The sequence below is a fragment of the Streptomyces sp. 4N124 genome, from assembly GCF_052245395.1.
Classification (GTDB): domain Bacteria; phylum Actinomycetota; class Actinomycetes; order Streptomycetales; family Streptomycetaceae; genus Streptomyces.
Genome location: NZ_JBQQBS010000057.1, coordinates 1 through 57,671, shown reverse-complemented (window position 1 = coordinate 57,671; position 57,671 = coordinate 1). Strand labels below are relative to the sequence as shown.

General features: G+C 70.9%; 47 protein-coding genes (1 of these 47 running past the window's edge). 32 read left to right on the top strand and 15 right to left on the bottom strand.

Features of this window, described 5'->3' with window-relative positions; translation table 11 throughout:
* On the bottom strand, nucleotides 1-1,189 hold the 5' portion of the coding sequence (locus ACTWQO_RS38740) for an alpha/beta hydrolase (RefSeq protein WP_443242068.1). The gene continues 305 nt to the left of window position 1, outside the view; the window shows 1,189 of its 1,494 coding nt (coding positions 1-1,189); its start codon is at nucleotides 1,187-1,189; its stop codon lies off the left edge, out of view.
* Between the two features lie 271 nt (nucleotides 1,190-1,460).
* Here ACTWQO_RS38740 and ACTWQO_RS38735 point away from each other — a divergent pair, with 271 nt between their 5' ends.
* Both ACTWQO_RS38735 and ACTWQO_RS38730 read left to right on the top strand, forming a co-directional pair.
* On the top strand, nucleotides 1,461-2,642 hold the full coding sequence (locus tag ACTWQO_RS38735) for a sensor histidine kinase (RefSeq protein WP_443242067.1): 1,182 nt from the start codon (nucleotides 1,461-1,463) through the stop codon (nucleotides 2,640-2,642).
* Nucleotides 2,643-3,320: a response regulator gene (locus tag ACTWQO_RS38730; RefSeq protein WP_443242066.1), complete on the top strand. Its 678-nt coding sequence runs from the start codon at nucleotides 2,643-2,645 to the stop codon at nucleotides 3,318-3,320.
* 24 nt (nucleotides 3,321-3,344) lie between these two features.
* On the opposite strand, the gene ACTWQO_RS38725 is transcribed toward ACTWQO_RS38730, so the two are convergent.
* A complete protein-coding gene (locus tag ACTWQO_RS38725) occupies nucleotides 3,345-3,764 on the bottom strand; it encodes a CBS domain-containing protein (protein WP_443242065.1) in 420 nt (139 codons plus the stop codon).
* 18 nt (nucleotides 3,765-3,782) lie between these two features.
* A complete protein-coding gene (locus tag ACTWQO_RS38720) occupies nucleotides 3,783-4,208 on the bottom strand; it encodes a CBS domain-containing protein (protein WP_443242064.1) in 426 nt (141 codons plus the stop codon).
* 314 nt (nucleotides 4,209-4,522) lie between these two features.
* Here ACTWQO_RS38720 and ACTWQO_RS38715 point away from each other — a divergent pair, with 314 nt between their 5' ends.
* Both ACTWQO_RS38715 and ACTWQO_RS38710 read left to right on the top strand, forming a co-directional pair.
* The gene (locus tag ACTWQO_RS38715) at nucleotides 4,523-5,728 is read left to right on the top strand and encodes a hypothetical protein (RefSeq protein ID WP_443242063.1); all 1,206 of its coding nucleotides are present in this window, start codon (nucleotides 4,523-4,525) and stop codon (nucleotides 5,726-5,728) included.
* Nucleotides 5,729-5,862: 134 nt separating this feature from the next.
* Nucleotides 5,863-7,809, top strand: coding sequence for a protein-arginine deiminase domain-containing protein (locus tag ACTWQO_RS38710; protein ID WP_443242062.1), 1,947 nt, complete (start codon nucleotides 5,863-5,865; stop codon nucleotides 7,807-7,809).
* A 51-nt stretch (nucleotides 7,810-7,860) separates the two neighbouring features.
* On the opposite strand, the gene ACTWQO_RS38705 is transcribed toward ACTWQO_RS38710, so the two are convergent.
* The gene (locus ACTWQO_RS38705; RefSeq protein WP_443242081.1) at nucleotides 7,861-8,862 is read right to left on the bottom strand and encodes a LacI family DNA-binding transcriptional regulator; all 1,002 of its coding nucleotides are present in this window, start codon (nucleotides 8,860-8,862) and stop codon (nucleotides 7,861-7,863) included.
* 191 nt (nucleotides 8,863-9,053) lie between these two features.
* Here ACTWQO_RS38705 and ACTWQO_RS38700 point away from each other — a divergent pair, with 191 nt between their 5' ends.
* Genes ACTWQO_RS38700 through ACTWQO_RS38685 form a run of 4 tightly spaced genes read left to right on the top strand, consistent with a single transcriptional unit; the run spans nucleotide 9,054 to nucleotide 13,327 of the window.
* Nucleotides 9,054-10,004: a TIM barrel protein gene (locus tag ACTWQO_RS38700; protein WP_443242061.1), complete on the top strand. Its 951-nt coding sequence runs from the start codon at nucleotides 9,054-9,056 to the stop codon at nucleotides 10,002-10,004.
* Between the two features lie 8 nt (nucleotides 10,005-10,012).
* Entirely contained in the window at nucleotides 10,013-11,434 is a 1,422-nt protein-coding gene (locus ACTWQO_RS38695) for a sugar porter family MFS transporter (RefSeq protein WP_443242060.1), read from the top strand.
* Nucleotides 11,435-11,447: 13 nt separating this feature from the next.
* Nucleotides 11,448-12,464 (top strand): Gfo/Idh/MocA family oxidoreductase, encoded by a 1,017-nt coding sequence (locus ACTWQO_RS38690; protein WP_443242059.1) that lies wholly within the window; start codon nucleotides 11,448-11,450, stop codon nucleotides 12,462-12,464.
* Nucleotides 12,461-13,327 carry a sugar phosphate isomerase/epimerase family protein gene (locus tag ACTWQO_RS38685; protein WP_443242058.1) on the top strand — a complete coding sequence of 289 codons (867 nt, stop codon included), beginning with the start codon at nucleotides 12,461-12,463 and terminating at the stop codon, nucleotides 13,325-13,327. Before ACTWQO_RS38690 ends, ACTWQO_RS38685 begins: the two co-directional genes overlap by 4 nt.
* On the opposite strand, the gene ACTWQO_RS38680 is transcribed toward ACTWQO_RS38685, so the two are convergent.
* Both ACTWQO_RS38680 and ACTWQO_RS38675 read right to left on the bottom strand, forming a co-directional pair.
* On the bottom strand, nucleotides 13,317-14,030 hold the full coding sequence (locus tag ACTWQO_RS38680; protein WP_443242057.1) for a response regulator: 714 nt from the start codon (nucleotides 14,028-14,030) through the stop codon (nucleotides 13,317-13,319). The two genes, ACTWQO_RS38685 and ACTWQO_RS38680, sit on opposite strands and share 11 nt — an antisense overlap.
* Complete coding sequence (locus ACTWQO_RS38675; RefSeq protein ID WP_443242056.1) at nucleotides 14,027-15,652, bottom strand: ATP-binding protein; 1,626 nt, start codon at nucleotides 15,650-15,652, stop codon at nucleotides 14,027-14,029. The genes ACTWQO_RS38680 and ACTWQO_RS38675 overlap by 4 nt, the downstream gene beginning before the upstream one ends.
* A 218-nt stretch (nucleotides 15,653-15,870) precedes the next feature.
* On the opposite strand from ACTWQO_RS38675, the gene ACTWQO_RS38670 reads away from it, so the two are divergent.
* The 4 genes from ACTWQO_RS38670 (at nucleotide 15,871) to ACTWQO_RS38655 (ending at nucleotide 20,047) form a co-directional block, all read left to right on the top strand.
* Nucleotides 15,871-16,857 (top strand): Bug family tripartite tricarboxylate transporter substrate binding protein, encoded by a 987-nt coding sequence (locus ACTWQO_RS38670; RefSeq protein WP_443242080.1) that lies wholly within the window; start codon nucleotides 15,871-15,873, stop codon nucleotides 16,855-16,857.
* The gene (locus tag ACTWQO_RS38665; protein WP_443242055.1) at nucleotides 16,854-17,390 is read left to right on the top strand and encodes a tripartite tricarboxylate transporter TctB family protein; all 537 of its coding nucleotides are present in this window, start codon (nucleotides 16,854-16,856) and stop codon (nucleotides 17,388-17,390) included. The genes ACTWQO_RS38670 and ACTWQO_RS38665 overlap by 4 nt, the downstream gene beginning before the upstream one ends.
* Nucleotide 17,391: 1 nt before the next feature.
* Nucleotides 17,392-18,885: a tripartite tricarboxylate transporter permease gene (locus tag ACTWQO_RS38660; RefSeq protein ID WP_443242054.1), complete on the top strand. Its 1,494-nt coding sequence runs from the start codon at nucleotides 17,392-17,394 to the stop codon at nucleotides 18,883-18,885.
* Between the two features lie 166 nt (nucleotides 18,886-19,051).
* Complete coding sequence (locus tag ACTWQO_RS38655) at nucleotides 19,052-20,047, top strand: trypsin-like serine peptidase (protein ID WP_443242079.1); 996 nt, start codon at nucleotides 19,052-19,054, stop codon at nucleotides 20,045-20,047.
* Between the two features lie 51 nt (nucleotides 20,048-20,098).
* Here ACTWQO_RS38655 and ACTWQO_RS38650 read toward each other — a convergent pair whose 3' ends face one another.
* Both ACTWQO_RS38650 and ACTWQO_RS38645 read right to left on the bottom strand, forming a co-directional pair.
* A complete protein-coding gene (locus ACTWQO_RS38650) occupies nucleotides 20,099-21,739 on the bottom strand; it encodes a thiamine pyrophosphate-binding protein (RefSeq protein ID WP_443242053.1) in 1,641 nt (546 codons plus the stop codon).
* Nucleotides 21,736-22,521 carry a cyclase family protein gene (locus tag ACTWQO_RS38645; protein WP_443242052.1) on the bottom strand — a complete coding sequence of 262 codons (786 nt, stop codon included), beginning with the start codon at nucleotides 22,519-22,521 and terminating at the stop codon, nucleotides 21,736-21,738. Before ACTWQO_RS38645 ends, ACTWQO_RS38650 begins: the two co-directional genes overlap by 4 nt.
* A gap of 66 nt (nucleotides 22,522-22,587) precedes the next feature.
* Here ACTWQO_RS38645 and ACTWQO_RS38640 point away from each other — a divergent pair, with 66 nt between their 5' ends.
* The gene (locus ACTWQO_RS38640) at nucleotides 22,588-23,766 is read left to right on the top strand and encodes a cytochrome P450 (protein ID WP_443242051.1); all 1,179 of its coding nucleotides are present in this window, start codon (nucleotides 22,588-22,590) and stop codon (nucleotides 23,764-23,766) included.
* A gap of 6 nt (nucleotides 23,767-23,772) precedes the next feature.
* Here the strand turns inward: ACTWQO_RS38640 and ACTWQO_RS38635 are convergent, their stop codons facing one another.
* Nucleotides 23,773-25,719, bottom strand: coding sequence for a trypsin-like peptidase domain-containing protein (locus ACTWQO_RS38635; protein ID WP_443242050.1), 1,947 nt, complete (start codon nucleotides 25,717-25,719; stop codon nucleotides 23,773-23,775).
* Between the two features lie 177 nt (nucleotides 25,720-25,896).
* Nucleotides 25,897-27,588 (bottom strand): peroxidase family protein, encoded by a 1,692-nt coding sequence (locus ACTWQO_RS38630; protein WP_443242049.1) that lies wholly within the window; start codon nucleotides 27,586-27,588, stop codon nucleotides 25,897-25,899.
* A gap of 277 nt (nucleotides 27,589-27,865) precedes the next feature.
* On the opposite strand from ACTWQO_RS38630, the gene ACTWQO_RS38625 reads away from it, so the two are divergent.
* Nucleotides 27,866-30,778 carry an AAA family ATPase gene (locus ACTWQO_RS38625; protein ID WP_443242048.1) on the top strand — a complete coding sequence of 971 codons (2,913 nt, stop codon included), beginning with the start codon at nucleotides 27,866-27,868 and terminating at the stop codon, nucleotides 30,776-30,778.
* 24 nt (nucleotides 30,779-30,802) lie between these two features.
* Here the strand turns inward: ACTWQO_RS38625 and ACTWQO_RS38620 are convergent, their stop codons facing one another.
* The gene (locus ACTWQO_RS38620; protein ID WP_443242078.1) at nucleotides 30,803-31,825 is read right to left on the bottom strand and encodes a LacI family DNA-binding transcriptional regulator; all 1,023 of its coding nucleotides are present in this window, start codon (nucleotides 31,823-31,825) and stop codon (nucleotides 30,803-30,805) included.
* Between the two features lie 129 nt (nucleotides 31,826-31,954).
* Here ACTWQO_RS38620 and ACTWQO_RS38615 point away from each other — a divergent pair, with 129 nt between their 5' ends.
* The 3 genes from ACTWQO_RS38615 (at nucleotide 31,955) to ACTWQO_RS38605 (ending at nucleotide 36,738) form a co-directional block, all read left to right on the top strand.
* Nucleotides 31,955-33,811, top strand: coding sequence for a glycoside hydrolase family 2 protein (locus ACTWQO_RS38615; protein WP_443242047.1), 1,857 nt, complete (start codon nucleotides 31,955-31,957; stop codon nucleotides 33,809-33,811).
* A gap of 63 nt (nucleotides 33,812-33,874) precedes the next feature.
* Nucleotides 33,875-35,326 carry a family 43 glycosylhydrolase gene (locus ACTWQO_RS38610; protein WP_443242046.1) on the top strand — a complete coding sequence of 484 codons (1,452 nt, stop codon included), beginning with the start codon at nucleotides 33,875-33,877 and terminating at the stop codon, nucleotides 35,324-35,326.
* A 47-nt stretch (nucleotides 35,327-35,373) separates the two neighbouring features.
* Entirely contained in the window at nucleotides 35,374-36,738 is a 1,365-nt protein-coding gene (locus tag ACTWQO_RS38605; protein ID WP_443242045.1) for a family 43 glycosylhydrolase, read from the top strand.
* A gap of 9 nt (nucleotides 36,739-36,747) precedes the next feature.
* Here the strand turns inward: ACTWQO_RS38605 and ACTWQO_RS38600 are convergent, their stop codons facing one another.
* Complete coding sequence (locus ACTWQO_RS38600; RefSeq protein WP_443242044.1) at nucleotides 36,748-37,854, bottom strand: NAD(P)/FAD-dependent oxidoreductase; 1,107 nt, start codon at nucleotides 37,852-37,854, stop codon at nucleotides 36,748-36,750.
* Nucleotides 37,855-38,069: 215 nt separating this feature from the next.
* Here ACTWQO_RS38600 and ACTWQO_RS38595 point away from each other — a divergent pair, with 215 nt between their 5' ends.
* The 3 genes from ACTWQO_RS38595 (at nucleotide 38,070) to gap (ending at nucleotide 41,626) form a co-directional block, all read left to right on the top strand.
* The gene (locus tag ACTWQO_RS38595; protein WP_443242043.1) at nucleotides 38,070-39,485 is read left to right on the top strand and encodes an alpha/beta hydrolase family protein; all 1,416 of its coding nucleotides are present in this window, start codon (nucleotides 38,070-38,072) and stop codon (nucleotides 39,483-39,485) included.
* A gap of 46 nt (nucleotides 39,486-39,531) precedes the next feature.
* Complete coding sequence (locus tag ACTWQO_RS38590) at nucleotides 39,532-40,488, top strand: GlxA family transcriptional regulator (RefSeq protein ID WP_443242042.1); 957 nt, start codon at nucleotides 39,532-39,534, stop codon at nucleotides 40,486-40,488.
* 139 nt (nucleotides 40,489-40,627) lie between these two features.
* Nucleotides 40,628-41,626 carry a type I glyceraldehyde-3-phosphate dehydrogenase gene (gene gap, locus ACTWQO_RS38585; RefSeq protein WP_443242041.1) on the top strand — a complete coding sequence of 333 codons (999 nt, stop codon included), beginning with the start codon at nucleotides 40,628-40,630 and terminating at the stop codon, nucleotides 41,624-41,626.
* Between the two features lie 32 nt (nucleotides 41,627-41,658).
* Here gap and ACTWQO_RS38580 read toward each other — a convergent pair whose 3' ends face one another.
* A complete protein-coding gene (locus ACTWQO_RS38580; protein ID WP_443242040.1) occupies nucleotides 41,659-42,375 on the bottom strand; it encodes an NAD(P)-dependent oxidoreductase in 717 nt (238 codons plus the stop codon).
* A gap of 92 nt (nucleotides 42,376-42,467) precedes the next feature.
* Here ACTWQO_RS38580 and ACTWQO_RS38575 point away from each other — a divergent pair, with 92 nt between their 5' ends.
* Nucleotides 42,468-43,157, top strand: coding sequence for a TetR/AcrR family transcriptional regulator (locus ACTWQO_RS38575; RefSeq protein WP_443242039.1), 690 nt, complete (start codon nucleotides 42,468-42,470; stop codon nucleotides 43,155-43,157).
* 17 nt (nucleotides 43,158-43,174) lie between these two features.
* On the opposite strand, the gene ACTWQO_RS38570 is transcribed toward ACTWQO_RS38575, so the two are convergent.
* A complete protein-coding gene (locus tag ACTWQO_RS38570; RefSeq protein ID WP_443242038.1) occupies nucleotides 43,175-43,510 on the bottom strand; it encodes an ArsR/SmtB family transcription factor in 336 nt (111 codons plus the stop codon).
* 130 nt (nucleotides 43,511-43,640) lie between these two features.
* On the opposite strand from ACTWQO_RS38570, the gene ACTWQO_RS38565 reads away from it, so the two are divergent.
* Nucleotides 43,641-44,618, top strand: a complete 978-nt coding sequence (locus ACTWQO_RS38565) for a quinone oxidoreductase family protein (RefSeq protein ID WP_443242037.1) — start codon at nucleotides 43,641-43,643, stop codon at nucleotides 44,616-44,618.
* Here the strand turns inward: ACTWQO_RS38565 and ACTWQO_RS38560 are convergent.
* Nucleotides 44,608-45,165: a DUF1062 domain-containing protein gene (locus ACTWQO_RS38560; protein ID WP_443242036.1), complete on the bottom strand. Its 558-nt coding sequence runs from the start codon at nucleotides 45,163-45,165 to the stop codon at nucleotides 44,608-44,610. The genes ACTWQO_RS38565 and ACTWQO_RS38560 overlap by 11 nt on opposite strands.
* 252 nt (nucleotides 45,166-45,417) lie before the next feature.
* Between ACTWQO_RS38560 and ACTWQO_RS38555 the strand changes: the two genes are divergently transcribed.
* From ACTWQO_RS38555 to ACTWQO_RS38510, 10 genes are all read left to right on the top strand, one after another.
* A complete protein-coding gene (locus tag ACTWQO_RS38555) occupies nucleotides 45,418-45,621 on the top strand; it encodes a DUF2997 domain-containing protein (RefSeq protein ID WP_210571270.1) in 204 nt (67 codons plus the stop codon).
* Complete coding sequence (locus tag ACTWQO_RS38550) at nucleotides 45,609-46,208, top strand: 4Fe-4S cluster-binding domain-containing protein (RefSeq protein ID WP_443242035.1); 600 nt, start codon at nucleotides 45,609-45,611, stop codon at nucleotides 46,206-46,208. The genes ACTWQO_RS38555 and ACTWQO_RS38550 overlap by 13 nt, the downstream gene beginning before the upstream one ends.
* Nucleotides 46,209-47,756: an AAA family ATPase gene (locus ACTWQO_RS38545; RefSeq protein ID WP_443242034.1), complete on the top strand. Its 1,548-nt coding sequence runs from the start codon at nucleotides 46,209-46,211 to the stop codon at nucleotides 47,754-47,756. It abuts the gene before it with no gap.
* Nucleotides 47,757-47,761: 5 nt separating this feature from the next.
* A complete protein-coding gene (locus ACTWQO_RS38540) occupies nucleotides 47,762-49,618 on the top strand; it encodes a hypothetical protein (RefSeq protein WP_443242033.1) in 1,857 nt (618 codons plus the stop codon).
* Nucleotides 49,615-51,888, top strand: coding sequence for a hypothetical protein (locus ACTWQO_RS38535; protein ID WP_443242032.1), 2,274 nt, complete (start codon nucleotides 49,615-49,617; stop codon nucleotides 51,886-51,888). Before ACTWQO_RS38540 ends, ACTWQO_RS38535 begins: the two co-directional genes overlap by 4 nt.
* Nucleotides 51,889-51,893: 5 nt before the next feature.
* Nucleotides 51,894-54,218: a hypothetical protein gene (locus ACTWQO_RS38530; protein WP_443242031.1), complete on the top strand. Its 2,325-nt coding sequence runs from the start codon at nucleotides 51,894-51,896 to the stop codon at nucleotides 54,216-54,218.
* A 5-nt stretch (nucleotides 54,219-54,223) separates the two neighbouring features.
* Complete coding sequence (locus tag ACTWQO_RS38525; protein ID WP_443242030.1) at nucleotides 54,224-54,517, top strand: hypothetical protein; 294 nt, start codon at nucleotides 54,224-54,226, stop codon at nucleotides 54,515-54,517.
* 5 nt (nucleotides 54,518-54,522) lie between these two features.
* Nucleotides 54,523-56,523 (top strand): hypothetical protein, encoded by a 2,001-nt coding sequence (locus ACTWQO_RS38520; RefSeq protein ID WP_443242029.1) that lies wholly within the window; start codon nucleotides 54,523-54,525, stop codon nucleotides 56,521-56,523.
* A 20-nt stretch (nucleotides 56,524-56,543) separates the two neighbouring features.
* Nucleotides 56,544-56,777, top strand: coding sequence for a hypothetical protein (locus ACTWQO_RS38515; RefSeq protein WP_443242028.1), 234 nt, complete (start codon nucleotides 56,544-56,546; stop codon nucleotides 56,775-56,777).
* On the top strand, nucleotides 56,774-57,671 hold an 898-nt coding region (locus ACTWQO_RS38510), incomplete at its 3' end, for an Hsp70 family protein (RefSeq protein ID WP_443242027.1). The genes ACTWQO_RS38515 and ACTWQO_RS38510, both read left to right, overlap by 4 nt.

The window sequence follows — 57,671 nt, the reverse complement described above, 5'->3', positions numbered from 1 at the left end:
CGACCCGCTCGTCCGGCCAGAACGCGCACGCTCCGATGCCGGCCGTGGACCCGGCCAGCATCGGGTACTTCAGCCGGTCGACCGCGACGTTGCGCTGATACTCCCGGACCGTCTGCGGCCAGCGCGTATCGCCGCATATCACATAGAAACGCGCGGACATGAGGTTCTCCATGTTCGGCAGCGGCGGAATGGGCGGTAGCGGCCGGTCCGTGTCGAGCGCCTGCCAGAACTCGGCCAGCTGGGGCATGAGCGCATCAGCGTAGAGACGCTCGAACGTGAACCCGCGGAACGCGGTTCCGTCGATGCCCTGGACCGGCTTCGCGTCCAACCGCTCCGCGAGATCGAAGAACTTCGCGCCCACCTGCTCCGGTGTGGTGCCCAGGCCGTACTCGGGGTGCGCGGCCGCGAACGCCGCGAAGTCCGGGAACCGGTCCTCCAGTCCACGGGCGAACAACCGCATGGCCGTGACGTCGTAACCGCCGGGGCCCAGGTTGCTGTCGAGCACGACCCGGTCGCCGCGCTTCGGGAACATCGTCGTGTACACCGCACCGAGGTAGGTGCCGTAGGAGTGACCGAGGTACGAGAGCTTCGGCTCGCCCAGCGCCGCCCGGATCCGGTCCATGTCGCGCGCGGTGTTCGCGGTGGTGGTGTGCGGCAGCATCCACGCCGTCCGCGAAGTGGCGCACTGCTCGGCGATGGTCCGCGCGTTCCCCGCCTCCCGCGCGACATCGGCCGCGGTGTGCGCGTACGGCGGGAAGTTGCCGCGTGCCTGCTGTTCCGGCGTCAGACCGCAGGTCACCGGCGTGCTGCGTCCGACGCCACGCGGGTCGAAGCCGATCACGTCGTAGGAGTCCAGCACCTTCTGCGGCAGCCCCGAGCCGGCGAGAACGGCCGGGTAGTCGAGTCCCGTGCCGCCGGGGCCGCCCGGATTGGTCAGCAGCACGCCGCGGCGCTTCGAGAGTTCCTTGCTCGCCAGCCGGGAGATCGCGATCTCGATCTGCCGGCCGTCCGGATCCCGGTAGTCCAGCGGGACTTCGAGCGTCGAGCATTCGAGACGGGGTGAGGCCACCTGCTCCGGGCACGGGCCCCACCGCACGGTGTCCGACGTCGCCGCCACCGACACTCCCGGCATCGTGGTCGCCGCCGCCACCGCGGTGGCGGCGAGGGCGAGGGACAAGGGTCGGCGCATCTGATGTCCTCCTGAGGGGGGTATGGGGCGCACGGGATCGCCGGAACTGGCGTGCTGGGACGGCCCCGCCGCGGATCACCGCTTGGGCGGACCGGGCTGTGGTCACCGTCCCGACCGCCTCGACGAGTCTGTTCGTGCTGCGCCGCCGGGACATCGGCCCGGCGGCTCGAATCGCCTTCGCCCAAAGTCGAGGCGGTGGTTCGACTCTGGGCGAAGGCACTTCAGCCTCCGGTCTGACTCACCGGCCGTACGGTTTCGCGACAATGACCAGGTGAATACAGACGTCGCGCCACGGCTCGGGTGGTGGCAGCAGACCTGGCGGCTGGCGGCGGCCGCGGCAGTGGGCATACCGGTCTGGCTCTCCACCGGTGCGGTGCTGCACTGGCAGGCGACCGAAACGGGCTCCTGGTTCCTCATCGGGGATCCGCTGGTGGCTCTCGGCTGCCTGACGGCGCTTGTGTGGCGACGGCGGTTCCCGTTCGCCGTGGCCATGACGGTCGCGATCGCCTCGACCACGTCCGCACTCGCCACCGGCGCCGGGCTTCTGGCGCTGGGCTCGATCTCCACCCGTCGCCGTCCTGTGGAGATCGGGGTCGTCGGACTGGCCAGCGTGATCGCGTCACAGTTCGCCATCGGGCTCTACCCGGTCCAGAGCCCGCCCGGCTCGTTGTGGTTCCAGCTCGCGTTCCCGGCGCTGACCGCAGGCATCGCGGTGGCCGTGGGCATGGCCGTCGGCGCACGGCGTGTGGAAGTGCGGTCCTTGCGCGAGCGGGCGGAGAGCGCGGAACGGGAACAGGCCGCACGAGCGGCACAGGCACGGGCGCTGGAACGCAACAGGATCGCCCGCGAGATGCACGACGTGCTCGCGCACCGGATCTCCCTTGTCGCCATGCAGGCCGGAGTACTGGGCCACCGCAGCGACCTCGCAGCAGAGGAAAACCGCGTGCTGGTCCGCGGCATCGCCGAGGGCTCCCACCAAGCCCTCGAAGAACTACGGGATGTCCTCGGTGTGCTCCGGGCCGACCCGGGCCGCCCGGAACCACCCCAGCCCTCCCTCGACCGCATCCCCGACCTGGTGGCCGACGCCCGTACCTCCGGACTGGACGTCACGCTCACCACCACCGTGACGGGGACACCGTCCGACGTCGTCGGGCGAACCTGCTACCGGGTCGTCCAGGAAGGACTGACCAACGCCGCCAAACACGCCCCGGGCGCACGCATACACATCGCCCTCGACGGAACAGCGGGCGGCCAACTCGACGTCAGCGTCCGCAATTCCGCGGCCACCACCAGAACCGCACGGCCACCGGGCTCGGGCTTCGGCCTACTCGGCCTCACCGAACGAGTCGACCTCGCCGGCGGAAAGCTCGACCATCACGCCACACCCGACGGCGGATACCTCCTCACCGCCCAACTACGCTGGCCGGACCCCACCCACGAAAAGAGAACCTGAGTGGACAGCGAGCGGGAGCCGGTGCGTGTCGTCATCGTCGACGACGAGCAACTGGTGCGCATGGCGCTGCGGCTCGTCATCGACGGCGAACCGGACCTGACCGTCGTCGCGGAGGCCGCCGACGGGGACGCCGCGATCACCGTGGTGGACGAGCAGCGGCCGGATGTCGTGCTGATGGACGTGCGGATGCCTGGCCGTGACGGTCTCAGCGCGACCCGGGAACTCCTCACCCGACCGGCGCCGCCGCGGGTGCTCATGCTGACCACCTTCGACTCGGACGATCTGGTGCTCGGCGCACTGCGTGCCGGAGCACTCGGGTTCGTCCTCAAAGACACCCAGCCGCCGCAGATCCTCGATGCGGTGCGGACCGTCGCGAACGGTAACCCCGTGCTGTCTCCGGCGGCCACGGCGCGGGTGATCGCCGCGGCCACCGGCCCGCGGTCCCCGCACGCTCGGCGCTCATCCCGCGAAGCCGCACGGAAACAGCTGTCCAGCCTGACCGAACGAGAACGCGAAACAGCCCGGGCCATCGCCGACGGACTGGGCAACCCGGAGATCGCCCAGAGGCTGCGCATCAGCATCGCGACCGTCAAGGCACACACAGGCAGCCTGTTCGCCAAGCTGGCGGTCGAGAACCGGGTGCAGATCGCACTCCTGGTCCGCGACGCGGAGGAATGACGTCACGCGTCTGCGGACGCCTCGCTACCGGTTGGGCTTGGAGGCGCTGATGTTCCCGAGCGGCGTTTCCGGGGCCCGCTCGACGGCCAGGTCGCCGAGGGAGACGATGCCCACGGGGTGCTCGTCCGCCACGACCGGGATGCGGCGTACGGCGTGCTCGCGCATCAGCTCGGCCACCCGGTCGACGTCGTCGTCGGGGCCGACGCTGAACACGTCGCCGCTGCACACCTGGGCCACGGTCGTGTGCTCCGGGTCCTCGCCCTCGGCGACGGCACGGACCACGAGGTCACGGTCGCTGACGATGCCGCGCAGCCGTCCCTCCTCGGTGACCAGGACGTCCCCGATGTCCTGGTCCCGCATGAGCCGGGCCACCGCGGTCACGGACGTGAGCGGTTCGACCGTCACGGGTGTGCTGGTCATGATGTCGCGTACGTGCCGAGTCATGACGCGCTCCTTACTGCGTCAGCGGGTGGGATCCGCCCTGCTGATGTCGGCCAGCGCGGAACGCGGGTCGTCGACCGTGGCGAGGTCGCCGAGGCTGACGACGCCGACCGGGCAGCCTCCCCGTTCGACGACCGGCAGCCTCCGGACGGCGTGCTCGCGCATCAGCTCGGCCGCCCGGTCGGTGGTGTCGTCGGGGGTCAGGGTCACCACGGGCGGGCGCGTGCACACCGATCCGACGGCGGTGGCGTCGGGGTCGCGGCCCTCGGCGAGGGTACGGACCACGATGTCGCGGTCGGTGAGCACACCGAACAGATCGCAGTCGTACGCCACCAGCACATCGCCGACGTTCTGCTCACGCATCAGCCGGGCCGCCCGCGCGACGGTCGTCATCGGCTCGACAGCCGCCGCGCCGGGCGACATCACATCACGTATCTGCCGGGTCATCGGACCTCCCGGATCCACGGAGCAGGGCACGCCGCCCGCGTAGCCCGTACACGCGGCGGCAAACCCGTCCTCACCCCTTGACGCCCACGAACCCCGTTGGCACACTCACCGACCGCTCGCAGAGAACGTTTGCGACAGCCTCGCCGCACGCCTCTGAGCGCTCCGCTGTACGTGCCTGGATGCGCCTTCGTTCGTCTGCGTGCCGCGTCGTGGCTGGTCGCGCCCACGCGGCGGAGCCGCATATCGATACAGCCCCGCGCCCCTTCGGGGCGCTGCCCGCACACCCCACATCTGGATCACTTGGAGAAGACGAGATGGGACGCAGAGCCGCACAACACCTCGCCGAAACTCCCGCAACGGCTCCCGGACGACGCGCCGTTGCCGCCGCCGCTTGCGCCACCGCCCTGCTCACCGGAGCGGCCCTGCTCACCGGACCCGCGCACGCGGTCGCCCCGCCGCAGGTGGCGGCGGCGTGCGGTGAGGGCTCGTACCAGGCGGAGGCGGTACTCAGCGGCAGCACCTGGACCGCCCGGCGCGGCAGCAGTGTCGTGTACACCGGCGGCGACATGCGCGCCGCGATGCAGGCCGCCGTGGGCAGCCTTACGGCGGGCCGGACTTCGAAGGAACGGGTCGTCGTCCGCGGATCGGGCTCCATCAGCGCCGGATCCCGGGTCTCGCTGCCGAGCTACACCGTGCTCGACGTCTGCGGCACGATCAACGTCACCGGATCGGGCTCCGGCGACCAGGCCCCGGTGTACGCCCGCGGCGCCCGCGACATCGAGGTCCAGCACCTCACCCTCACGGGCGGCCCGCTGTACGGCGTCTTCATGCGCAACGTACAGAACGTCGTCCTCGGCCAGCTCGACATGCGCCTGTCGCGCGGGCTCGGCGTGCGGATCGACAACCGCGGCGACACCAGCCAGTGGACGCGGAACGTCAGGATCGACAACGTGTATGTGTCCGGCGCGAGCAGCCACGCCGTGGAGACGTACGGCGTCGACGGCCTCACCGTCGGTACGGTCACCGCGCGCAACGTGGGCGAGTCCGGGCTGCTGCTCAACCAGACCATCAACGCCAGCGTCACCAAGGTCGACGCGGACGGCGCGGGCACCGGCACCGGCTACGCGGCGTTCCGCATGGCCAACCGCAATGGCCGGGTGGGCAGTTCGTACCCCACCAACATCCGAGTGGGCGAGGTGATCGCGCGCGGCGGTGGGCGCGGCGTGTTCTGCGTCTCCGAGAGCGGCGGCGCGGTGATCGACCGGGTGAACATCTCCAACACCGGCAACAACTCGATCCTGGTCGAGAACTGCACCAACGTGAACATCGCCGCGCAGAGCGGCAGCGTCACCGGCGGCGGCGAGATCCGGCTCGCGGCCCGCTCCGAGTTCCCCAACAACTCCGACATCACGATCCAGAACCTCCGGGTGACCAACTCGGCGATCAGGGAAAGCCCTTGCGGCACGAACACCACGTTCCGCAACAACACGTTGGTGAACAGCAGCCAGAGCATCTGCTAGGCAGCTCCTCACTGGGGCCGCCGGTGCGGCCCCAGTGAGGAGACCCGGTAAGAACTCTTCACTTCACAGTCAACGCACAGGCCCCATTTCTCCTCTTGCACGGCGAAACACCCCCCACCGAGAAGGGATTCGCCGTGCGCGCACGTACGCGTATACGCACCCACCCCGCGGGATCCGTGTTCCTCGCCCTCGCCGCCACGGGATCCGTGCTGGCCACGTCACTCTCCCCTGCCGTCGCCGCGGAGCCGGCCGCGACAGCCGATCTCCGAGCGGACGTCAACCGTGACGGCAAGGTCGATCTCACCGGCGACACCGACACGGCCGGCGAGGACAGTTGGACCGTCGGCCGGGGTGCCGTCACCCTGCCCAACCTCGACGACGACACCAAGCGCTGCCCGGTCACCGGCCCCGGCGGCAGACCGCTGCCCGACGCCAAGCTGGCCGCCTGCAAGGACGCCTCCGACACCAAGGTCAACGGCACGGCGGACGCCGCCGATCTGGCCCGGGTGCGCTCAACGCCCCTGCCGGGGCTGGCGGGTGACGCCACGGGCGGCGTCAAGGTCACCACGGGTGCCCGGCACACCCACGTCTTCCTCAAGCGGTCCGGGAACTGGGTGCTGGTCACGCCCAGCACCCGGCTGACCGCCGCCGAGTTGGGCTCCGGCGTGGAGTTCGGCGTCGAGGCCACCGACATCATCCGCGACAGCGCGCAGTGGGACGGCCGTACGGTCATCCGCCTGACCGTGACCTCCGCCGGCGCCACCACCTCCGACGAGGTCACCCTGCGCGTGGCTCCGCTGCTCACCCACCACCACCTGCAGCAGACCCAGCAGGTGATGGTCACCAAGCCGCAGGGCGAACCGCTGTTCACGCGGTTCGTCCAGGGGCTGGCGAAGCAGGCCCGGCGCGCCGGCGTCACCAAACCACTGGTCACCTTCGACAAGTACGGCGACATCTGGGCACAGGACTTCGTGGAGCCCGGGTACGTCGCCATGACCGGACCCGACGGGCAACGCCAGGTCATGCGTGTGATGTTGCGCTCGGCCCAGCCGGAACGTGAGTCTGGCCGGGAACTGTTCGAGAAGATCCGCGGCCGGGACATCGGCGTCGTCCAGGTCACCGACCGGTCCCAGCAGCGCGACTGGTCGCTCAATTCGATGGGCAACCTGGAGACCATCCCGCCGTACGCCCACAACGGGCGCGAGTTCCCGGCCGGGCGGATCATCATGGGCGAGCGCAAGGACAGCGGGACCCGGCCGTCACAGGCGATGCGCACCATGCTGAAGTCCCAGGGCCTCCAGGACCCGCTGCTGCTCGACACCTCCTGGCTGGGCGTCGGCCACGTCGACGAGTTCGTGCAGTTCCTGCCCGCCGACACCCCGCGCGGCTGGCGGATCGGCGTGGCCGACCCGGAGGCGGGGCTGAAGCTGCTGCGCGATGCCCGGCAGGCCGGGCACGGCCGGACGAAGATGTTCTCGCTCCCGCCTTCCGCGAACGGGCCCGTGCCGAGGGAGACCATCGAACAGGCCCTGACCTCCCGCCACCTGGTGGCCGACAACAAGATGGCGGCCCAGCGCATCGCTGCCAACCTGGAGATCCTCAAGCGCGAGACCGGAGTCACCGACGCCGAGATCGTCCGCGTTCCCGCGCTGTACACGCGCGACGTGGCGGTGTCGGCCGACGGAGGCGACACTCCCATGCCCCGTCTGACCCGGGTGGGCGGCGACAGCGCTCTCGCGGACGCGGCCAGGAAGCACGGTCAGCAGAAGTGGCTCACCGAGGAGCCGAACGCCGCGGCGGCTCCGCAGACCGTCACGACGAGCGCCTACGTCCCCGGGGCGGTCAATGGCGTGCTGCTCGCCCGCGACCGCTATCTGGCGCCCAAGCAGTGGGGGCCGGTGATCGCCGGCAAGGACATCTTCACGGAGGCGGTCACCGCGGCCTATCGGCGCGTGGGCATGAAGGTGTCGTACCTCGACGACTGGTACACGTACCACCTCGGCATGGGTGAGGTGCACTGCGGCACCAACACCCTGCGGGACGCCTCGGCCGCCTGGTGGGGGCAGGACGGCTCGCGCTGAAGCATGTGATCGGCCGGCGTCGCGGTGGCGATGCCGGCCGGGTGCGGTGACTCAGCCCCGCTCCTCCGGCACCGGCCCGCTGGTCCCCCGTACCACCAGCTTGCAGTCCAACACCGCTTCCCGCGGCTCGAGTTCGGGCTTCTCCAGCCGCTCCACCGCGAACCGCACCGCGTGCTCCGCCATGAGCATCGCGTCCTGACGGACGGTGGTCAGGCCGACCGGCATCAGATGGGAGAGGTGGCTGTCGTCGTATCCGACGACGGACAGATCGCGCGGAACCTCGACGCCGGCCCGTGTCAGCGGCATCAACAGCCCGAGCGCGCAACGGTCGTTGCCCGCCAGGACCGCCGTCGGCAGCGGAATGCCGCGCTCTCGTTCCGCCAGCAGCAGCCGGCCCGCCTCGATGCCCGACTGTTCCGTGTGATGCCCGGGGATCACCCTCGCCTCGGACTCCAGCCCATGGCGCCGCATCGCGGCCCGGTAGGCGCGCCGCCGCTCGGCCGAGCCGGGACCGCGGCCGCCGTCGATGTGCACGATGCGACGGTGCCCCAGTTCGAGGAGGTGCTCCATGGCCTGCCGTACGCCCTTGCCCTCGGCCGAGTGCACGAAGTCCACGCGGGCCTGGGGCACGCGCCGGCTGACCGAGACGGTCACCGCACGCTGTCCGAGTTCGTTGAGGTAGGCGGCCTCGGCGTCGGGACCGAGCACGATCAGTGCCTCGCAGCGGTGGGCGAGGAGCGCCTCGATCGCCTTCGCCTCGCTGCGGCCCTCGGAAGCCGCGGAGAGCAGCACGTCGTAGCCGAGCCGTTCGGCCTCCGGGTAGATCCCCTCGATGAGGTCCGTGTGGAAGGTCTGGTGCACGGTGAACATCACGCCGAGCGTGCGACTGCGTCCGCGCGCCAGCAGCCGGGCCGCGGAGTCGGGCCGGTAGCCGATCTCGTCGGCGACCCGCAGCACCCGCTGCCGCGTCTCCTCGCTCGCCCCCGGCTGGTTGCGGAACACGATGGAGACCAGCGCCCGGGAGACACCCGCCTTCTTGGCGACGTCCGCCATCGTGGGCCGCTGCTTGCCCGCTGCATCCACCTGTGCACCCACCCTTCGACGCGGCCACCTTACGGTCTGCCGCGAAATCCCCCGGCAACAAGCTATTGACATGACATTTGGACAGAGGTCATCGTACTCGCCTAGAGCGCGCTAGTAGAGCGCGACAGCACGTCTCGATGCCCCCATCGAAAGGCACCGCCATGGCAACGGCGCCATCCCCGCTCCGCACCACCGCGGGCAACCTCTGCCTGGGCTCGGCCCCCGACTCCTGGGGCGTCTGGTTCCCCGAGGACGAGCACCAGGTGTCGTACACCCGCTTCCTCGACGAACTGGCCGCGGCCGGCTACCAGTGGCTCGAACTCGGCCCGTACGGCTACCTCCCCACCGATCCCCGGCGGCTGAAGGAAGAGCTCGACGCCCGCGGCCTTCAGGTCTCCGGCGGCACCGCGTTCGGCGCGCTGCACCGGCCCGAGGTCTGGGACGAGATGCTCGCCCACGTCCGCCAGGTCGCGGCGCTGACCGCCGCCGCGGGCGCCCACCACCTGGTTCTCATCCCGCCGATGTACCGGGACGAGAAGACCGGCGCGTTCACGGAGTCGCCCGAACTGACCGCCCAGCAGTGGGCCGGGTTCGGCAACGCGGCCGACCGGCTCGGCAAGCTGCTGCTCGACGAGTACGACGTACGGCTCGTCATCCATCCGCACGCCGACAGCCACGTCCAGACGCAGCCGGAGATCGAGCGGCTGCTGAACGAGTCGGACTCCCGGTACACCAATCTGTGCCTGGACACCGGGCACGTCGCCTACGGCGGCGGCGACAACCTCGACCTGATCCGCCGGTTCGGCGAGCGCGTCGGCTACGTGCACATCAAGCAGATGGACCCTCAGATCCTCGCTCAGGTCGCCGCCGAGAACCTGTCCTTCGGTGAGGCCGTCAAGCGCGGGGTGTGCGTGTCGCCGCCCGCCGGTGTGCCCAAGCCCGCCGATGTCGTGGCCGAACTGGCGAAGCTCGACGCCGAGTTGTTCGTGATCGTCGAGCAGGACCTGTACCCGTGCGCTCCCGAGGTGCCACTGCCCATCGCGGTCAGCACCCGTGAGCACCTGGCCGGATGCGGGCTGACGGGTACCCGACGCCCGAACATCGACCGGTAGGACGGGCCATGGACCTCAGGAACGACACGACAAAGGCCCCCGCCCTCACCGACGACGCCCCGCCCGCCGTCTCCCGCAGGCTGCGGCTCATCACCGTCATCGCCACCTTCGGCGGACTGCTCTTCGGTTACGACACCGGTGTCATCAACGGTGCGCTGCCCTACATGACGGATGACCTGGGTCTGACCGCGGTCACCGAGGGCATGGTCACCAGTTCGCTGCTGCTGGGCGCGGCCCTGGGCGCGGTGACCGGCGGGCGGCTGTCGGACGCGCGGGGACGGCGCCGTACGATCCTCGTTCTCGCGGTGCTGTTCTTCGTCGGCGCGCTCGGCTGCACGCTCGCGCCGACCACCGCCGTCATGGTCGTGGCACGGTTCGTGCTGGGCCTCGCGGTCGGCGGCGCTTCGGTGACCGTGCCCGTGTATCTCGCGGAGGTCTCCCCCGCCGAGCGGCGCGGCGCGCTGGTGACGCGGAACGAACTCATGATCGTCAGCGGCCAGTTGCTGGCGTTCACCTCGAACGCGATCATCGCCCGGGTGGGCGGGGAGTCCGGCGGTGTCTGGCGCTGGATGCTGGTGATCGCCACCATCCCGGCCGTGGTGCTGTGGTTCGGCATGCTGGTGATGCCGGAGAGCCCGCGCTGGCTCGCCTCCAAGACACGCTTCGGCGAGGCCCTCGAGGTGCTCAAGCAGGTGCGTTCGCAGCAGCGGGCGGAGGCCGAGCTGGCCGAGGTGTCCGCGCTCGCGGTCAAGGAGGAGCAGCAGAATCTCGGCGGCTGGCAGGACATGAAGGCCACCCCGTGGATCCGCAAGCTGATGTTCGTCGGCTTCGGCATCGCGATCGTGCAGCAGATCACCGGCGTCAACACGATCATGTACTACGGCACCCAGATCCTCACCGATGCCGGCTTCGCCGCCGACAGCGCACTGACCGCGAACATCGCCAACGGCGTGATCTCGGTGCTGGCCACCTTCGTCGGCATCTGGCTGCTGAGCCGGGTGAACCGCCGCCCGATGCTGATGACCGGTCAGATCGGTACGACGGCGGCCCTGTTGCTGATCGGTGTGTTCTCCCTGGTGCTGCCCTCGGGTGACGGGCGGGCGTATGCCGTGCTCGCCATGACGGTCACCTTCCTCGCCTTCCAGCAGGGTGCGATCTCGCCGGTGACGTGGCTGATGCTGTCGGAGATCTTCCCGATGCGGATGCGTGGCTTCGGGATGGGCGTCGCGGCCGTGGTGCTGTGGCTGACCAACTTCGCGATCGGTCTGGTCTTCCCGTCCCTGGTCTCCGGGATCGGGATCTCCAACACCTTCTTCCTCTTCGTGGTGGCGGGAATCTTCTCGCTCACCTTCGTGAAGCTCTACGTCCCCGAGACCAAGGGCCGCTCACTCGAAACCCTCGAAGCCGAACTCCGGGCGCGTTACGCCTAGTTGGGAAACATCCATGACTGTACGTGTAGGAGTCGTCGGCGCCGGCTGGATCGGCAAGGAGCACATCCGGCGCCTCACCGACACCATCGCCGGCGCCCGTGTCACCGCCGTCACGGACATCGACGCCGCCCGCGCCGCGGAGGCAGCGGCGCCGGTCGGCGCCCGTGTGCTGCGCGACGGGGCTTCCGTGGTCGCCGACGACGACGTGGACGCCGTCCTCGTGACGTCCTGGGGTCCGACCCACGCCGAGCATGTGCTGAACGCGATAGCCGCCGCGAAGCCGGTGTTCTGCGAGAAGCCCCTCGCGACGACCGCCGAGGACTGCCTGAAGATCATCGAGGCGGAGACGGCACACGGCAGCCGCCTGGTCCAGGTCGGCTTCATGCGCCGCTACGACACCGGATACCGGCAGATGAAGCAGGTCATCGACGCGGGCCGGATCGGGCAGCCACTGATCGTGCACTGCGCCCATCGCAACCCGACCGTCCCGGAGGCGTACATCTCCTCCATGGCCGCCCTGGACACGGCCGTGCACGAGGTGGATGTGCTGCGCTGGCTGCTCGACGACGAGATCGTCTCCACGCAGGTGGTCACCCCGCGCGCCACGAGCAAGCGGTTCGCCCACCTGAAGGACCCGCAGATCATGCTCTTCGAGACCGCCAAGGGCGTCCGCATCGACCTGGAGGTCTTCGTCAACTGCCAGTACGGCTACGACATCCAGTGCGAGGCGGTCGGCGAGGAAGGGCTCGTCCGGCTGCCCGACCCGGCCGCGGTCGGCGTGCGCGGCGCGGGACAGCACAGCACGGAGGTGCTCACGGACTGGGTGGGCCGGTTCGCCGACGCCTTCGACACCGAGTTCCGCGAGTGGATCGCCGCCGTCGCGTCCGGTACCGAGCCCACCGGCCCTTCCGCGTGGGACGGCTACGCCGCCACCGTCATCACCAGCGCGACCGTCGAGGCCCTGGAGTCGGGCCGCGTCATCGCCACGGACCTCAAGCCCCGCCCGACCCTCTACGGAGGCGCCCTATGAAGATCGCCCTCGACCCGTACATGCTCCGTGCGCTGCCGATCGACGAGATGGTGCGCACCGTCGCCGAACTCGGCTACGAGTACATCGAGTTGTCGCCGCGCGACGACTTCATGCCGTTCTTCGCGCATCCGCGGGCGGACGACGAGCGGATCGCGGAGCTGAAGAACTCCCTGCGCGCCCACGGCGTCCAGCTGTCGTCCGTGCTGCCGCTGTACAAGTGGTCCTCACCCGACGAGGCCGAGCGGCAGGCCGCCGTCCGCTACTGGAAGCGGATGATCGAGATCACCGTCGACCTCGAATGCCCGCTGATGAACAGCGAGTTCAACGGCCGCCCGGAGCGCGCCGCCGAGAGCGAGGCCGCGTTCTGGCGCTCACTGGAGGAGCTGCTGCCACTCTTCGAACGCGAGGGCATCGCCCTCAACCTGGAAGCGCACCCGGACGACTTCTGCGAGGAGAACACCCCGGCCGTCGACCTCGTCCGCGCCATCAACAAGCCCTGGGTGAACTACCTGTACTGCGCCCCGCACACCTTCCACCTCTCGGGAGCCGACCCGAGGGCCGACATCGCGGCGATGATGCGCTACGCGGGCGACAAGCTCCAGCATGTGCACATCGCGGACTCCTTCAACCACAAGGGGTCGTCGGGCCTGCGCTACATCCTCAACCCGCCCGGCACCCCGGCCCGTATCCACCAGCACCTCGACATCGGCCAGGGCGAGGTCGACTGGGACGCCTTCTTCGGCACCCTGCGCGAACTCGGCTTCGACGGCGTCGCCACGGCCTGTGTCTTCGCCTGGGAGGAGCGGGCCCGCGACTCCTCGGCGTTCATGCTGGACCGCATCCGCAAGGAGCTCACCGCATGACAGCGGGCCGGCTGCGGAACCGGTAGCGACGTTCGGGGCGCCCGGCCGCGCCGTAGCGCAGGGAGACCTCTGCCTGGCCGGTGGTGTGGAAGTACTCGAGGTAGCGTCGGGCGCTCACCCGGGAGACACCGGTCAGGGTCGCGCACTCGGAGGCGGACAGGGTGCCGGCGCAGTCGCGGAGCGTGCGCTCGATCAGTTCGGCGGTCTCCACGCTCATGCCCTTGGGCAGCGGGCTGACCGCCGGCACCGGTACGGCGCCTCCCGCCATGACCCGGTCCACGTCGGCCTGGCTGCGGACGACCGTGGTGAGCAGCCGGCCGCGCTGGGCGGCGTACCGCTCAAGGCGGGAGCGCAGGTCCTGGAACTCGAACGGCTTCAGCAGGTAGTCCACCACGCCGCGGCGCACGGCCCGGCGTACCGTGTCACCCTCCCGCGCGGCGCTGATCACCATGATGTCGCAGTCGTGGCCGGCGGTGCGCAGCCGGGGGATGACGTCGAGGCCGAAGACGTCGGGCAGGTAGAGGTCGAGCAGGACCACGTCCGGGCGGAGTGCTTCGACGGCGGCGATGGCCTCCTCGCCGGTGGTGGCGACACCGACGACGGTGAAGGGCGGGACGCGTTCGACGAAGGTGCGATGGACTCTGGCCACCATGAAGTCGTCGTCGACGATGAGGACGCCTATCTGGTTCGGGTCGTCGGTCATGTCGCTCCTTCCGCCACCGCGTCGGTGAGGTGGCTGACAGTCATGCGCGCGGTGAACATGGCCCCGTCGGGGGTGTTGGTCACCGAGATCTCACCGCCGTGACGTTCGCAGACCAGCCGGGTGAGCGCCAGGCCTATGCCGCGCTCGCCCTCCTGGGCGGCCTTGGTGGTGAAGCCGTGCTGGAACACTTCCTGGGCGAGTTCCGGTGCCACGCCGGGACCTGAATCCCGTACGACGATCTCCACACTGGAGGCGTCCTGCCGCAGCCCGACCTCGACCCAGCGTCCGCCGTCGTGCGCCGCGGCGTCCACGGCGTTGTCGACGAGGTTGCCGACCACGGTCGCCACGTCGGCGGCGTCCTCCGGGGTGAGCCGGTCGAGGGCGGTGTCGTCCGAGATCCGCAGCGTGACTTTCCGCTCGGCGGCGAGGGACGCCTTCGCGGTCAGCAGGGCGGCCACGGCGGTGTCGCGGACGCGGCGGCTGAGGGTGATGTCCAGCGACTGCCGGTGCCGGCTGAGGGCGCGGATGTAGCGGACCACCTCGTCCTGTTCGCCGATCTGGATGAGTCCGGAGATGGTGTGCAGCTGGTTGGCGAACTCGTGGGCCTGCGCGCGCAGCAGCTCCGACGAACTGCGGAAGGAGCCGATCTCCCGCTCCAGGCGGGCGAGTTCGGTGCGGTCGCGCAGGGTGGTGACGGAGCCGAGCAGACGGCCGTCCTTGGTCACGGTCATCCGGTTCATCACCAGGACCCGGCCGTGGCGTACGACGACCTGGTCCCGCTGGTCGGGCGTGGCCCCGGCGAGGACGTCCCGCAGCCGTCCCTCGATGCCGAGCTGGTCCAGGCTCCGGCCCACGCACTCCTCGGGCAGGTCGAGCAGGGTCCGGCCCATCTCGTTGACGAGGGTCAGCCGGGCCGCCGGGTCCAGGGCGATCACGCCCTCGGCGATGCCGTACAGCATGGCCTCGCGGTGTTCGGCGAGCCCGGCGATCTCACGGGGCTCCAGGCCGAGGGTCTGCCGTTTCACGCGCCGGGCGAGCAGCCAGGAGCCGGCCACGCCGAGGCCGCTGGCGATGCCCAGGTAGGCGAGGAGGTAGGAGGACGCGCCGCTGAGGCGCTGCCACACCGTCGGGTCGGCCTCGCCGATCATCACCGTGCCGAGGTGCCGGCCGAGGTTCTGCCGCGTGGCCCCCAGGACGGGCACCTGGGCCACCAGCTCGTGACTGTCGTCCAGCGTCAACGGCCCCGACCAGCCGCGCCCCGCCGCGGCACCCTCGCCGAGGGGCAGCCGGTCACCGATCACCGTGGCGTTGGTGGAGCTGACGATCCGGCCGCCCGCGTCGGCCACGGTCACCGAGGTGACTCCGGACTGGGTCTGCATGGAGTTCACCAGCGGGGCGAGGGCTTCCTGCGGCAGGGGCTGGGTGAGCTGGCTGCGCACCAGGGGCGTGGCGGCCAGCTGTTCGGCGAGTGCGGCGACGCGGCGGCCCTCGACGCGGTTGAAGGTCGCCTCGGACTGGGCAAGGGAAACGGCGGCGACTGCCACCAACACCACCACGACGATGGCGAGTTGGAGCACCAGCATCTCGCCCGCGAGGGTCTGGCGACGGAAGGTGGTGACCACGACCTGCTCAATCTCCGACCTGGTGCTTCGGGTGCCGGGACGGCCCCATGATGGCCCTGGCCCGGGAGCGGGGGAAGACATCCGTCGCCGACCTCGCGCTGACACAAAGACCAAAACCTCCGTTGGTTCCGGAAGCGAGACAGGCCGTCGCCGCCCGTGCACCATGTGGCCCACATCACGCTCCACAAACCCGCATCGACCGACAGGTGGTGGCACTCGTGCGTCTGCGCACCCCGCTCGCCCTGCTCGGGGCCGCCGTGCTGGTCCTGGTGGCACCGCCGCTGCTGACCACCGGCAGCGGCTCCGACACCGGCACACAGATCCCGGGCCTGCGCTTCATGGTCCCCAACACACCCGGTGGCGGCTACGACATCACGGCCCGCACCGCCGCGAAGAACGCCGAGGACGCCGGGCTCACGCACTCCATCGAGGTGTTCAACCTGCCCGGCGCCGGCGGCACCGTCGGACTGACCCGGCTGGTGGGCGAGCACGGCAACGGCAAGCTCGCGATGTCCATGGGGCTCGGCGTGGTGGGCGCGGCCCGCTCCAACCACGCGCCCAAGACCCTCGCCGACACCACCCCGATCGCCCGGCTCACCGAGGAGCAGGACGTGGTCGTGGTCGCCAAGGACTCCCCGTACAAGACGATCGACGACCTGATCGATGCCTGGAAGGCCGACCCCGGCAAGCTGCCGGTCGGCGGTGGCTCCTCGCCCGGCGGGCCCGACCATCTCGCGCCGATGCTGATGGCGCGGGCCGCGGGCATCGCGCCGAAGGAGGTCAACTACATCCCCTTCGACGGCGGCGGTGAGCTGCTCGCCTCGATCCTCGGCAACAAGGTCGGCTTCGGGGTGTCCGGCGTGGGCGAGTACCTCGACCAGATCAAGGCGGGCGAGCTGCGGGTGCTCGCGGTCACCGGCCCGGAGCGCGTCGACGAACTCAAGGACGCGCCCACGCTCAAGGAGTCCGGCTACGACGTGAACTTCACCAACTGGCGGGGCATCGTCGCCCCGCCCGGCCTGTCCGCCGCCGAGCGCGACAAGCTCACCCGGCTCCTCGAGGAACTCCACGACTCCCCCGAGTGGCAGAAGTCCCTGGAGCAGAACGGCTGGGAGGACGCCTTCCAGACCGGCGAGGAGTTCGGCGACTTCCTGGACGCCCAGGACAAGCGCGTGGTGTCGGTGCTGAAGGAGCTGGGACTGTGACGACACAGACGGATACTCCCCCCGCCGAGACGGCCGAGCCGCGTTCGTGGCTGCGCGAATACTCCGAACTCGGCGTCTGCGCCCTGCTGTTGGCGCTCGGCGTGCTGGTGCTGACCGACGCGCTCACCATGGACGTCGACATCGCCCAGCGTGGTCCCGTCGGCCCGAAGACCGTGCCGATCGTCGTCGGCATCGGGCTTCTCGTCATCGCCGCGCTCCTCGCCGTGGACGTACTGCGCGGCGGCCGTGGCCAGGCGGAGACCGGCGAGGACATCGACCTGTCCGAACCCGCCGACTGGCGCACGGTGTTGTTGCTCGCCGGGGTGTTCCTCGGTGCCGCCGTCCTCATCGAGCCGCTGGGGTTCCCCGCCGCGGGCGCGCTGCTCTTCTGGGGCGCGGCCTTCGCCCTCGGCAGCCGCCGCATCGACCGCGACCCGCTCATCGCGGCCGTGCTCTCGCTCGTCACCTACGCCGTCTTCAACAACCTGCTTGGAGTGCCGCTGCCCGGTGGCCCCCTGATGGGAGCGCTGTGACATGAACGCCCTCAACTCCCTTCTGGACGGCTTCGGTACGGCCCTCACCCCGATCAACCTGCTGTGGGCGGCCCTCGGTGTGCTGCTCGGCACCGCGATCGGGGTACTGCCCGGCATCGGGCCCGCGATGGCGGTCGCGCTGCTGCTGCCGGTGACGTACGGACTCGACCCGATCGCCGCGTTCATCATGTTCGCGGGGATCTACTACGGCGCGATGTTCGGCGGCTCCACCACCTCGATCCTGCTCAACACGCCCGGCGAGAGCGCCGCCGTGGTCGCGGCCATGGAGGGCAACCCCATGGCCAAGTCAGGTCGTGGCTCGCAGGCGCTGGCGGCTGCCGCCATCGGTCACTTCGCGGGCGGCCTGATCGGCACGATCCTGCTGGTGGCGCTGGCACCGACGGTCGCCGACCTGGCCGTGGACATCGGCGCTCCGGACTACTTCGCCATCATGGTGCTGGCGTTCATCGCCGTGACGTCGGTTCTCGGCTCGTCCCGGATCCGGGGACTCGCCTCCCTGCTGATCGGCCTGACGCTCGGCCTGGTGGGCCTGGACCAGATGACGGGGCAGCAGCGTCTCACCTTCGGTTCGCTCCAACTCGCCGACGGCATCGACGTGGTGATCGTGGCGGTGGGTCTCTTCGCGATCGGCGAGGCGCTGTGGGTCGCGGCGCATCTGCGGCGCAATCCGGGCGAGCCGATCCCGGTGGGCCGCCCGTGGCTGGGCCGTGGGGATGTGCGGCGGACCTGGAAGTCGTGGCTGCGCGGACCGTTCATCGGCTTCCCGTTCGGCGCGATTCCGGCGGGCGGCGCGGAGATCCCCACCTTCCTGTCGTACGTCACGGAGAAACGTCTGTCGAAGCACAAGGACGAGTGGGGCAAGGGCGCCATCGAGGGCGTCGCGGGACCGGAGTCGGCGGCGTCGGCCTCGGCGGCGGGCACGCTGGTGTCGATGCTGACGCTGGGGCTGCCGACGACGGCCGTCGCCGCGGTGATGCTGGCCGCCTTCCAGCAGTACGGCATCCAGCCCGGGCCGCTGCTGTTCGAGCGCGAGCCGGAGCTGGTGTGGGGGCTGATCGCCTCGCTGTTCGTCGGCATGGTGCTGCTGCTCGCCCTCAACCTGCCGCTGGCACCGCTGTGGGCGAAGCTGCTGCGCATTCCGCGGCCGTATCTGTACGCGGGGATCCTGTTCTTCGCGATGGTCGGCGCGTACGCGGTCGGCGGCGAGGTGATCGACCTGGTCACCCTGCTGGTCATCGGGCTGATCGGGTTCGGCATGCGGCGCTATGGCCTGCCGATCCTGCCGGCCGTCATCGGCGTGATCCTCGGCCCGAACGCCGAGCAGCAGTTGCGGCGTGCCCTGCAGATCAGCGACGGCAGTGTCTCGGGGCTGGTCAACACGCCGTTCTCGGTGACCGTTTACGCGGTGGTCGTGCTGCTGCTGGTGTGGCCGCTGCTCAGGAAGCTCGTGGTCCGGGGCGGCGCCAAGGCCTGATCCATGCGGACTTTGTGGATTTTCGGCCATGGTTGTGGCGTGCACCTGCCCAGACGCCTCTTCTTGGTGGCACGCTGCCCTGAACTGCGCACGCAGTAACACCCCTGCCCACCCGGGCGGATGGTCCCCACCGCCCGGTCCCCCCACCGCAGAAGGAGACCGCGTGATAGGCAGATTCCGCACATCCGGCGGCACCCGCGTCCGGCGCACCGCCCTCGGCGCGCTGGCCGGTGTCGCCGCCCTCCTGGCCACGGGTGTCACCGCCGCCCCGGCCGGTGCCGCCGCTCCGGAACCGGGAGTGGTGCCCCTCGCGGCGCAGGAACGCGCCCGTGACTTCTGGACCCCGGAGCGGATGCGGCAGGCCGTCCCGCTCGACGTCCTGTCCGTCGACCGCTCCGACGTGACAGCCTCGACCCCGCGCCAGGGCAAGAAGTCCGTCGTCGCACCCAGCGCCCCGGCCTCCCCCGTCGGAACCCTGGCCATCCCCAACGGCGGCGGCGCCTGGACCGGCGGCGGGGCCGTGGTGAAGACCGCGGGCCGGGTCTTCTTCAGCTACCAGGGCCGCACCGCGTCCTGCTCCGGCAACGCGGTCACCAGCGCCAACAAGAGCACGGTGATGACCGCCGGCCACTGTGTGAAGCTGGAGGGTTCCTGGCACACCAACTGGGTGTTCGTGCCCGGATACCACGACGGGCAGGCGCCGTACGGCAGGTGGTCGGCATCCAAGACGCTGTCCACGCCGCAGTGGACGGCCAGTGAGGACATCAACTACGACGTGGGCGCGGCCGTGGTCGCCCCGCTCGACGGCAAGAGCCTCACCGATGTCGTCGGCGGCCAGGGCCTGGCCTTCAACACCGGCTACAACAAGGCGATGTACGCCTTCGGCTTCCCCGCCGCCGCCCCCTACGACGGCGAGAAGTTCATCTACTGCAGCGGCACCACCTACCGTGACTTCCTGCTGTCCAGCGACCACGGCATGACCTGCAATATGACCGGCGGCTCCAGCGGAGGTCCCTGGTTCACCCAGTTCGACGAGGCGACCGGCACCGGTCTGCAGTCCTCGGTGAACAGCTTCAAGTACAACTTCCTGCCGAACGCGATGTACGGGCCGGTCTTCGGCGCGGACGCGCAGAACCTGTACCAGACCGCCCAGTCGTCCTGACTGGACGTTGCCGCGCGGGAGCCTACGGGCTGCCGCGCGGCTTCTGTGTCGTCAGTGCCCCCGGAACGCCTCCTCCAGCCACCAGGACCCCTGTTCCCGGACCACCTTGGCGTCGATGAGCAGCGGGGCGGAGCGGGGCCCGGCCACCCAGTCCGCTACGGCCTTCAGGTCTGCCCGCGTGCGCACGGTGACCGCCTCGAAGCCGTACCCGCGCGCCACGGCGGCGATGTCCGTCGGCGGGAACTCGACCAGGTCGAGCGGGTGTCCGTCGGGCCCGAAGTGGTGCACCTCCGCTCCATAGGCATCGTCGTTGTAGACGACGACCACCATCGGCAGTCCGAGCCGGCGGACCGTGTCGAGGTCGGCGGCGCCCATCATCGCGCCGCCGTCCCCGAGCGCGGCCACGGGAAGCCGGTCCGGCTGGGCCAGCGCCGCGCCGATCGTGGTCGCCAGCCCCAGGCCGATCGACTGGAAGGCCTGGGTGAAGCAGAAGCCGTGCTGGTCGGGCACCGACAGGTACATGCTCGGATAGCCCATGAAGTTGCCGGAGTCCACGCCGATGACCCGCTCGCCGGGGAGGATGTCGTCGAGCGCGATGCTCAGCGTCCGCGGGTCGATCCGCTCACGGCCGCTCGTGTCCTCGTACGGCACGTCCCGCCAGCGCACGCGTGCGGCGAGGTCCGCGCCGACCTCGGGGGTGCGGTAGCCCTGCCGTGGTCCGTCGCCCGCGTCGAGCACGAGCCGTGCCGTGCGTGTGACATCGCCGGTGACGCCGAGGTCGAGTGCCCGGTGTGCGCCGAGCGCGGACGCGTCGTCGTCGACCTGGACGACCCTCGCCTCCGGGCCGATCAGCCGGCCGTGCCGCATGGTCCACATGTTCAGCGCGCAGCCCCAGCCCACGATCAGGTCCGCGCCCTGGATCAGTTCGGCGGCCACAGGGGACGCGAAGCCGCCGGACACGTCGAGCGACCAGGGGTTGCCGTGGAACAGACCGCGGGCGACGGCCGACGTCGCGAGCAGTGCGCCGTGGTGCTCGGCGAGCGCTTCGAGGGCGTCCCTTCCGCCGGGCCCGCGTGCGCCCCGCCCGGCCACGAACACCGGGCGCCTCGCCTGCCCCAACAGCCCTGCCAGCGCGGCCACTTCGGCCGCCGACGGTTCGACCGGCGCTCGTTCGGGTGGCGCGGCGGCCTGCGCCAGGGCGCCGTCCGGCACGTCCAGGGACTGCACCGGAAGGGGGAGGTTGAGCAGGACGGTGCGGCGCTCGTGCAGGGCCCGACGTACGGCGGCGCAGGTCTGCTCGACCGCGTTCTCGGCGGACGTGATCCGCTCCGTGACCGCGCCGACCGCGTGTGCCAGTGCCTCCTGGTCGACGTAGAAGTTCGACCTCGGCTCGGTCACCTCCGCCGCGAGCACGACGAGGGGCGTACGGCTCTTGGCCGCCTCGGCGATCCCGGTGACGGCATTCGTCAGGCCGGGCCCCTGGTGCACGCTCAGCGCCGGGACCGTGCCGCTCATCCGCGCGTACGCGTCGGCCATGGTGGCCGCGCCGCCCTCGTGGCGGGCGGCGACGAACCGCGCGCCCGCCGCGACCATGGCGTTGGTCGGGTGGAAGTTGCCCGATCCGACCACGCCGAAGACCTGCTGGACCCCGGCCGCCACCAGCGCCCTGCCGACCGCCTCCGCGACCTTCATGAGCGCTCCACCAGCGCGAGCACCCGCGCGGGAGCTCCGGAGCCGGTGACGATGGGCAAGGGTCCCGCGATGACGACGGCACCGGTCGGCGGGAGCGCGGCCAGGTTCCGCAGCTGGGTGAGCCCGTACTTGTCGCTGCCCATGAGGTAGGAGTGGCACGGGAACATCGGGTCGAAGGAGTGGGCGCCTCCGGCGTCGGTGCCCACCGTCTCGACGCCGAGGCCGATCACCGGCGACTCCTCGGCCACCCAGCGGGCGCATTCCGGGGACAGGCCCGGGGTGTGCGGACCGTTCTCGTCCGCGTTGAGGAACGCCTCCTGCGTGTCCGAGCGGGCGTCCCAGCCGGTGCGCAGCAGCAGCCAGCCGCCGTCGGGCAGCGGGCCGTTCTCCGCTTCCCATGTCTTCACATGGTCCACTTCGACGAGGAAGTCCGGGTCGGCGTCCGCTTCGGCGGTGAAGTCCAGCACGGCCGCCGGTGCGATCAGCCGCCGCGCCGGCACCGAGGCCACGTCGGCGAGGTCCTTGCCGGTGACCCAGTGGTTCGGTGCGTCGAAGTGGGTGCCGGTGTGCTCGCCGCTGCGGAAGTTGTTCCAGTACCAGGCCGGTCCCCGGTCGTCGTACCGGCTGATCTCCTCCAGTGCGAACACGGCGGTCTGGCCGAACTCGGGCGGCAGCTGGATCACCGGCGTCGACGACGACAGCGGCGACGTCAGGTCGACGACGTCGATCGAGCCGCTCCGCAGCCCGGACACCAGCGAAGCGAGGACGGACGGCTCGGGCATGGCGGCCTCCTGAGACGATGCTGGAGCCGGAACTCCGCGTACAGGGACAGGAACAGGGCAGCTCCCATGGTGACAGCAGATCGCTTTCCGCTCGGCTCCGCGACCACGCTCGCCGAGTTGGAGGACGACCCTCACCCCAGGCTGGCCCTGCTGCGTGCCCACGAGCCGGTCTCCTGGCTCCCCGCGCCGGGCGGCTGGCTGGTGACCCGGCGCGATCTGGCGCTGCGGGTGATGCGCGACGCGGACACCTTCACCGTGGACGACCCCCGCTTCTCCACCGCCCAGGTGGTCGGTCCCAGCATGCTCTCCCTGGAAGGCGCCGAGCACGCGCGGCACCGCGCTCCCTTCACCGATCCGTTCCGCCCGCGAGATGTGCGAGACCGGTTCGCCGGGTTCGTGGCGGACAAAGCGGCCCGGCTCGTGGAGACGGTCCGGCCGCGGGGCCGGGCCGAGCTGCGGCGGGAGGTGGCCGGGCCCCTGGCCGTCGCCGTCGTCGCCGAGTCCCTGGGGCTGGTCGACGCCGATGCCAAGGCGGTGCTGTCCTGGTACGACGCCATCGTGGGCGCGGTCTCCGACATCACCGCGGGACGGCCCGCGACTGCTGCCGGAGCGGCGGCTTTCGACGAGTTGAGAGACAGCGTCGAGGCGACGGTCACCGCGGGTGTCGATACGTCGCTGCTGGTCGCGGCCGCCGAGCGGCTGAGGCTGCCGGAGGTGGTCGCCAACGCCGCCGTGCTGATGTTCGGCGGTATCGAGACCACCGAGGGCATGATCGCCAACACGGTACTCCATCTGCTGTCCGAGCCCGGTCAACTCGCGCTTGTGCGGGCCGATCCGGGCCTGGTCGACGCGGCGATCGAGGAGTCGCTGCGCCTGGAACCCGCCGCGGCGGTCGTCGACCGCTATGCCACCGCCGATGTGACGATCGGCGGGGCCGAGGTGCGCCGCGGGGATCTCGTGGTCGTCTCGCTCGCCGGCGCCAACCGTGACCCCGAGGTCTTCCCGGACCCCGACCGTTTCGACCTACGACGCACCAACTCCCGTCTCCAGCTGGCCTTCGCCCACGGCCCGCACTTCTGTCTGGGCGCCCATCTCGCCCGGCTGGAGACCCGCGTCTGCCTCCTCACGCTGCTCGAGCGTCTGCCCGGACTGCGCCTGGATGCCGCCGCGTCCACCGCACCCAGCGGCCTGCTCTTCCGTAAGCCCTCGGCCCTGCACGTCCGTTGGGACGCGCCGGTGTCGTGACGCCGTCTACGGGCGGGCGGCGCGGCCGATCTCGGCTGCGAGCCGGGTGTCGGCGAGGTACTGCGTGATGTCGTGCGCCCGGTCCTTCCGGTTGGCGCAGAGCACGTCGCGGACCCCCTTCCAGGTGTCGCCGATGGGACAGCCGATGGCTACGGCGTCCCCCGCTGCCCACGCGTTGATCCACACGCCGACCTGACCGGGCCAGACGGGTGGGCCCGCGAGCAGCCGCCGGTGTACGGCATCGAGTCCGAGGGGGCTGCCCGCCGTCACCAGCACCGGCACCGAGGCCCGCCGGTGCAGCCGTGTGCACAGGTCGAGCGCGACGACCGTGCCGAGGCTGTGAGCGACCAGCACGATCTCTCCGTCGTCAGGCATGTCGGCCAGGACGGCGTCGAGCACCGCGTCGCGTACCGGCTTGTCGTCGAGGTAGGCCGCGACGTCGCGGAACACCGTCGCGATCACCACGTCGTCGAGCCCGCTGCGCGCCGCGATCCAGGACAGCGGCCCCTGCAGTGCGGCGACCACCCCGCCGAACAGGCCCGACTCCTGCGCGGCCACGAACTCCCGCTCCGACTCGGGCATCCCGGCGGCCTTGGCGGCGTCGGCCAGCAGCGCGGCGTACACCGCGCGAGCGCCGGGTTCGGCGGGCGCGTACGCCTCGGCCGTGTTCGTCGCCGTGTCGAGGGCGACCGACTCGCGGTCGACAGCGCTCAACGCGTGGCCGTAGTAGGGGAACCAGACATCGGTGGCCTCGATCGGAGCAAGTCCCGCCGCTGCCAGCCCGATGGCCAGGCTCCCGCACCATGCGGTGCGCAGCGCGGCGGGATCGCGGCCTTCCTGTCCGCGGCCGTGCAGGAACACCACGTGCCGGCTTGCGCCGGACCGCCCGGTGACACCGCGCCGCTGAAGCACGGCCGCGCCGGCCTCGGCTTGGGCGGGCAGGGGTACCGGAGCCGCGAGGACACCTGCGGTCGGTACCGCCCCACTCAGCGCCGCTTCACTGGGCACCGACTGCGGGCCCAACTCGGCGACGAGCAGCTTCTGTTGGGGTGGCAGCTGGACCAGGGCGAGGTGCCGCAGGATGGCGCTGACGCGTGCGCCCTCGTTGGCGACCCAGCCTTCGCCGTCCGGGTCGGGCACGCCGGCGTGGTGCAGCGCGACGACCTCCCACTGGTCGTTGAAGACGGGCGAGCCGGAGTTCCCGGGCTCGGTGTCCGTGCGGTAGTGCAGAAACTGCGGCAACTGGTTGAGCAGGGCGTTGTCGCGGACCGCGATCTCTTTCGGCCGTGCGTCGGGATGGCCGACGACGTTCACCGGCTCACCGATGACGATCTTCCCCTGCTGGGCGATCAGCTTCAGCCAGCCGTGCACCGCGCCGGGCAGCGTCCCGTCGGCACCGGCCGCGACGGCGACGAGGGTGTAGTCGAGCCGGGCGTCGGTGACGAACAGGGCGTCAGGGGCCAGGTCGTAGACGGCGACCGGCTTGGGCACGCCGTCGACGTCGGATTCGAGTTCGAACTCCGCGAAGGACCCCGTCGCCGTCGCCACGTCGGGCAGCACATGGTTGTTGGTGAGCAGCAGGCGCTCACCCACGAGGAAGCCGGTGCCGAATCCGGCCCGCCGTCCGTTGTCGATGATGGAGATGCGGGCGACCGCGCGTGCCGCACGCGCCCCGCGGGCAAGGAAGTTGACGCTCTGCAGCTCGCTCGCGGCCCCGAGGATCCGTTCGGGTACGCCGGCCGGAAGCACCGGGCCCCCGTCGGTCGGCACCGGCGTCTCCGGGTCGACCTCGCCCTTGCTCAACAGCCGCTGTGCGCGGGCGCGCAGCTGCTCCTCGCTGTCGACGACGAAGGGCACGCCGGTCTCCGCCTGCCGACGCCGGATGTCCTCGCGCTGCTTGGCTGTGTCCCGGTACCGCTGGGCCATGCTCTGCTGCTGTTCTGGTATGTCCATGCGCGGATGCTCCTCGGAGGGTGACGGTCGGAGAGTGACGGGTGGAACCGGGTGCCGTGGTCGGCGCATCGGGGAATTCCCTGTGCCGGACCTGTGCGGGCCCCCGCCGGCACGGGTCGGCGGGGGCGTGGGGGGCAGAGGTGGGCGCCGTGGGGGCACAGGGTCGGCGCCGTGGGGTCAGAGGACGCCGGCGAAGCGAAGGAAGTCGGCGATCGTGCGGACGGGGCGGCCGTTCGGGAGCAGGACGCCCTGTGCGGGGCTCCAGCTCGTCCGGTTGACGTACGAACCGGGGTCGTTGCGGATCTGGCCGATGACGGTCTCGGCGACGATGCGGCTGCCGACCTCGCCGAGCCGCCGGCCGAGCTCCTTCACCTCGGCCTCCTTCAGCACGTAGAACCACAGCGGGGTCCGCTCGAACAGACCGCCCGCCCCCAGGGCCTTCTTGACCGCGTCGCTGCTGTCCTGTTCGAGTTCGATGCGGCTGAGGGGTGTGACGCCGAGCGCCTCGGCCACTGCCTGGCCGGTGGGGGCGGCGAGGCGGTAGCCGCGCAGGAGATTGCGTTGGGCGAGGTGCTTGAGCAGCTTCTTGAGCCGTTCCGCCAGGCCGGGGTCGTTGCCCTCGCCGCGCAGATCGGCGAGCGGGGGCGCGAGCCTGGTGTCGATGAGCCGGGCGAAGCGGTTGGCGAACTGGCTGTTCTTGTCGACCATGCGGTCCCACTCCACCGGCCAGTTGGACGGGAGCGTCGTCAGCTGACCGGCGAAGCCGCCCTTGCCGGTGAACTGGAAGAGTTCGTTCAGGGTCGCCACGGAAGACCTGTTGCCGGGGCGGCCGAAGTTGCGGTTCCAGTCGTAGGCGCCGCGCACCATGCTGTGGCCGAAGCGGAAGGCCGCGACGGCGAACTCGACCGGCATATAGGTGCCACGACGGTCCAGTTCGAGCAGGTTGCCCTCCGCGGTGTCCACCCGGTCGACGACGTCGGGGCGTGCCACGGTGCGCAGATAGTCGTGCACGCACAACCACTGGTAGGTCCACCGGGTGAGATCCCTGGCCCGTCGGAAGACCTCGGCGTCCGACTCGAACTCGGGCTCGTTGTCCCGCACCCAGTCGACCGCCGCGTTGTGGAACCGCAGGAACGCCACATGCAGTTGGGCCACCACGAGGTTCTCGTCGTTGCGTGTGTCGCCGACGAGCGGGGCGCGCGCGTCATCACGCGGCAGATCACGCTGGGTGTCGTCGACCGGCGGGATCGGCGCGCCCACACCGGCGGGAACCGGCGCGAGCAGGCCCAGCCGGAACTTGATCCCGTCGTAGGGAACGACGACCTTGCCCACGGCCGGGGGCGCGAACGGCCCGTCGCCGTAGACCGAGTCGAGGTTCAGCGCCGGCATCCTCAGGTTCTGCAGCTTCTCGATCACCTTGTCCGGCGGTATGGGCGGCAGCTTCTCGTCGGTGATGTTGATGACCAGGTCGCGGTCGGTCGCGGCCGTCAGATCGTGGTCGAGGAACTGGCCCCAGTACGTGTAGATCGCCGGAATCGGCGAGTTGAGCTCCGGGTCGCGCACCTCGTCCGGGGTCTCCACCATGGCCGCGCCCAGGTCGAGCAGGGCACGGACGACGGTGGCAACCTGCTTGCCCTGCGGCAGGTGCTCTGCCGGGAACTTCTTGGCGAGGTCGGGGAACAGGAAGTCGAAGGAAGTGGTGCCCACGTGTGCCGCGATGTCGGTGGCCTCCTGCACCACCGCGCTGCGCGTGCTCAGGCTCTCCTGGGTCTGGGCGGTCTTCTCCGCCTCGTCCGCACTGTCGAGGATCGCGTGCCCGCCGTGCGTGAGGTTGGTGATCACCCGCCGGAACTGTCCCTGCTCAGCCATCCCGTGCCCCTTTCAGGTCTCAGGACACGCGAGTATTGGCGAACGCCCGCAGCAGGGCTTCGGGGAACTCCCTACGTCCGCTCGGCACTTGCGCCACGGCGTGCTCCGGCAGCACGTCTGTCCGGAACCCCTACGCCATCCGCCGCGCCATCCGGCCTGATGCACATGGCACGACCTACGCGCCAGAGGCTCTCCGCCCGGCGGCACGGTACGGAGGCCGCCGTAGGGCCGTCGGGACCGCCCACGCCGATCACCCTCCCGGGGGCACCCTGGTGACATGACGGACCGCCGCTGGGGAGCGGCGGGATACGGGGGCGTCATGGACAAGACAGTGACGGCCGGAGCGCCGGTCGATCTGGATGCGAATGGCTGTGCGGTCGGCGGGTCGCACGGACCGTACTGCGTCGTGTCTTCCGCCGCCCCCGAGCGGCCCGGCCCCGTCGCCCTCGTAGGCCGGACTGCCGAGCGCGACCTGGTGGCCGGCCTGGTGGACGCCCTGCCCCAGCGGGGCGGCGCGCTGCTGCTGAGCGGGGAACCGGGGATCGGCAAGAGCATGGTGCTGCGACACGCCGCCGCCCGCTGCCAGGACGCCCGAGTGCTGTGGGCCCGTGGAGTGGAGTCCGAGGCGGTGCTGCCGTACGCGGTGCTCGCCGACGTACTGCTGCCGCTCCGCCACCACTTCGGCGAGCTGCCGCCGGCTCAACGGCGGGCCGTGGAGGGGTGTCTGGCGCTCACGGACGTGGCCGAGCCGAATCCGTACGCGGTGTGTGCGGGCGCGCTCGGCGTGCTGGCCGCCGCCGGGGAGGCGTGGCCGCTGCTGGTCCTGGTCGACGACCTGCACTGGGCCGATCCGTCGTCCCGGCAGGTCCTGCAGTTCGTCGCCCGGCGGCTGGCCACCGAGCGAGTGGCCCTGGTCATGGCGGCGCGCAGCGGGCCGGAGGAGGACGGGATCCAAGAGAGCCTGCCGCACGCCGTGCTCGGTCCGCTGACGGACGACGAGTGCTGGTCCCTGCTGCGGCGCCACACGCTCGACCGTTCGGATCCGGCGGCGGACCGGATCGTAAGGCTGGCGCACGGCAACCCCTTGGTCCTGGTCGAGTACGCTGCCGCGCTGGCCCGGAGCCGTGCGGGTGGTGCGGAGCCGTGGGACGACTCGTGGGAGGCGCCCGGGCCGCTGGTGGAGCGTGCGTGGCGCGGGCAGCTGCGGATGCTGCCGACGCGCAGCCGGGAGGCGCTGGTGTACGTCGCCGCCGGCCGGGCCCCGCGATGGCCCCTGCTGCAACGGGCGTTGGCGTCCGACGGACTCACCACCGCCGATCTGGACGCCGCCGAGGCGGCCGGGCTCGTGCGGATGCGGGACGGCGCGTGCGAGCTGCGGCATCCCGTGCTGCGGCCGGTGGTGCTGGGGCAGTGCGCCACGGTCCGGCGGCTGGAGGTGTACCGGAGGCTGGCCGCGGTCAGCTCGGGCGAACTGCAGACCTGGTACCTGGCAGCCGCCGCCCCAGGACCGGACGAGCCGGTCGCCGCCCGCCTGGTGTCCGACGCCCGGCAGGCCCGCCAGCGCGGCGCGTTGGCCGCCGCCGCGCCCGCCTGGCACCGGGCGGCCGAGTTGTCGCCGGACCCGGCGGACGCGGCCCGCCGCCTGTTCGAAGCCGCGCGTGACGCCTTCTACGGCGGTACGACCCGCGATGCCGCCCAGTGGTGCGAACAGGCTCTCGCGCACAGCCGGGACCCCCTGTTGACCGCGGACATCGAGCTGCTGCGCGGTCAGGCCTGCACCTGGCTCGGAGATCCCGGCCGCGCCCATCAGCTCCTGGTCGGCGCCGCCCGCACGGTCGAGCCGGTCGACCGCTCACGTGCCTGCCGGCTGTACGGGGCCGCGGTGGTGCCCGCGACGATGGACGGGCGGATGCGCGACGCATGCGACATCGCCGCCCGCTGCGCCGAGCTGACGGACGGCGCACACGACACGCAGCACCGCCACGCCGCCGTGATGCGCGCCCGCGCACAGGCTCTGGGCGGCGACGTACGCGAAGGCCGTACGGCCCTGCTCGCGCTGCTGGAGGAGACGCGCGGCAGGCCCGGCCCCGAGGAACGCCAGGCGACCATGGAGATCGCGCAGGGCCTGTCCTGGACCGGCGACGGCGACCTCGCCCGCCGCGTACTCGACACGGTGATCGAGGGGATGCGCCGCGACCACTCCCCCGCCCTCCTGCCGTACACACTGCTCGCCCGGTGCGAGGTGGAGATGTGGTCGCGGTGGCCCATGGCCCGCGCGGACGCCACCGAGGCGCTGCACTGGGCGGAGGAGTTCGGCCATCTGGCGATGACGGGTTACGCGCTGGTCCAGCTCGCCCGGCTGGACGCCCTGCGCGGCGACTTCGATGACTGCCGCAAGCGCGTGGCGCAGTACGAGCGCTGGTGCGGCGGCCGGCTGCGTGGCCTGTCCCTGTTCGCCCGCGGCGCGCTCGGTACGTCCGCACTCGCCGCGGGCGATCCGGAGGCGGCGCGTGCGCACTTGGCGGCGGCGTTCGCGATGGCGGAGGAGATGGGGCTGGTCAACCCCTGCCTCATGCCGTGGGTCGCCGATCTCGCCGAGTCCTGTCTGCGCACAGGGGAGCGGGAGAAGGCCGTCGCCGTCGCCGACTGGCTGCGGGAGCGTGACTTGGCGACCGGTCTGGCCTGGCCGGCCGCCGCGCACGCCCGCTGCCGGGTGATGCTGGCACGGTCCGCCGAGGAGGCCGCCGACTGGCTGGCCGTCGCGGAACGCGCCCACGCCGACCGGGAGTTGCCCTTCGAGCTGGCTCGCACACGGCTCGTCGCGGGAGAGGTCCTACGGCGGTTCCGGCGGCCCTCCGCCGCACGGGAACCGCTGCTGCTCGCCCAGCGCACCTTCACCGCGCTCGGCGCCGTTCCGTGGGCGGTCCGGGCCGACGCGGAAGTCGCCGCGACAGGACACCGCACCGCCGTGCACGGCACCGAACCACCGCCGGTCGCCCTGCTCACCCCACAGGAACTCCAGGTCGCGCGCGCCATCGGCGAGGGACTCAGCAACGTGGAGGCCGCCGCGTCCCTCTTCCTGTCCCGCAAGACCATCGAGGCCCATCTGACCCGCGTCTACCGCAAACTGGGCGTCCGTTCACGCTCGGACCTGGCCCGGTGCCTGGCCCACGCGGGGGTCACGGGGTGACGAGACAGCGGCCGGAGCCTCGGCTCAGCCGCCGGTGCTCTCGCGCACGATGATCCGGTGGCCCGCGACATGGTCCTGCAGCGGACCCGAGTCCGGCTCGTCGATGCGCTCCAGCAGCAGGGCCACCGCGGCGCGCGCGATCTCCTGCTTGTCCGGGGCGACGGTCGTCAGACTGGGCACGCTGAACCGGGATGCCTCGATGTCGTCGAAGCCGACCACGTCGAGGTCTCCGGGCACGGTACGGCCGAGCTCGTGCAGGGCACGCAGGGCGCCCAGGGCCATGTGGTCGTTCAGACACAGCAGCGCGTCCGGGGGTGAAGGCCGCCGCATGAGCGCGGTCGCGGCACGAGCGCCGTCCTGCCAGTGGTACGCCTCCACCGGCAGCACCAGAGCGGCATCGAAGGGCACCCCGGCCGCCTCGACGGCCTCTCGGTACCCGTCCGTGCGCAGCCGGTCCGTGCCCTGGCGGCCCCGCACGGCCCCGCCGACGACGGCGATGCGGCGGCGACCGCGCGACAGCAGATACGCGGTGGCCTCGCGGGCGGCTCGTACGTTGTCGATGCCCACGTGGTCGGTGCCGTCCTCGGCGGGCCGTTCGCCGAGCAGGACGACGGGCAGGCGCCGGTCGCGGGTGGCGAGGTCGCGAGGCAGGAGGGAGAGCGGGCTGAGGATGACGCCGTCGGAGAACTGGGCGTCGAATCCGTGCAGCGCCGCCAGTTCGCGCTCGCGCACGGCCCCGGTCTGGTGCAGCAGCACCGTGCGGCCCCTGCGGTCGGCCTCGGCCATGACGTACTTCGCCAGCTCGGCGAAGTACGCGACGTCGAGTTCCGGGACAGCCAGAGTGATCATGCCGGTGCGGCCCTGGCGCAGCTGGCGTCCGGCGATGTTCACCCGGTAGCCCAGCGCGTCGATGGCCTCCTGGACGGCGGTACGGGTCCGCTCCGAGACATGCTCGAAGTTGTTGATCACGTTGGAGACGGTCTTGGGCGAGACGCCCGCGTACTCCGCCACGTCCTTGATCCTCGGTCTGGCCGCCACGCTGTTCATCCTTCCGCAGGCCGCGATCGTACCGACCGTCACGAATCGATTTCGGGCGGGACCAGCGTCCGCCGACGTATTTGCATCGATGTAAAGGACATGGTGCCATGTGCCTCGACACTCGAGGCAAGGAGCACCATGCGCGTCCCCCAGTTCTCGGGCCTGCCCCGCCCCGACTACCCGAGGCCGCAGTTCGTGCGCGAGGCCTGGCTCAACCTGAACGGCATGTGGCAGTTCGAGATCGACCGGTCGGACACCGGTCTTGAACGCGGCCTGCTGAAACGCGAGTTCTCCGACCGCATCCTCGTCCCGTTCTGCCCGGAGTCGGAGCTGTCCGGGGTCGGGGACACCGACTTCATGGAGGCGGTCTGGTACCGGCGCACGGTGACCGTCCCGTCCTCCTGGGCGGATTCACGGGTGCTGCTGCACTTCGGAGCGGTGGACCACGACGCCACCGTCTGGGTCGACGGCACCGAAGTCGCCCGGCATCGCGGCGGTTTCACCCCGTTCACCGCCGACCTCGGCGAAGTAGCCGTGCCGGGCGAGGAGTTGACGATCGTGGTGCGGGCCCGGGACAGCCGGCACGGTGTCCAGGCCCGGGGCAAGCAGTCCACCTGGTACGCCAACTCGCACTGCCATTACACCCGTACGACGGGCATCTGGCAGACCGTGTGGCTGGAGCCGGTGCCCCGCGACGCCGCCCTCAAGCGGCCCCGCATCACCCCCGACCTGGCCTCGGGTTCCTTCTTTCTGGAACTGCCGCTGACCGCCAACGTCCCCGGTCACCGGGTGCGCGTCACGCTCAAGGACCACCGGGGCGTCGTCACCACGGCCGAGACCCGTGCCGACCTCGACCTCGCACCCCGCCTGGTCCTCCCCATACCCGCCGACCGGCGGCGAGTGTGGTCGCCGCGGGATCCGCACCTGTACGACCTGCGCCTCGAACTCCTCGACGCCGACAGGCAGATCGTGGACACGGCGGGCTCCTACGCCGGCCTGCGCTCGGTCGCCGTCCACGGGAAACGACTGCTGCTCAACGGCGAACCCGTCTTCCAGCGTCTGGTCCTCGACCAGGGGTACTACCCGGACGGCCTGCTGACCGCGCCGAGCGACGGCGACCTGGTCCGCGACATCGAACTGGGCCTCGCGGCCGGGTTCAACGGCGCCCGTCTGCACCAGAAGGTCTTCGAGGAGCGCTATCTCTTCCACGCCGACCGGCTGGGCTACCTGGTCTGGGGCGAGTTCGGCGACTGGGGCTGCGAGACGGGCGTACGCGACGACAACCAGCGCCCCGACGCGAGCTATGTCGGCCAGTGGCTGGAGGCCCTGGAGCGGGACTACTCGCACCCCTCGATCGTCGGCTGGTGCCCCCTGAACGAGACCTACCAGCCGCTGCACGACCGCATCACCCGACTCGACGACGTGACCCGCGCGATGTTCCTGGCCACCAAGCAGGCCGACCCCACCCGCCCCGTCATCGACGCGTCCGGCTACGCGCACCGGGTGCCGGAGACCGACGTCTACGACTCCCACTGCTACGAGCAGGACCCGGCCGCGTTCGCCAAGACGATGGCGGGCCTGTCGCAGGACCGGCCGTACGTCAACGCGGCGCCGGACGGCAGGCCGTGGTCGGTGCCGTACCGCGGGCAGCCGTACTTCTGCAGCGAGTTCGGCGGGATCTGGTGGGACCCGGAGGCCGCGGCCGAGGCGGCCGGGAACGAGCTCGAAACATCCTGGGGCTACGGCGAACGGCCGCGCACCGCCCGCGAGTTCGTCGACCGCTTCACCGGCCTGACCGGCGTCCTGCTCGACGATCCGGACATGTTCGGCTACTGCTACACCCAGCTCACGGACGTCTTCCAGGAGCACAACGGCGTCTACCGCTTCGACCGCTCCGAGAAGGTCGACATCACGCTGCTGCGGGACGCCCAGTCCCGACCGGCGGCCTACGAGAACCGGGACAATGGCAACTCCCTTCGCCTTCCGCCCCGTTGACAGCGCTCCCTCTCGCCTCTACCGTCCGGCACGGGACTTACAACGATGTAAGGAGCCGTTCCCATGCGCGCAGGACCCCGCACAGCCCGCCGCGCAGCACTCGCCGCCGTAGTCCTGGCCCTTCTGCTCGGCTTCGTCTCCACCCCGACCGCCACCGCCGCGCGTCCGGAGCCCGCCGCCGCGGGAACCACGTTCCGCAATCCGCTCAACACCGGCCCGGATCCGTTCGTCACGTACTCGGCGGGGGCCTACTACCTGACCGCCACGCAGGGCGACAGCATCCGCATGTGGCGCTCGCCCTCGCTGAGCACGCTGCTCGCGAGTGAACCCGTGACGGTGTGGACGGACACGGACCCCTCACGCAACCGCAATATCTGGGCACCCGAGTTCTACCGCTTCGGCGACCGCTGGTACCTCTACTACACGGCCGACGACGGCGTCGACGATCACCACCGGCTGTACGTACTGGAGTCCGACGGCGCCGACCCGGCGGGCCCGTACCACTTCAAGTCCCGTCTGGCGCCGCCGAATCACGCCTCCGACTTCGCGATCGACCCGGGCATCCTGCAGCACGACGGACGCCTCTATCTCGCCTACTCCGGTATCAACCAGTACCAGCACAACGGCATCAACATCGCCCCCATGTCGAACCCGTACACCGTCTCGGGCGACGCGGTCGCCATCGACGCCGCCGGTGGCTGCCCCGAGGTCCGGGAGGGCCCGGAGTTCCTCTATCGCAACGGCCGTACCTGGATGACGTATTCGACCTGCGACACGGGCAAGCCGGACTACCAGGTCTGGATGATGTCGCTGCCCGACGGGGCCGACCCGCTCGTGCCCGCCAACTGGAGACAGCATTCCGGACCGGTCTTCTCCCGCGCCGACGACCGCGGGGTGTTCGGGCCCGGCCATCATGCCTTCTTCCGCTCCCCCGACGGCACCGAGGACTGGATCGTCTACCACGCCAAGACGACTTCGGCGCTGACGTACACCAACCGCACCACCCGCGCCCAGAAGATCTCCTGGAACGCCGACGGCAGCCCGAATCTCGGCCGGCCGCTCGCCCTGGGCGCGACCCAGAACCTGCCCGCCGGGGACCCGGGGTCCGGCAACCACTGGATCAACGACGACGGTCGCTCGAGCGGCGACGGGACTGTGGCCTACACCGGCACCTGGAACTCCGGAACCGGCTGCGCCACCCAGTGCTTCTGGGGCGACGACCACTGGAGCGACCGCGCCGGAAACACCGCCACGTTCTCCTTCACCGGCACCCGGATCGCCCTGCTGTCCGTCCGTGACACCGGCAACGGCATCGCGGCGGTCAGCGTCGACGGCGGACCGGAGCAGCGCGTCGACTTCCACGGCGCGATCCGCACCGGCGAGACGCTTCAGTACCTCAGCCCCCGGCTCCCCCACGGCCGCCACACGCTGCGGGTCCGGGTGACCGGTGAGCACAACGCCCAGTCCCGGGCGTCGTTCGTGAGCGTGGACCGGGCCGAGGTGTACACGGACTGACCGGGACGACCGGCTGCCGGGACCGACTCCCCGACGAAAGGAACGCCATGCCGCGCACCCCCACCGGTGAACGCACGCCGCTCCGCCGTCCGGCCGCGTTCATCGCGGCGCTCGCCGCGGTCCTCTGGTGTCTGGGCATCGCACCATCGGCGGGCGCCGTCGGCGGTCCGGTCCTCGACCGGGACTTCCCCGATCCGGACGTGGTACAGGTGGGCGGCACGTACCACGCCTTCGCCACCAACGGGGACGGGAAGAACATCCGGCACGCCACCTCCACCGACCTGGTGAACTGGACCGTGGCCGCCGCCGACGCGCTGCCCGCCGTCGGCAGTTGGGCCAAGCCCGACAGATCGCTGGTCTGGGCTCCGGAAGTCTTCGACAACGGCACCGACTTCACCATGTACTACACCGCCCGGGACCGAGCGAGCGACAAGCAGTGCATCGGCGTTGCCCGGGCCGCGTCACCGGACGGCGCCTTCCAGCCCGTGGGCAGCACGCCGCTGGTGTGTCCGGCCGACCTGGGCGGCGCGATCGACGCGGCGTCGTACACCGAGAACGGCCGCCGCTATCTGCTGTGGAAGAACGACGGCAACTGCTGCGGGCGGGACACCTGGCTGTACCTCCAGGAGGTGAGCTGGGACGGCACGCGCACCATCGGCTCACCCGTCGGCCTGATCCGCCAGGACCGCCCGTGGGAGGGGATCGTCATCGAGGCGCCGACACTCGTCAAGCGCGCCGGGCACTATGTGCTGTTCTACTCGGCGGACTTCTACGGCGACGACCGCTACAAGACGAGTTACGCCGTGGCCGACAATCTGACCGGTCCCTACACCAAGGCCGCGGCGCCCCTGATGACGACCGACTCCTTCTCCGGCGCCGTGCGCGGCCCCGGCGGACAGGACGTGGTGACCGGCCCCGACGGCCGGGACCGTATGGTCTTCCACGGCTGGAGCGCCGACCGCTCCCGCCGTGCGCTGTACGTGGCCGACCTCGGCTGGGCGAACGGCTATCCCGTGGTCGACGGCAGCAAGGTGATCTACCAGGCGGAGACCGCGGTGGTGCACAACGCCGTGGTCCGGGACGCGGCCGGTGCGCTGGACGGCAGAGCGGTCGGGCACATCGACCACGCCGACAGCTACGTGGAGTTCTCCGTCTTCACCCCGACCACGGGATCCCACACCCTCACCGTCCGCTACGGCAACGGCTCGCTGGACGGCGGCGGATCTCCGGCGCAGTCCACCCACACGCTCACCGTCAACGGAACCGCGGCCGGTGAGGTCCGCTATCCCCACACCGGTTGGGACAACTGGCAGACCGCGAGCGTCAGCGTCGGGTTGAAGGAGGGGTGGAACACCGTGCGCCTCGGCAAGGGACTCCTCTATGCCGAGCTGGACAGCGTCGAGGTGGCGTGAGGCGGTCTCTCAGGTCGCGGTGTACCCGAGCTGGCGCCTCATGTACGGCGTCATGAGTGTCTTCGCCTTGGCCAGGACGGACGTACGGCTGCCGAGGACCGCGGTCTCACCGCCCGGCACGGGCAGCACGGTCAGTCCGTCGGCCGCGCCGAACGGCACGATGATGGGGGTGCGGTGGCTCGGCCGGTAAAGCCGGGGCTCCTTGCGGTGCCTGCCCGAACTGTTGAGGTAGGTGCGGATGTTGTGGGCGGCGAGGTCCGCCTGGGCGAGCGCGGCGGGGGTGATCTTCAGCTCGGTGGCGTCGTTGACGTCGCCGACCGCGAACACGTCCGGCTTCCCCTCGACCCGGAGCATCCGGTCCACCTTGACGTGCCCGGCCGGGTTCAGCCAGTCGCCGTGCCCGGCCAGGCGCAGCCAGAGCGTGTTGGGGGTGGTGCCCGTCGCCCAGAAGGAGAGGTCGGCCTCGACGATGCGGCCGTGGGCGTCGCGGTAGGTGCCGAAGTCGTTGCCGGGCGCCATGAAGGAGTCGAGCCGCACCTCGACGTCGTGGGACTCCAGCCAGGCACGGGCCTTGCGCCCGGCCCGCGCGCTGCCCGTGGCGTCGAGCAGCGCCGGCCCGGCATGGGCGAGCGTGACCCGGGCGTCCGGCCGGGCCAGCCTGATCTCGGCGCCCAGCTCGACGCCGGACGGTCCGCCGCCGACGACGAGGATGTGCCGGGCGGCGGCGATGTTCCGCTGGTGCTCGGCGAACGACTTGACGGCTTCCTCGGCCGTGGTGCCGAGGAAGCGGGCGGGTTCCGGGTAGTCGGCGCCGGTCGCGATCACCAGCACGTCGTACGGCAGCCGTTCGCCCGTGCCCAGCACCACGTGCCGCTCACCGGTCTCGACGCGAACCGCCTTGCCGACGACGACACGTCCTTGGCGCAGCAGTCGGTCGTACGGAATGAAGGGCGTGACCGACCACTCCGGGCGCACGCCGGCGCGCAGGGACGCGATGCGGTGGAAGAAGATCTCCTTGCGGTCCACCAGCGTGACCCGTGCCGTGGCGTCCAGCCGTTTCGCCAGCCGGACGCCGGCATAACCGCCGCCGATCACCACTACGTCGCCGTCATGCACACCGATTCTCCTGTGCCTGGTGGGGGGAGCGAGTGCCGAGCGTAACGCTTGAAACCTAAAGGTTCGGCAAGGGTGTGTGGGCGTTCTGTGAAGCACGCGCAACTCCGTTTTCTCAGCTCTTACTTCATACGCTGACGCAAGGTGCCGCGATGAGAATCCCGGCCGTCGGCGGTCATTCAGTTCAGGCAGCGGACGACTGGACGGAGAAGGACAGCATGCGTTTCGTGACCAAGTTCCTGGCGGCGGCGGTGGCCGTCTGTCTCAGCACGGCACTCTCGGGCCCTGCGGACGCCGACGACAACCGGGGCGCCCCGGCCGGCGGACAGCGTACGCACGAGGGGATCATCGACGGCGCCCCCTACCGGATCGAGATGCCGAAGCGGTGGAACGGCACCCTGGTGCTGTTCAGCCACGGGTACTACATCAAGGAATTCCTGCCGCCCAAGGTCGCGTTGGCGATGCACGACGCGACGGAGAGCTGGCTGCTGCGGCACGGGTACGCGCTGGCGGCCTCCGAGTACAAGGACCGAGGGCTCGGTTACGCGGTCGAGGACGCGATGACCGACCAGATCGCGTTGCTGAACCACTTCCAGGCGAAGATGGGGAAACCGCGCCGCACCATCAGCTACGGGATGTCACAGGGCGCGGTGATCGCGGCGCAGCTCGCCGAACGTCATCCGCGCAGGTTCGCGGGGACCGCGGGGTTCTGCAGCGAGGTGGACACGCCCGGCTCGTGGAACACCGCGCTGGACATCCAGTTCGTCGTGAAGACGCTGCTGGCTCCGGACGCGGACATCGACCTGGTACGGCCGGCCGATCCCGCCACCGCGGAGGCGCACGCCCAGGCGCTGGCGGCAGCGGTACGGGAGGCGCGCGGCTCGAAGGAGGGACGTGCGCGGCTGGCGCTGGCCGGGGCGGTCGCCAACATCCCCACCTGGTACTCGCCGTTCGAGCCGGAGCCGAAGGACTTGGTCGCGCGGATCACCGCACAGTCCCTGTGGGTCGAGTTCGCGTACGGCCTCGGACTCGGCCCGCTCGGGCGCCTCGACCTGGAGGCGCGGGCCGGCGGCAACCCGTCGTGGAACACCGGCATCGACTACCGGCGCCAGCTCGCCAAGTCCAGTCAGCGTGACCTCGTCCGCGAGGCGTACGCCGCCGCGGGCCTCGACCTCGGCGCGGACCTGGACAGCCTCGCCGGCGCGGAGCGGATCAGCGCCGATCCGGCCGCCGTCGCGTACACGAAGCGGCACGGTCTGGTCGACGGCACGGCGCCGACCCCGACGCTCACCCTGCACACCACCGGTGACGGCGGGGCCATCAACGACCAGGTGCGGTGGTGGGCGGACCAGGTGGCGCAGCACGGCGACGCCGAGTTCGGCCAGCTCTACCTCGCTCGCGGCGGGCACTGCTCCTACACCGCGGCCGAGGAGATCGTCTCGCTGCTCGCCCTGCACCGCCAGATCGAGACCGGGCGGTGGGGCGACCTCGATCCGTGCAGGATGGACGCCGTGGTCGGAGCGTTCGGGCCCGAGTACCAGAACGTGCTCGACTTCGGGAGCGGGCAGACCAAGCCGGTCGCCCCGGCGTTCACCGAGTACACGCCGCCCGCCTTCCTCCGTCCGACCCGCTGACGCCCACCTCCACGCCGGGAGCCTCGCCCTTCGTAGTCTGTGACCCGTGCCGTCCACCCGCCTGCATCGTGTCGCCGTTCTCGTGCTCGAGGGGGCGAAGCCGCTCGATGTCGGCATTCCCGCGCAGGTGTTCACGACCCGGGCGAGCATGCCGTACGAGGTGCGGGTGTGCGGCGCGGCGCCCGGTCTCGTGACGGGCGGCGACGGACTGTCGTACCACGTCGCCGATGGCCTCGACGCGCTGGCGTGGGCCGACATCGCCTTCGTCCCCGGCTACCGGTTCCCGGACCGCGACGACCCACCGCGGGCAGTCGTCGACGCGCTGCTCGCCGCCCATGACGGAGGCACGCGGCTGGCCGCCATCTCGACGGGCGCCTTCGCGCTCGCCGCGACGGGCCTGCTCGACGGCAAGCGGGCCACGACGCACTGGCACTACACGCGGGCGCTCAAGGAGAGGCATCCGCTCGTCCAGGTCGACGAGAACGTCCTGTTCGTCGACGAGGGCAGCGTGCTGACGTCGGCGGGCGCCGCCTCGGGCATCGACCTGTGCCTGCACATCCTGCGCGGCGACCTCGGGGTGGCCGCGTCGAACCACGCGGCCCGGCGCCTGGTCGCCGCTCCCTATCGCAGCGGCGGCCAGGCGCAGTACGTGCCGCGCAGCGTGCCCGAGCCGCTCGGCGAGCGGTTCGCCGCCACCCGGGAGTGGGCGCTGCACCGGCTCGACGAGCCCCTCAGCCTCGAAGCCCTCGCCCAGCATGCGGCGGTCTCACCGCGCACGTTCTCGCGGCGCTTCGTGGACGACACCGGGTACACGCCGATGCAGTGGGTCATGCGCGCCCGGATCGATCTGGCCCGTGAGCTGCTGGAGCGTTCGGAGCGGAGCGTCGAGCAGATCGCGGGCGACGTGGGACTGGGCACCGGGGCGAATCTGCGGATGCACTTCCAGCGCATCCTCGGGACCACGCCCAGCGAGTACCGGCGCACGTTCACGCAGGGCGAGTAGCCCGTCGTACGGCGCTCGGCGCTCAGGCCGCCAGGCCCTCAGACGCTTGGCGTGATCCTTGCGAACCTTGGCAGTCGCGCCACGGCCACGGATGGGTCCCCGCACGCGACGCTGGTGACGAAGGGAAGGGACACAATTCATGACGCGCATCGCCATCAACGGATTCGGCCGCATCGGACGCAATGTCCTGCGGGCCCTGCTGGAACGCGACAACGAACTGGAGATCGTCGCCGTCAACGACCTCACCGAGCCGGCCGCCCTGGCCCGGCTGCTCGCCTACGACTCGACGGCCGGCCGGCTCGGTCGCCCGGTGACCGTCGACGGCGACGCCCTCGTCGTCGACGGCCGACGCATCACGGTGCTCGCCGAGCGGGACCCGGCGCAGCTGCCCTGGGCCGAACTCGGCATCGACATCGTGCTGGAGGCGACCGGCCGTTTCACCTCAGCGAAGGCCGCCGGCGCCCACCTCGCCGCAGGCGCGAAGAAGGTTCTGGTCAGTGCGCCGTCAGACGGCGCCGACGTCACACTGGCGTACGGGGTCAACAGCGACGCCTATGACCCGGCCCTGCACACGATCGTCTCGAACGCCTCCTGCACGACCAACGCGCTCGCGCCGCTGGCCGCGGTCCTGGACCAACTCGCCGGCATCGAGCACGGCTTCATGACCACGGTGCACGCCTACACGCAGGAGCAGAACCTCCAGGACGGTCCGCACCGCGACGCCCGCCGCGCCCGCGCCGCCGCCGTCAACATCGTGCCGACGACGACGGGCGCCGCGAAGGCGATCGGCCTGGTGCTGCCGAACCTCGACGGAAAGCTGTCGGGCGACTCGATCCGCGTGCCGGTTCCGGTGGGCTCGCTCGTGGAACTCAACACGACCGTGGCGCGCGATGTGACACGCGACGACGTGCTGGCGGCGTACCGTGCGGCGGCGGAAGGGCCGCTCGCGGGCATCCTCGAGTACTCCGACGACCCGCTCGTCTCGTCCGACATCACGGGCAACCCCGCCTCGGCCATCTTCGACTCGGCCCTCACCCGCGTCGACGGCCGCCACATCAAGGTGGTCGCCTGGTACGACAACGAGTGGGGCTTCTCGAACCGAGTCATCGACACCCTCGAACTGCTCGCCGCGCGCTGATCGGGTTCCGAGAGCGCCAGGCACACCGTGAACTAGGCGTGGCTGTGGCCGCCCCCGGCGTGCGCGAGGGCGCTGGGGGTGCGGCAGCCGACGATGGCCGGGGCCTCGTGGACGAGCGTGTCGTCGGTGAGCGCTTCCACCATGAACAGCGCGAAGTCGATCCGGCGGGTCAGGTCGCTGGCCAGTACCGGGTCGCCCACATGCCGGCTCCACACCGGCAGGCCCTGGCTCTCGCCCTCCTCCAGGCTGCTGCCACGCACCACGGTCCACCGGGTGTCGCTGGCGAACACCCGTCGGCACGCCTCCACCTGATCGTCGAGCTCGACGGCGCGGACCAGCTTGGCCAGCGCGGCGACGACCCGGAGGCCCAGGGTGAACAGCCGCGAGTACTTGTCCTTGCCGTCGCGCGTGATGTGCCAGCCGCAGGAGAAGACCAGGCGCGCGCCCGGCCGGGCGTGGTCGAGCACCGCCTGCGCCGTCCCCGACGCGTACTGCCGTACGCCCCAGGGCACCAGCACCGTCAGCACCCCGTCGCATCCGGCGACGGCCCGCCGGATCACCTCGGGGTCGTTCGTGTCCCCGGGAACGACCGTCATCCGGTCTTCGAACGCGGCGAGTTTCGGCACACTGCGCTCCCGGCACACACCGACCACCTCATAGCCGCGTTCCAGTGCGTGCCGGACCATGTACTGCCCGAGCTTCCCGGAAGCTCCGACGATGCAGACCTTCTTCATCCGACCCGTGCCCATGGCGCAGCCCCTTCACCGGCATGCTGACCTTATGTTGTAAGGCACGCTAGCCTTATACCGTAAGGCGGTCAAGGAGAGGGAAGGGAGGCCGCATGCACGAGAGCGGCAAGGGGGCTCGGCGCAGGGCGTCGGCGCGCACCCCGCTCAGTCGTGAGCGAGTGATCCGTACGGCGATGTCGGTGGCGGACGAGAAGGGGTCGGTCGCCGCACTCACCATGCGGGCCATCGCCGAACCGCTGGGCGTCGAGGCGATGTCGCTCTATCACCATGTGGCCGGCCGGGAGGACATCCTCGACGGCATGGTGGACGCGGTCTTCGGCGAGATCGACCTGCCGCCGCGCGACACGGACTGGAAAACCGCCATGCGCCACCGGGCGGACTCCGCCCGCGCCGCCCTCAAGCGCCATCCCTGGGCCGTCGGCCTGATGGACTCCCGCTCCCAGCCCGGCCCCGCGACCCTGCGCCACCACGACGCCGTCCTCGGCGCGTTGCGCGCGGGCGGCTTCTCCGTGCCGATGACCGCACACGCCGTCTCACTGATCGACAGTTACCTGTACGGCTTCGTGCTCCAGGAGCTGAGCCTGCCGTTCAAAGGCGAGGCGGGGCTGGACGAGGTCGCGGGCGCCATCCTGCACGACCTGCCGGCCGACACCCACCCCCATCTCACCGAACTGGCCACCGAACACGTCCTCATGCCCGGCTACGACTACGCCGACGAGTTCACCTTCGGCCTCACCCTCATCCTGGACGCCCTCCACCCGGACGAGACCGAGCGCGCGTAGCGGAGAGTTCCGCGTACTCAGTCGCCGCGCAGGACCAGGTCGAGCAGGCCCGGGAAACGGGCGTCGAACTCCTGGCGGCGCAGGCGGTTGACGCGTCTGGGTCCTTCGTCGCGCTGTTCGACGAGACCGGCGCCGCGGAGGACCGACAAGTGGTGGCTGAGTGCGGCTTTGCCGACGGGGACGTCGAAACTGCCGCAAGTACGCGCCCAGTCGGCGGAGCCGGCCAGCTCACGGATCAGCTGGATGCGCACCGGGTCGGCGAGGGCGGACAACGCGGTGAGGACGGACACCTCGTCCGGATGCGTGTGCACCGGCGCCGCGCGATGGCTCCCGCCCGCAGCCTGGTCCGTCATGAGTGTCACCGCCACTTGCCGAGTGTTCGATGAGCATCTTACAGTGCCAGTGTTCGCTTTTCATTGAACACTCGCAGCGGCCGGAAACCCTGGCCGCCGAGACCACTTGCCCGAAGGGTGCGTACCGCTGATGCGTGCAGTCGAAATCCAGGAGTACGGCGGTCCCGAGGTGCTGCGGGTCGTACAGGCCGAGGCCCCCGAACCGGGGCCGGGCCAGGTCACCATCGACGCTGCGTACGCGGGCGTGAACGTCGCGGACCTCAAGGCCCGCGCCGAGGGGTACCGGGTGCCGACGCTGCCCTTCCGTCCAGGGGTGGAGGTCTCCGGTCGGATCCGGGCGGTCGGCGACGGCGTCGAGGGGCTGGCGCCGGGGCAGGAGGTCGTCGCCTTCGTCGCCGGCGGTGGCTACGCCGAGGTGGTACGCGCCGAGGCCGCCACCGTCTTCCCGCTCCCCGAGGGCCTGGACCTGCGGACCGCGGCAGCGCTGCCCACCGTCGTACCGACGGCGCACGCCCTGCTGCACGAGGTGGGCCGGCTGCGCGCCGGAGAGAGCGTGCTGGTGCACGGCGCGGCCGGCGGCATCGGCACGGTGGCCGGGCAGCTGGCCCGGGCGGCGGGCGCCGGTGCCGTATACGGCGTGGTCTCCTCCCTGGACAAGGCCGAACACGCCCTCAAGTACGGCTACGACGAGGTGTTCACCGCCGGCACCTTCCCCGAAGACGTCCGCCGCGCCACCGGCGGCAGGGGCGTCGACCTCATCCTCGACCCGGTGGGCGGCGACACCCTCCGCCGCGGCCTCGACACCCTGGCCGTCTACGGACGCCTGGTGTCCTTCGGCAACGCGAGCGGGGCAGAGCCTTGGCAGGTCGGCCAGCCCGAGCTCTACGCACAGGGCCGTTCGATAGCGGGCTTCTCCATCCTGACTCTCGCGCAGTCGTCGCCCGAGGCCTTGCGCGCCCTCGTCGAGCGCGCCTTCCACACCGTCACCGACGGCACCGTGAGCGTTCCGGTCACCGCGGAGTTCCCCCTGCCGGAAGCCGCCGAGGCCCACCGGCTGATGGGCGGGCGCACCTCAACGGGCAAGCTGCTGCTGCGGATCAGCGCTTGAGTGTGAAGGTGAAGTCGTCGGAGAGCTTGCCGCTCAGCCGGACTGCCGAAACGAGCTTCCCCTCCGTGATCAGTTTCTCGACCTCGGCCCGCGAAAGACCGCACCCTTCAGCGATCAGCCGCACCGGCCGGACAGGAATCCGCGCCGCGAAGCGCACCGACACATCGATCACATCGCTCACCTCACGGTCCACATGATCCGATCCGCCGGTGTCGAGGCGCCAGGCGCCCGCCCAGTCGAGGGCGATGCGATTACGGCGCAGCACGACCGGATCCTGGAGCAACTCAGCTGCCAGGACAGGGTCGTTGTCATGCATCCGGGCCAGCAGCTCAGGTCGTACGGAGCGCACGTTCATCCGCTCCAGGACCGTGAGCTTGGCCGTGTCTCCGCAAGCGGTGCAGAGCACGAGGAGCCAGGCGTCCAGGAGCTTGTGGTGTGCGTTGACCCGGAATTTTCCGTTTGCGCGGAAGCGCTCGGACGCGCACGCGTGGCAACGGCGGAGAACGGTCGGCAGGCAGGTGGGCATGACCACCCAGCTCTTGAGCACAGAAGTACACCGGTTTCAGTGAGAAGTCCGCAGCAAAAAGGAGCGCGGCGCACATGCGCGACGCGCGACAGATCAGCTCTCGGGAGGTCTCACAGGGTGTACAACGGCACGTCCTTGCCCAGACGACTTGGTTCGGCAGCACCGTAAGGGCGCACAGCGGCGTTGCTCCACAGGTTTTCCGAGCGCTCGGGACCCGTCCCGAACTTCTCCCGGCACAGTGGCGGGGTCTTTTCCCGGTCGAAGGGTGAGTTGATGGCGGAGGAGAGTGTCGAGGTCGTCATCGCGGCGGACGGCACCGTGGAGGTGCACGTCCAAGGGGTCTCCGGCACGCGGTGTCTGCAGGACACCGACGAGTTGGTCCAGCTGCTCGGCGGGGCGGTGGAGCACCAGGTGCTCACGGAGGAGGCCTACCAGCAGGACGCGACCGAGGAGCAGGACCGCCTGTGGCAGGGGTGAGCGGCCTCGGTACGCCGTGGCGGCTGCATGCCGTGGTGCCCCGAAGTGCCGCCAACGGGCCGGGAGTTCGGTACGTCGTCTGGAGTCAGGGGTGCGCCCTGGGCTGCCCGGGCTGCTTCAACCCCGAGACGCACAGCGGGGCGGGCGCCGGCCTCGTGCGGACGGCCGGCGAGGTCGCCGAGGAGGCGCTCGCCGGCGCGCGGCACATCGAGGGCGTCACCCTCACCGGCGGTGAGCCGCTGGAGCAGCCCGCCGCGGTGGCCGCGTTCTGCGCCGAACTGCGGGCCCGCAGCGGCCTGTCGGTGATCGTGCTGACCGGGTTCACCCGCGCCGAGATCGAGGCGGACCCGGCCCGCTCGGCGGCCGTCGCCGACGCCGATCTGGTGATCGCCGGACGGTACAACGCGCGGCTGCGGCTGGCCCGGGGGCTGCGCGGCTCGTCGAACAAGGAGTACTGGATGCGGACCGGACGCTACACGGCGGACGACCTGGCCGCCGTACCGGAGTTGGAGATCACCGTCGGGGACGACGGGACGGTGACGTTCACCGGCATGGTCGCGCCGGTCGCCGCGGGAGGGGAGTTCTGAGTGGGCACCGTGGGCATCCATGACGAGATCCGGCTGTATCTGCGCGCCCGGGTGGCGCTGATCGTGCTCGTCACGGTCGAGGAGCAGCGGGCGCTGGACGTACTGGACCAGGTACGGCGGGACCGGGATCCGTCCTCCGACCTCGTCTCCTGGGACATCGCCGACGGTCTGGAGTCGGCGTCGGGCCGGCAGCTGCCCAAGGCGGCCACTCCGCCGGACGCACTGACCAAGATCAAGGAGCTGGCGCAGAAGGAGCCGCGCCGCCGCGACCTGTACGTCCTCAAGGACTTCCACGCCTTCTGGGAACGCGACCCCGCGGTACGCCGGCGCCTGCGCAACCTCGCCCACAAGCTCGTGTTCACCGGCTCCTCGCTGATCGTGACCACGCCGGTGCGCGACATCCCCGTGGAACTGGGCGACGACGCGGTGGTGGTGGAGATGCCGCTGCCCGAGGCCGACGCGCTGCGCCGCGAGCTCGACCAGCTCATCGACAGCACCAAGGGGGTGAAGTCCACGCTCACCCCGGCGGGCCGGAGCCGCCTGGCCCAGGCCGCGCTGGGCCTCACCGCCGCCCAGGCGCGACGGGCCTTCGCCAAGGCCATCGTGCGCGACGAGGTGCTGGACGACCGCGACATCGAGGCGGTGCTGGCCGAGAAGAAGGCCGTCATCCGGGAGAACGAGGCCCTGGAGTTCTACAGCGCCGAGGAGAGCCCCGACGACCTCGGCGGCCTGGATGTGCTCAAGGAGTGGCTGCGGCTGCGCGAGCGCGCCTTCGGCGATGCCGCCCGCGAGTTCCGCCTTCCGGCGCCCAAGGGCATCGCGCTCATCGGCATCCCCGGCACCGGCAAGAGCCTCACCGCGAAGATGATCGGCGGGCTGTGGCGGCTGCCGCTGCTCCGCCTCGACGTGGGCGCGCTGTTCGGTTCGCTGGTGGGTGAGTCGGAGGAGCGGGTCCGCAGGGCGCTGCGGCTGGCGGAGACCGTGTCGCCGTGCGTGCTGTGGATCGACGAGGTGGAGAAGGCGCTGTCGTCCGGGGGCCATGACGGCGGCACCTCGCAGCGGGTCTTCGGCACGGTCCTGACCTGGATGCAGGAGAAGACGGCACCGGTGTTCGTGGTCGCCACCGCCAACGACGTCAGCGCCCTGCCGCCGGAGACACTGCGGCGCGGCCGGTTCGACGAGGTGTTCTTCCTCGACCTGCCCACCGAGGAGGAACGCCGCGAGATCATCACGGTCCACCTGCGCAAACGCGGCCGTAAGCCGGAGCTGTTCGACGTGCACCAACTGGCTCTGGCGTGCGACGGGTTCGTCGGCGCCGAGCTGGAACAGGTCGTCGTGGACGCGATGTACGCGGCGTTCGCCGAGGAACGTGACATCACCACCGACGACATCGCGCGCGCCGCCGACCGCACCGTCCCGCTGAGCAGGTCCCAGCGCGAGGTCATCGAGGACCTGCGCGCCTGGCTGCGCGAGGGCCGCGCCCAGTCGGCCTCCTTCGCCGGGGCGGACCGGGCGGCGGAGCACCAGGTACCGGTACTGGAGGTGTAGGCGGCGTGGGACGGCTCACCGGTGAGGCCGCGCGGCAGCTCGTACGGCGGGCCGACGGCCGGCGCGCGAACGGATCCCGGGGGCTGCGGGCGCGGTGGGCGTGGCGGCGGCTGGTGCTCCGGTGCGCCTCGGGCGACCCGGCCGCGCAGGACGCCGTACGCGCCATAGCCGGGAAGCTGCCCGGCCCGGATGTCCTGGACCTGCTCGCGGCGGCCCCGGCGGAGCCCGCCGACCGGGCCGCGTATCTGACGCTGATCGGGCAGGGCGCCCAGCGGCAGGCCCTCGATCCCGACGGGTCGTTCCTGGCGCTGGCCTATCGCGCGGCGGCCCCCGAGGTCCGTGAGCGGCTGCGTACGGTCATGGCCGCCGAGGGCGACGCCGATGTGATCCGGGTGGTGGTCAGCGGGGATCAGCGCGACCGGATCGCCGAGATGTCGGACGGCGAACTGGACTATCTGGGGCGTCAGTTGGCCGAGCACCGGCGGTGGGACGAACTGCGTCGCCTCATCCACGACCTGCCCGTGCCCAAGGCGGTGGCCGCGGCTCAGCTGCTGCCCGTAGAGGAGTATCCGCGAAACGACGCCGAACTCTTGTCGATGCTCGCCGAGCGGTCCGCCCGGCAACTCCTGGCCACCGTCGAACGGTTGCCGGCCACCCGTCTCATCACGCACGACACCGGTGGAAGCTATCTGGGGGCTTCGCTCTCCCCGGATCTGTCCGAAGTGGCCCTGAGATACGGGATCTGGAAGCGGGGGCAGCACAACGAGATCCATGTGGAGACGCTGCGGATCGGCACGGGTGAGACGACCCATCGTTTCCGCGGAGACCCGCTGAGGGATGTGGACAGCGGAAACTCGATACTGCACCTCGGCGACGAGATCGTCATCAGGCTGGAGGATGACGACCACCGCCATCAGATCGTCCGGGTTGTCCCCGACCTCAGGGCCCTCGGCTCGCCCTCCGCGCTGTCCGACATGCGGAGGGCGAGCAGTGGAGCAGTGCTCGTGTGTCCCACGGGACTTGCCTTCGTGGACCCGGGCGCACACACCTTGAGACGTCTGGAGATTCCCCGGTTCAAGAACAGCGTCCAGTCATTCGTCGTCAGTGACGCCTCCTGCACTCTCACGACACTTCCCGAAGACCGGCTTGTCGCGGTTTACCGCACGCAGCGGATCACTGTGGTGAGCGAGGACGGAACCGTGCTCCATGAGACAAAGAAGAACGCCGGGTCCGGGAGCGGGTTCAGCCCCGCGCTGTCCTTTCTCTCACCGGATTCGCTCGCGCTGCACATAAACGCGACCTTCCCGCCCCGAGCGCTCACCGAAATATGGAAGTTCCCGTCGAAAGGCGTCCCGCGCCGTACCGCCAAGCACACGGGAGCGATTCCGGACCGCTGGCCCTATGAGGAATGGCGGGGGAAGCGACTCGACGATTCTTTCGTCACACGCATCTACAACAACGCCGACGCACATCGGGTCGACCCCCTCGCGCCGTGGATCCAGCGCAGCTCCGAGGTCTCGTCGCCCATCGTGAGGCTCCTGGGCAGGTCACCCGGGGGAGACATGTACTTCACCGAGGCTCTGGCCTCGGGCCCTCAGCGCCTGGAGGTGCACAGCCCTCACCTGCCCGACGCGCGAGCCCTGTTGGAACGGCCGCTGCTGCACAGCACTCCGGCGGACCTGCGGCGCGTACTGGAACTCCGCCCGAAGATCGGCGACCTCGCGGTACGGGAAGCGCTCGATCTGCTCGCGGCCGCGTTGAGCGAGCGCTTCGGTGGCGACATCGCACTGGGAAGCACCACCGCCGTCCCCAGGGGCGGCCCCACCGACATCGCCCTCGGCGAGCACGGAAGGGCCGGGTGAGACCTGTGCGCCTGTCGACCGCTTCTTTCCTGCTGCTCTTCTCCCCGGCAGACGTCCCCCATGGCCGTCATGCGCTGCAGACCGTCCTCGACTCGGCGGACACCGGCGATCCCGCGGCCCTGCGGATCCTCGCGCGGGCCGTCGCGCGCCTGGGACACGAGGCGGTGTGGCAGGTCTGGCTGGAGCCCAGGGAGTCCGGCAGGCCGGCCCGGCGTTGGGACTCACCCGCGCTGGCCGAACTGGCGGCCGACGCGACGACGGTCCCCGACAGGGTCGTCGACCTCGCCTGGAGCCACTGGCTGGAGGAGCACGACAGCGAGCTGTGGTCCCTGCTGAAGCGGTGGAACCGCGCCACCACGGTCGACACCGCTTTCCCCGCGCACGGGCTCAGCCGACTGGCACTCGGCGACACGTACGCGTCCCTGCACCCGGGTGTGCTCGCCGCCACCGCGGCCCGCTTCGATCACCCTCTCGGCGAGCAGGCCCGTGACCGACTGCTGGCACTGGGCGTCGGCGACGCCGTCGACTTGTACTGCGCTGCGGCCGTCGACTCGCCGGACATGCGGGAGTTCTGCGTCACGTACGGACTCGCTCCGTCCGATGATGTCAAGCGGGCTGTGTTCTTCGTACGTACCGCGCAGCAGGACCAGTACGAGGCACTGGACTCGGACGGAGCACTGCTCGCCCTCGGCTACCGCAGCGTGCCGAAGAAGGACCGGGCGGCGCTGCGGGCAGCCATGGCCGACCTCAACGGCATCGACACAGTGCGGGTCCTGGCCGGACAGGGGTCCGAGGAGCACCACTTCGTCTCGCTCGCCAAGAGGGAACGGACCTACCTGGTCGGACAGTTGACAGGCCGGGGCGACTGGGCACGGCTGTGGCGGCTCGTCCCGCTGATGCCGTTGGCGGAGGCCGTCGGCACGGTACGCCGGTTCGGGGCGTGGCGGCCGGCCGCCGCGGACGCCCGCGAGTTGTTCGAGGCGCTGCGCGCGGCGGACCCGCTGGTGGTCGACGACGGCCTGAGTGCGGTCGCCGTCATGCCGTCGCGCATCGAGCCGGTGCCCCTCACTCTCCCCGACGGCTTCGGCGCGTTCGCCGTACATGACCTGGACTTCTCGTCGGACGGGCAGCAACTCGCCTACACCGGGAGCCGGCAGAGCGACCGCGGCTTCGCGGGCGTGATGGACCTGCGTCGTCGGCACTCGCTGTTCCACCGCTCCTTCGAGTTTCACCTGTCCCACGTGGCACATCTGGGGCCCCTGGGACGGGAAACGATCGTCGTGGCCAGCTCCCACACGCATTCCGTCAGCCATGCGTTCGCGAAGAAGATCTTCCTGGTGGACCACCTCGGTGCGCAGCCGCTCCCCTTCGAGATCGGCCATGTCTCGGCACTGGAGCGCATCAAGGGCGACCGTGCGTTCCTTCTGGTGGCACAGCAGGGGATGGCATCCTCAGATCCCCGGCTCGAGGTCTTCCTCGGTGCGGCCGACGACTCGCCCGCCCAACTGCTCACGCTGCGCGGGAGGAACCTCTTCCCTCCGCGCACCACCGTGTCCCCGAACGGACGGCTGGCGGTGCTGACCGGCAAGCGGGACGTCCTGGCGACAGACCTCGGCGACGGGACCGTCCACCAGATTCACCGCGATGCCGTGGGCGAAGGGCTCGACCAGTCGCACATCGCGCTGTCGTCCTCCGCTCTGGTCCGCATCGCGCGCTCCGGCGCTCTGCAGGTGTGGCACGCCCCTTTCACGTCCACGCGGAAACCGCTCACCACGCCTCTCTGGCCGGAGGGGGACCTTCCGACCGCCATCGCCTGGTCGTCGGCGCTGCACAGGTTCGTGACGGTCAGGGACACGCACCTGGAGATCCTCGCCGTACCGCCGACCCGCGGCGTCCCGCTGTCCGGCGAGAGCATCCACCAGCGCATCGAGCTCGCTCACGCCCGGCGCGAGCGGCCCCTCGTACGGCTGTCGCCCCAAGGCGACGTCCTCGCCGTCGCGGGCAACAGCCCGGTCGTCAATCTCTACAGCCTCTCCCCGCAGAAATCGGCCCTCACCCGGCCCATGGGGTCCATGAACGCCGAGGACCTGGCGGAGGCGAGCAGGTTGCTGCGGAAGCACGATCTCGGCCTCACGGCCCGGCGCGCACTGGTGCTGCTGTCGGCCTGCCTGAAACACCGGTTCCGGCACGACATCGGGATCGGTGACGCGCTGCGAACGGCGCTCGTGGCCGACCACGAGATCGCCCTCGGCCGGGACGGCAAGGAGTGAGGCCCATGCGGATACGGATCGCGGTGGTGGTGCTGCGGCTGCCTCTCGGGCGGCACTCCCGGTGGCGCCACAGGGCGCTGGAGACCGTGCTGCGCGCTGCCGACTCCGGTGCGCCCGTGGCTCTGCGGGCTGCCGCCCGCGCCCTCAAGTCCCTCGGCCCCAAGACCGTGTGGCAGACCTGGCTGGAGCCGACGGTGTCCGGGGTACCCCCGCAGCGTTGGACGTCCCCGCTCGTGGCGGAACTTGCGAGCGGGTCGACGACCGTGCCCGACGTACTCGTGGACGCCGCCTGGACCGACTGGCTCTACGAACACCACGCCGAGTTGTGGTCCTTGCTGAGGGGGTGGAATCGCGCAGCGACGATGTCCTACCCGCAGCTGCGTTTCCTCAGCCGTCTGGCGCTCGGCGACGACTGTGAGACCAGCGGCGGTGAGGCCGTCGACGCCCTGTCACTCGCCCGTGCCTCCGCCCGCTTCGACCACCCCATCGGTGAACGGGCCCGCGAGACACTGCTGACCTGTGATGATTCGCGGGCGGTCGATCTGTTCTGCGCGACAGCCGTGGACGCGGACGCGCCGCACGCGGTGGAGTTCTGCAGGACCCACCACCTCGCCCCCGCCGATCCCGCGGAACGCGCCGTGTTCTTCCTGCGCACCGGGCAGCACGAGCAGTACCGGGCCATGGACCCCGACGGAGCGCTTCTGGCCGCCCATTACCGGGACGCGCCTTCCGAGGAGCGCTCGGCACTGCGCGAGGCCATGACCCGGCTCGGCGGCATCGACATACTTCGCGTGCTGGCCGGACAGCGCGGTCGGGACAGGGACGTCGCTTCCCTCAACCACAAGGAACGCGCTTACCTGATAGGGCAGTTCACCCGGCAGCGCGACTGGGACCAGCTGTGGCCGTTCACTGTGCTGCTCCCGCTCGCCGACGCCGCCCGAGTGGTCCACGCGTTCGGCGACTGGCGGCCGTCCGGCGCGGACGACCGCCGTGTGTTCGAGGCGCTGCTCGCCGCGGGGCCGGTGACCAAGCAGGTGAAGGCCCTCTCCACCGGGTCGCCGGCCTGGGAGACCCCGCACACCCGGATCGCGCTCCGCGACCTGGACGAGCGGGCCACCGACGCCGTCGACCTCGACTTCGCACCGGACGGCCGCGGGCTCGCTTTCGCCAGTCCCGGCAAGTGCGCCGGGATCGTCGATCTCGACAGCAACACGCTGTCCCGGCTGTATCACTTCACGGGTTCTCTCACGCGGATCGCGCAGTTGGGGCCCGACACCGTCGTCGTCGCGGAGTCCGGACGCGACCGGGGCGGACGCCGGCCCGGCAGCACCCGGCTTCATTTCTGCGACAGCCAGGGTCGGCAGACGCTCTCCTTCGGGGCCACCCGCGTCGCCCACGTCCGTCAGCTGCGGCGTACCGCCGGTGACCGGTGCTTCATCGTGCTGTCCGCACAGGGCCGTGCCGAGGACGGGGAGTGGACGCTGTTCACCGGGGCAGCCGACGGCCCACTCGTCGACACGGGCGTGTTCAGCGGTCGCAACCACCCGGGGCTGACGGCCACCCTGGACCCCGAGGGCCGGATCGTCGCCGTGCTCGACGAGCGGACGGCCCGGGTCGCCGATCTCGCCGACCCCACGGCGGCGGCAACCCTCCGCAACAGCACAGCCGCGGCCGGGGACGGCATGCCGCACGCCGCCATGTCGCCGTCCCTTCTTGTCCGAGGGAATCGCCATGGCCGCGTGCAGGTGTGGCGCGAACCGCTCACCTCCAGGAAGGCACCGGTGTCGAAGCGCCTGTGGCAGCACCAGCACCAGGAGGACAGAAGGCTGATCGGCCTGTCCTGGTCGCCCGCGCTGGAGCGGCTTCTGGCGCTCAGCCAGCGGGGGCCGGCCATCGCGCTGCACCTGCCGCGCCTCAAGGTCCTCGGCATTCCGGCATCCGACGACGGGCCGGTCCCCGGCACACGTGTGCCCAAGCCGATCCCGCTCGGCCGTGCCGTGCCCGGGGCCCGCCCGTTCATGCGGCTGTCGCCCCAGGGCGATGTCCTCGCCATGGGCGGCGTCCTGCCCGGTCACATCGATCTCTACGCGCTGTCCCTCCTCACCGTCCGCCCCTTCATCGGCAAGCCGATGGGACTGATGCGGCACAAGGATCTGACGGCGGTGGTCACGGCGCTGGAGAACCCGGTGCTGAACAAGGAGTCCCGGACGACGCTCACACTGCTGCGGACCTGCCTGGAACACCGGTTCCGCCACGACGTGTTGCTCGGGGACACGCAGGGCACGGCGGTCGTGGTCGCCGGCGACCACGAGATCGCGCTGGGCGGGTGAGCCGGATGGCGAAGACGCTCGGCGCATCCCAGGCCGCCCGGCTGACCGAACTCGCCGCGCGCCGACGGGGCGACGGCTGCAGCGCCCCAGGCGGCCTCGAGGTGCACAGCCCCCATCTGCCCTCCGCGCGCGCACTGCTGGAACAGCCCCTGCTGCACACCGGACCGCACGATGTGCGGCGCATACGGGAACTGCGCCCGAAGTTCGGCGACCCCGTGGTGCGGGAGGCGCTCGATCTACTGGCGCGCGCGCTCGAGGATCGCTTCGGCGGGGACATCGCTCTCGGCAGGACGGAGTGAGGCCGATGTGGGTACGAATCGCCATGCTGGTGCTGCGACTGCGGGCCACCCCGGACTCCCGGCTGGGCCGCTGGGCTCTCGGTGCCGTGTTGCGTGCCGCGGATTCCGGCGCGCCCCGGGCGGCCCTGCGCGCGGTCGCCCGCTCCCTGGAGAACCACGGCCAGGAGGCGGTGTTCCGGTCGTGGCTGAAGCCGTCGGTGTCCGGGCCGTCCCCGCAGCGGTGGGCCTCTCCTCTCGTGGCGGGGCTCGCGAAGGGTTCAACACCCGTACCGGCCATGCTTGTTGACGCCGCGTGGCAGGACTGGCTCGACGGGGACGATGCCGAGCTGTGGTCACTGCTGAAGGACTGGGGCCCCGCCCCGACAACCTCCGAGCCCTCAGTGCGCTCCCTCAGCCGCCTGGCGCTCGGCGACGACATACCCCTGGATGAGCACACGCTCGTCGATACCGCGCTCGACTTCGACCACCCGATCGGCGAACATGCCCGGGACCGGCTGCTCACGCAGGGCGCCCCCGAGACCATCGACCTGTTCTGCGGGGAGGCGCTGGACTCCCCCACGGCGGGGGCCTTCTGCGCCGAGCACCACCTCGCGCCCGCCGATCCGGTCCAGCGCGCCATCTTCTTCGTACGCACCAGGCAGCTGGAGCAGTATCAGGCGCTGGATCCCGACGGCTCTCTCTTGACGCTCGGCTACCGGGGCGCCTCCGACGAGGAGCGCTCGGTTCTGCGGGTCGAGATGAGCGGACTGGGCATCCTGGACGTGCTGCGCGTGCTGGCGGGACAGAGTTCCCAGCAGGCGGACTTCGCCTACCTCTCCGAGCACGAACGTGCGTATGTGGCAGAGCAGTTGGCGGAGCGGCGTGACTGGGACCGCTTGTGGGCCCTCACGTTGCTGATGTCGCTGCCCGAAGCGGTGCAGACGGCCGACGAGTTCGGTGACTGGCGGCCGAAGGGCGAGGACGACCGCCGCGTCTTCGAAGCGCTGCGTGCCGCGGACTCGATTGCCGTGGGCCGATTCGTGGAAGCCCTGGCCGGCGTAGGGCCGTTCAGCTCCCTCCCTCGCACCCGGATCTGGCCGACCGACACCGGCGAGCAGCCGATCGCGGTGCACGCTCTCGACTTCGGCCCGGACGGCATGCAACTCGCCTTCGCGGGGCGAGGGCCCAGGCATTGCGCTGGGATCGTGGATCTCGGCAGCCTGACGTTGGTGTGGCTGGATGACGACTTCCCGCATCCGGCACAGCAGATCGCGCATCTCGGCTCTGACGCCATGATCGTCGTGGCTGGCAAGCAGATCCACTACGCCGACGAGAGCGGCACGGTGGCGCTCTACGACCAGCCCGGCGATGTGCGCGACGTGGAGCGCATCGCCGGAGACCGTGCCTTCATCGTGACCGCAAGAAATCCCGAAGTGCCGGCCGCGTGGACGGTGTTCACGGGCCGCTCCGGCGGGCACCTCACCGACAGCGGCATGCTGCGCGGGCAGGGGCATATCATTCCGAGGACCCTCGTAGTGGGTGCGGAGGGGCGGCTGATCGCCGTGGTCGACGACCCCAGCAACATCGTGGTCGCCGACCTCGCCGACTCGGCTGTGAACAAGCTCGGTAGCCCCGGAATCTTCAGCCACAACGCGAACTCGGCCGCCCTCTCGCCTTCCGCTCTTGTCTGCGGCACCAACTCCGGCGGGCTGCATGTGTGGCACGAACCTCTCACGACCTCACAGACGCCGGTCACGACCCACTCCTGGACGTACGGGACATCCCCGATCCACGTCGCCTGGTCCCCCGCACTGGACCGGTTCCTCGCCATTACAGGAACGCATCTCCAAGTCCTCGACGTGCCGCCGACGCGTGACACACCCCCGCCCGAAGACCCCGTGTCCGAGGAGGTCCCCCTACTCGCCGACCAGCCCCGTGCCAGGGCGAGTTGCGCACGGCTGTCACCGCGGGGAGACCTGCTGGCGGTCGGGGCCTGGAAGAGGGCGCCGTCGACATCTACGTCCTGACCGCCCTCGCCCTTCGTCCAGTGATCGCCAAGCCCATGGGCGTGATGGGCCCCGGGGAGCTGACGGAAGTGGTCGCGGTGATGGAGCATCCGGTCCTGGACGAATCGTCGCGGCAGGCCCTGGGGTTGCTGCGGATGTGCCTGGAACACCGCTTCCAGCACGATGTCGGGCTCGGCGGGGCAGCCGGGTCGGTGGCGCCGGGCGACCACGAGATCGAACTGGGCGAGCATCCGGAACGTGAGGGAGACGCATGACCACCCGTATCGGCATCGACTTCGGCACCGCCAACACCGTCGTCGCGGGCTGGGACCCCGAGGCGGGCCGCGGCGTCCCCATCCCGCTGCCCGGCGTCGACATGCTGCGCGAGGCCGGCCCCGGACCCACCCAGCGGGTGGTGCCCTCCCTGATCGCCTACGCCCACGACGGAAGCACCCGCCGCCTCGGCATCCAGGTCACCCAGGAGATGGACGACGACCCCGGCTTCACCGTCTTCGCGTCCACCAAGAGCAACGTCTCCGGACACGCCTACGACGCGGCCCGCCCGGTCGGCGACCGCAAGGTCACCGGCCGGGAGGCGGCCACCCAGTTCCTCAGCGACATCATGGCGCTGGCCCTGCTCACCATCGAGGACGACGACCTGGAGATCGTCGCCACCGCGCCCGTGGAGTCGTTCGACGGCTACCGCGACTGGCTGGTGCGCGAGGTCCGCGACGGGCTTCCCACCGCCCGCCTCCGCATCGTCGACGAGGCCACCGCGGCCGCCGTCGGCTACAGCGCCCGGCTCAACCCCGGCGACGCGTTCGCCGTGATCGACTTCGGCGCCGGCACCCTCGATGTCTCCGTCGTCCGCGTGCAGGAGCCCGACGAGGCGGGCTCCGGCGCGGGGGTGCGCACGATCGCGAAGCGGGGCCTGGACCTGGGCGGCAACACCATCGACGCGTTCCTCGCCGAACACGCCCTTGGCCATCTCGCCCTTCCGCACGGTGACCAGATCGGCCGCAACCAGGTCTTCCGCCGCCTCCTGGCCTCCGCCGAGCGGGCCAAACGGGAACTGGCCACCACCGAGCAGGCCGTCATCCGCGCAGCCGACGCCCGCACCGACCGGGTGCACCAGGTCACGGTCACCCGCGGCGAGTTCGACGCCCTGC

Coding starts and splice junctions, on each gene's coding strand:
- ACTWQO_RS38685 (WP_443242058.1), top strand. CDS start 12,461: ATGAAGATCGCCCTCGACCCGTACATGCTCCGTGCGCTGCCGATCGAC.
- ACTWQO_RS38595 (WP_443242043.1), top strand. CDS start 38,070: ATGCGTTTCGTGACCAAGTTCCTGGCGGCGGCGGTGGCCGTCTGTCTC.
- gap (WP_443242041.1), top strand. CDS start 40,628: ATGACGCGCATCGCCATCAACGGATTCGGCCGCATCGGACGCAATGTC.
- ACTWQO_RS38645 (WP_443242052.1), bottom strand. CDS start 22,521: ATGCCCGAGCCGTCCGTCCTCGCTTCGCTGGTGTCCGGGCTGCGGAGC.
- ACTWQO_RS38640 (WP_443242051.1), top strand. CDS start 22,588: ATGGTGACAGCAGATCGCTTTCCGCTCGGCTCCGCGACCACGCTCGCC.
- ACTWQO_RS38580 (WP_443242040.1), bottom strand. CDS start 42,375: ATGGGCACGGGTCGGATGAAGAAGGTCTGCATCGTCGGAGCTTCCGGG.
- ACTWQO_RS38605 (WP_443242045.1), top strand. CDS start 35,374: ATGCCGCGCACCCCCACCGGTGAACGCACGCCGCTCCGCCGTCCGGCC.
- ACTWQO_RS38660 (WP_443242054.1), top strand. CDS start 17,392: ATGAACGCCCTCAACTCCCTTCTGGACGGCTTCGGTACGGCCCTCACC.
- ACTWQO_RS38625 (WP_443242048.1), top strand. CDS start 27,866: ATGACGGACCGCCGCTGGGGAGCGGCGGGATACGGGGGCGTCATGGAC.
- ACTWQO_RS38650 (WP_443242053.1), bottom strand. CDS start 21,739: ATGAAGGTCGCGGAGGCGGTCGGCAGGGCGCTGGTGGCGGCCGGGGTC.
- ACTWQO_RS38575 (WP_443242039.1), top strand. CDS start 42,468: ATGCACGAGAGCGGCAAGGGGGCTCGGCGCAGGGCGTCGGCGCGCACC.
- ACTWQO_RS38520 (WP_443242029.1), top strand. CDS start 54,523: ATGTGGGTACGAATCGCCATGCTGGTGCTGCGACTGCGGGCCACCCCG.
- ACTWQO_RS38705 (WP_443242081.1), bottom strand. CDS start 8,862: ATGGCGGACGTCGCCAAGAAGGCGGGTGTCTCCCGGGCGCTGGTCTCC.
- ACTWQO_RS38565 (WP_443242037.1), top strand. CDS start 43,641: ATGCGTGCAGTCGAAATCCAGGAGTACGGCGGTCCCGAGGTGCTGCGG.
- ACTWQO_RS38530 (WP_443242031.1), top strand. CDS start 51,894: ATGCGGATACGGATCGCGGTGGTGGTGCTGCGGCTGCCTCTCGGGCGG.
- ACTWQO_RS38690 (WP_443242059.1), top strand. CDS start 11,448: ATGACTGTACGTGTAGGAGTCGTCGGCGCCGGCTGGATCGGCAAGGAG.
- ACTWQO_RS38720 (WP_443242064.1), bottom strand. CDS start 4,208: ATGACCCGGCAGATACGTGATGTGATGTCGCCCGGCGCGGCGGCTGTC.
- ACTWQO_RS38570 (WP_443242038.1), bottom strand. CDS start 43,510: ATGACGGACCAGGCTGCGGGCGGGAGCCATCGCGCGGCGCCGGTGCAC.
- ACTWQO_RS38725 (WP_443242065.1), bottom strand. CDS start 3,764: ATGACTCGGCACGTACGCGACATCATGACCAGCACACCCGTGACGGTC.
- ACTWQO_RS38715 (WP_443242063.1), top strand. CDS start 4,523: ATGGGACGCAGAGCCGCACAACACCTCGCCGAAACTCCCGCAACGGCT.
- ACTWQO_RS38680 (WP_443242057.1), bottom strand. CDS start 14,030: ATGACCGACGACCCGAACCAGATAGGCGTCCTCATCGTCGACGACGAC.
- ACTWQO_RS38620 (WP_443242078.1), bottom strand. CDS start 31,825: ATGAACAGCGTGGCGGCCAGACCGAGGATCAAGGACGTGGCGGAGTAC.
- ACTWQO_RS38555 (WP_210571270.1), top strand. CDS start 45,418: ATGGCGGAGGAGAGTGTCGAGGTCGTCATCGCGGCGGACGGCACCGTG.
- ACTWQO_RS38525 (WP_443242030.1), top strand. CDS start 54,224: ATGGCGAAGACGCTCGGCGCATCCCAGGCCGCCCGGCTGACCGAACTC.
- ACTWQO_RS38615 (WP_443242047.1), top strand. CDS start 31,955: ATGCGCGTCCCCCAGTTCTCGGGCCTGCCCCGCCCCGACTACCCGAGG.
- ACTWQO_RS38695 (WP_443242060.1), top strand. CDS start 10,013: ATGGACCTCAGGAACGACACGACAAAGGCCCCCGCCCTCACCGACGAC.
- ACTWQO_RS38700 (WP_443242061.1), top strand. CDS start 9,054: ATGGCAACGGCGCCATCCCCGCTCCGCACCACCGCGGGCAACCTCTGC.
- ACTWQO_RS38635 (WP_443242050.1), bottom strand. CDS start 25,719: ATGGACATACCAGAACAGCAGCAGAGCATGGCCCAGCGGTACCGGGAC.
- ACTWQO_RS38630 (WP_443242049.1), bottom strand. CDS start 27,588: ATGGCTGAGCAGGGACAGTTCCGGCGGGTGATCACCAACCTCACGCAC.
- ACTWQO_RS38610 (WP_443242046.1), top strand. CDS start 33,875: ATGCGCGCAGGACCCCGCACAGCCCGCCGCGCAGCACTCGCCGCCGTA.